54 protein-coding genes (1 of these 54 running past the window's edge) are annotated in these 57671 nt (G+C 35.5%); 27 read left to right on the top strand and 27 right to left on the bottom strand.

Going from position 1 to position 57671, the window contains the following annotated elements; genetic code table 11:
- The 5 genes from DEU40_RS18390 to DEU40_RS18370 all read left to right on the top strand — a co-directional run.
- Positions 1-288: the 3' portion of a Crp/Fnr family transcriptional regulator gene (locus tag DEU40_RS18390; protein ID WP_110011195.1), read on the top strand. The gene continues 288 nt to the left of window position 1, outside the view; 288 of the gene's 576 nt are visible here — the last part of the coding sequence; its start codon lies off the left edge, out of view; the stop codon is at positions 286-288.
- A 64-nt stretch (positions 289-352) separates the two neighbouring features.
- On the top strand, positions 353-1363 hold the full coding sequence (locus DEU40_RS18385; RefSeq protein ID WP_110011194.1) for an NAD-dependent epimerase/dehydratase family protein: 1011 nt from the start codon (positions 353-355) through the stop codon (positions 1361-1363).
- Between the two features lie 850 nt (positions 1364-2213).
- On the top strand, positions 2214-2810 hold the full coding sequence (locus tag DEU40_RS18380; protein ID WP_110011209.1) for a Crp/Fnr family transcriptional regulator: 597 nt from the start codon (positions 2214-2216) through the stop codon (positions 2808-2810).
- 177 nt (positions 2811-2987) lie between these two features.
- Entirely contained in the window at positions 2988-3908 is a 921-nt protein-coding gene (locus tag DEU40_RS18375) for a pentapeptide repeat-containing protein (RefSeq protein ID WP_110011193.1), read from the top strand.
- Positions 3909-4517: 609 nt separating this feature from the next.
- Positions 4518-5654 carry a hypothetical protein gene (locus DEU40_RS18370; protein WP_110011192.1) on the top strand — a complete coding sequence of 379 codons (1137 nt, stop codon included), beginning with the start codon at positions 4518-4520 and terminating at the stop codon, positions 5652-5654.
- 117 nt (positions 5655-5771) lie between these two features.
- On the opposite strand, the gene DEU40_RS18365 is transcribed toward DEU40_RS18370, so the two are convergent.
- A complete protein-coding gene (locus tag DEU40_RS18365; RefSeq protein WP_110011191.1) occupies positions 5772-6410 on the bottom strand; it encodes a response regulator transcription factor in 639 nt (212 codons plus the stop codon).
- Between the two features lie 954 nt (positions 6411-7364).
- Between DEU40_RS18365 and DEU40_RS18350 the strand changes: the two genes are divergently transcribed.
- Positions 7365-7832, top strand: coding sequence for a hypothetical protein (locus tag DEU40_RS18350; RefSeq protein ID WP_110011188.1), 468 nt, complete (start codon positions 7365-7367; stop codon positions 7830-7832).
- 960 nt (positions 7833-8792) lie between these two features.
- On the opposite strand, the gene DEU40_RS18335 is transcribed toward DEU40_RS18350, so the two are convergent.
- Positions 8793-9278 (bottom strand): hypothetical protein, encoded by a 486-nt coding sequence (locus tag DEU40_RS18335; protein ID WP_110011186.1) that lies wholly within the window; start codon positions 9276-9278, stop codon positions 8793-8795.
- Positions 9279-9423: 145 nt separating this feature from the next.
- Between DEU40_RS18335 and DEU40_RS18330 the strand changes: the two genes are divergently transcribed.
- From DEU40_RS18330 to DEU40_RS18320, 3 genes are all read left to right on the top strand, one after another.
- Positions 9424-9831 (top strand): 5-fold beta-flower protein, encoded by a 408-nt coding sequence (locus DEU40_RS18330; protein ID WP_110011185.1) that lies wholly within the window; start codon positions 9424-9426, stop codon positions 9829-9831.
- A gap of 123 nt (positions 9832-9954) precedes the next feature.
- A complete protein-coding gene (locus DEU40_RS18325) occupies positions 9955-11754 on the top strand; it encodes a hypothetical protein (protein WP_110011184.1) in 1800 nt (599 codons plus the stop codon).
- 207 nt (positions 11755-11961) lie between these two features.
- Positions 11962-12531, top strand: a complete 570-nt coding sequence (locus tag DEU40_RS18320) for a hypothetical protein (RefSeq protein ID WP_146207877.1) — start codon at positions 11962-11964, stop codon at positions 12529-12531.
- A gap of 109 nt (positions 12532-12640) precedes the next feature.
- Here the strand turns inward: DEU40_RS18320 and DEU40_RS18315 are convergent, their stop codons facing one another.
- From DEU40_RS18315 to DEU40_RS18290, 6 genes are all read right to left on the bottom strand, one after another.
- Positions 12641-13099: an organic hydroperoxide resistance protein gene (locus tag DEU40_RS18315; protein ID WP_110011182.1), complete on the bottom strand. Its 459-nt coding sequence runs from the start codon at positions 13097-13099 to the stop codon at positions 12641-12643.
- A gap of 42 nt (positions 13100-13141) precedes the next feature.
- On the bottom strand, positions 13142-14440 hold the full coding sequence (locus tag DEU40_RS18310; protein WP_110011181.1) for an epoxide hydrolase family protein: 1299 nt from the start codon (positions 14438-14440) through the stop codon (positions 13142-13144).
- A gap of 270 nt (positions 14441-14710) precedes the next feature.
- Positions 14711-15517, bottom strand: coding sequence for an SDR family NAD(P)-dependent oxidoreductase (locus DEU40_RS18305; protein ID WP_110011180.1), 807 nt, complete (start codon positions 15515-15517; stop codon positions 14711-14713).
- Between the two features lie 91 nt (positions 15518-15608).
- Positions 15609-16196, bottom strand: a complete 588-nt coding sequence (locus DEU40_RS18300) for a TetR/AcrR family transcriptional regulator (protein ID WP_110011208.1) — start codon at positions 16194-16196, stop codon at positions 15609-15611.
- Between the two features lie 558 nt (positions 16197-16754).
- Positions 16755-17177, bottom strand: coding sequence for a transposase (locus DEU40_RS18295; RefSeq protein WP_110011179.1), 423 nt, complete (start codon positions 17175-17177; stop codon positions 16755-16757).
- A gap of 90 nt (positions 17178-17267) precedes the next feature.
- Complete coding sequence (locus tag DEU40_RS18290; protein ID WP_137906032.1) at positions 17268-17966, bottom strand: hypothetical protein; 699 nt, start codon at positions 17964-17966, stop codon at positions 17268-17270.
- A gap of 577 nt (positions 17967-18543) precedes the next feature.
- On the opposite strand from DEU40_RS18290, the gene DEU40_RS18285 reads away from it, so the two are divergent.
- The 3 genes from DEU40_RS18285 (at position 18544) to DEU40_RS22225 (ending at position 20989) form a co-directional block, all read left to right on the top strand.
- Positions 18544-19968, top strand: coding sequence for a helix-turn-helix transcriptional regulator (locus DEU40_RS18285; RefSeq protein WP_110011177.1), 1425 nt, complete (start codon positions 18544-18546; stop codon positions 19966-19968).
- A gap of 246 nt (positions 19969-20214) precedes the next feature.
- Positions 20215-20544, top strand: a complete 330-nt coding sequence (locus DEU40_RS18280) for a transposase (protein WP_110011207.1) — start codon at positions 20215-20217, stop codon at positions 20542-20544.
- Positions 20545-20836: 292 nt separating this feature from the next.
- A complete protein-coding gene (locus DEU40_RS22225; protein ID WP_146207876.1) occupies positions 20837-20989 on the top strand; it encodes an iron-containing alcohol dehydrogenase in 153 nt (50 codons plus the stop codon).
- Positions 20990-21054: 65 nt separating this feature from the next.
- On the opposite strand, the gene DEU40_RS18275 is transcribed toward DEU40_RS22225, so the two are convergent.
- The 4 genes from DEU40_RS18275 to DEU40_RS18260 form a co-directional block, all read right to left on the bottom strand.
- Complete coding sequence (locus DEU40_RS18275; protein ID WP_228406560.1) at positions 21055-21513, bottom strand: PKD domain-containing protein; 459 nt, start codon at positions 21511-21513, stop codon at positions 21055-21057.
- 5 nt (positions 21514-21518) lie between these two features.
- Positions 21519-22235, bottom strand: a complete 717-nt coding sequence (locus DEU40_RS18270; protein WP_110011175.1) for an SGNH/GDSL hydrolase family protein — start codon at positions 22233-22235, stop codon at positions 21519-21521.
- A gap of 279 nt (positions 22236-22514) precedes the next feature.
- Complete coding sequence (locus tag DEU40_RS18265) at positions 22515-23216, bottom strand: T9SS type A sorting domain-containing protein (RefSeq protein ID WP_110011174.1); 702 nt, start codon at positions 23214-23216, stop codon at positions 22515-22517.
- A 2-nt stretch (positions 23217-23218) separates the two neighbouring features.
- Positions 23219-25513, bottom strand: a complete 2295-nt coding sequence (locus DEU40_RS18260) for a reprolysin-like metallopeptidase (RefSeq protein WP_110011173.1) — start codon at positions 25511-25513, stop codon at positions 23219-23221.
- Between the two features lie 195 nt (positions 25514-25708).
- Here DEU40_RS18260 and DEU40_RS18255 point away from each other — a divergent pair, with 195 nt between their 5' ends.
- On the top strand, positions 25709-26395 hold the full coding sequence (locus tag DEU40_RS18255; protein ID WP_110011172.1) for a hypothetical protein: 687 nt from the start codon (positions 25709-25711) through the stop codon (positions 26393-26395).
- A 152-nt stretch (positions 26396-26547) separates the two neighbouring features.
- Complete coding sequence (locus tag DEU40_RS18250; RefSeq protein WP_110011171.1) at positions 26548-27147, top strand: helix-turn-helix transcriptional regulator; 600 nt, start codon at positions 26548-26550, stop codon at positions 27145-27147.
- A gap of 87 nt (positions 27148-27234) precedes the next feature.
- Here the strand turns inward: DEU40_RS18250 and DEU40_RS18245 are convergent, their stop codons facing one another.
- Together DEU40_RS18245 and DEU40_RS18240 are read right to left on the bottom strand one after the other, a co-directional pair.
- Positions 27235-27672 (bottom strand): hypothetical protein, encoded by a 438-nt coding sequence (locus tag DEU40_RS18245; protein WP_110011170.1) that lies wholly within the window; start codon positions 27670-27672, stop codon positions 27235-27237.
- Positions 27673-27722: 50 nt separating this feature from the next.
- Positions 27723-30545, bottom strand: coding sequence for a T9SS type B sorting domain-containing protein (locus DEU40_RS18240; RefSeq protein ID WP_110011169.1), 2823 nt, complete (start codon positions 30543-30545; stop codon positions 27723-27725).
- A gap of 773 nt (positions 30546-31318) precedes the next feature.
- On the opposite strand from DEU40_RS18240, the gene DEU40_RS22875 reads away from it, so the two are divergent.
- Complete coding sequence (locus DEU40_RS22875) at positions 31319-31621, top strand: LuxR C-terminal-related transcriptional regulator (protein ID WP_181398002.1); 303 nt, start codon at positions 31319-31321, stop codon at positions 31619-31621.
- 165 nt (positions 31622-31786) lie between these two features.
- Here DEU40_RS22875 and DEU40_RS18230 read toward each other — a convergent pair whose 3' ends face one another.
- The gene (locus DEU40_RS18230) at positions 31787-32146 is read right to left on the bottom strand and encodes a prevent-host-death protein (protein WP_110011167.1); all 360 of its coding nucleotides are present in this window, start codon (positions 32144-32146) and stop codon (positions 31787-31789) included.
- 253 nt (positions 32147-32399) lie between these two features.
- Between DEU40_RS18230 and gndA the strand changes: the two genes are divergently transcribed.
- The 5 genes from gndA (at position 32400) to DEU40_RS18205 (ending at position 38673) form a co-directional block, all read left to right on the top strand.
- Entirely contained in the window at positions 32400-33818 is a 1419-nt protein-coding gene (gene gndA / locus DEU40_RS18225) for an NADP-dependent phosphogluconate dehydrogenase (protein WP_110011166.1), read from the top strand.
- 11 nt (positions 33819-33829) lie between these two features.
- On the top strand, positions 33830-35311 hold the full coding sequence (gene zwf, locus DEU40_RS18220) for a glucose-6-phosphate dehydrogenase (protein WP_110011165.1): 1482 nt from the start codon (positions 33830-33832) through the stop codon (positions 35309-35311).
- A 25-nt stretch (positions 35312-35336) separates the two neighbouring features.
- The gene (pgl, locus tag DEU40_RS18215; RefSeq protein WP_110011164.1) at positions 35337-36047 is read left to right on the top strand and encodes a 6-phosphogluconolactonase; all 711 of its coding nucleotides are present in this window, start codon (positions 35337-35339) and stop codon (positions 36045-36047) included.
- Positions 36048-36711: 664 nt separating this feature from the next.
- The gene (locus tag DEU40_RS18210) at positions 36712-37341 is read left to right on the top strand and encodes a TetR/AcrR family transcriptional regulator (RefSeq protein WP_110011163.1); all 630 of its coding nucleotides are present in this window, start codon (positions 36712-36714) and stop codon (positions 37339-37341) included.
- Between the two features lie 693 nt (positions 37342-38034).
- Positions 38035-38673 (top strand): TetR/AcrR family transcriptional regulator, encoded by a 639-nt coding sequence (locus DEU40_RS18205; RefSeq protein WP_110011162.1) that lies wholly within the window; start codon positions 38035-38037, stop codon positions 38671-38673.
- A gap of 71 nt (positions 38674-38744) precedes the next feature.
- Here the strand turns inward: DEU40_RS18205 and DEU40_RS18200 are convergent, their stop codons facing one another.
- The 6 genes from DEU40_RS18200 to DEU40_RS18175 all read right to left on the bottom strand — a co-directional run bounded on the left by DEU40_RS18200 (position 38745) and on the right by DEU40_RS18175 (position 45891).
- A complete protein-coding gene (locus DEU40_RS18200) occupies positions 38745-40271 on the bottom strand; it encodes a peroxidase, FMP-type (RefSeq protein WP_110011161.1) in 1527 nt (508 codons plus the stop codon).
- Positions 40272-40289: 18 nt separating this feature from the next.
- Positions 40290-41744: a ferritin-like domain-containing protein gene (locus DEU40_RS18195; RefSeq protein WP_146207875.1), complete on the bottom strand. Its 1455-nt coding sequence runs from the start codon at positions 41742-41744 to the stop codon at positions 40290-40292.
- A gap of 4 nt (positions 41745-41748) precedes the next feature.
- Positions 41749-43824: a GMC oxidoreductase gene (locus tag DEU40_RS18190; protein WP_110011159.1), complete on the bottom strand. Its 2076-nt coding sequence runs from the start codon at positions 43822-43824 to the stop codon at positions 41749-41751.
- Complete coding sequence (locus DEU40_RS18185) at positions 43821-44267, bottom strand: hypothetical protein (RefSeq protein ID WP_110011158.1); 447 nt, start codon at positions 44265-44267, stop codon at positions 43821-43823. The genes DEU40_RS18190 and DEU40_RS18185 overlap by 4 nt, the downstream gene beginning before the upstream one ends.
- Before the next feature lie 441 nt (positions 44268-44708).
- On the bottom strand, positions 44709-45134 hold the full coding sequence (locus DEU40_RS18180; RefSeq protein ID WP_110011157.1) for a RidA family protein: 426 nt from the start codon (positions 45132-45134) through the stop codon (positions 44709-44711).
- A gap of 154 nt (positions 45135-45288) precedes the next feature.
- Entirely contained in the window at positions 45289-45891 is a 603-nt protein-coding gene (locus tag DEU40_RS18175; protein WP_110011156.1) for an FMN-dependent NADH-azoreductase, read from the bottom strand.
- Positions 45892-46009: 118 nt separating this feature from the next.
- Between DEU40_RS18175 and DEU40_RS18170 the strand changes: the two genes are divergently transcribed.
- Together DEU40_RS18170 and DEU40_RS18165 are read left to right on the top strand one after the other, a co-directional pair.
- On the top strand, positions 46010-46366 hold the full coding sequence (locus DEU40_RS18170) for a winged helix-turn-helix transcriptional regulator (protein ID WP_110011155.1): 357 nt from the start codon (positions 46010-46012) through the stop codon (positions 46364-46366).
- 110 nt (positions 46367-46476) lie between these two features.
- A complete protein-coding gene (locus DEU40_RS18165) occupies positions 46477-47073 on the top strand; it encodes a Crp/Fnr family transcriptional regulator (protein WP_110011154.1) in 597 nt (198 codons plus the stop codon).
- 15 nt (positions 47074-47088) lie between these two features.
- Here the strand turns inward: DEU40_RS18165 and DEU40_RS18160 are convergent, their stop codons facing one another.
- The 5 genes from DEU40_RS18160 to DEU40_RS18140 form a co-directional block, all read right to left on the bottom strand.
- Positions 47089-47931, bottom strand: coding sequence for a universal stress protein (locus DEU40_RS18160; protein ID WP_110011153.1), 843 nt, complete (start codon positions 47929-47931; stop codon positions 47089-47091).
- On the bottom strand, positions 47928-48404 hold the full coding sequence (locus tag DEU40_RS18155) for a MarR family winged helix-turn-helix transcriptional regulator (protein WP_110011152.1): 477 nt from the start codon (positions 48402-48404) through the stop codon (positions 47928-47930). Before DEU40_RS18155 ends, DEU40_RS18160 begins: the two co-directional genes overlap by 4 nt.
- A gap of 164 nt (positions 48405-48568) precedes the next feature.
- The gene (locus DEU40_RS18150; RefSeq protein ID WP_110011151.1) at positions 48569-49774 is read right to left on the bottom strand and encodes an MFS transporter; all 1206 of its coding nucleotides are present in this window, start codon (positions 49772-49774) and stop codon (positions 48569-48571) included.
- Positions 49775-49862: 88 nt separating this feature from the next.
- Complete coding sequence (locus DEU40_RS18145; RefSeq protein ID WP_110011150.1) at positions 49863-50777, bottom strand: helix-turn-helix domain-containing protein; 915 nt, start codon at positions 50775-50777, stop codon at positions 49863-49865.
- 174 nt (positions 50778-50951) lie between these two features.
- Positions 50952-51467, bottom strand: coding sequence for a hypothetical protein (locus DEU40_RS18140; protein ID WP_146207874.1), 516 nt, complete (start codon positions 51465-51467; stop codon positions 50952-50954).
- 466 nt (positions 51468-51933) lie between these two features.
- Here DEU40_RS18140 and DEU40_RS18135 point away from each other — a divergent pair, with 466 nt between their 5' ends.
- On the top strand, positions 51934-52110 hold the full coding sequence (locus DEU40_RS18135; protein WP_002978882.1) for a histone H1: 177 nt from the start codon (positions 51934-51936) through the stop codon (positions 52108-52110).
- Between the two features lie 278 nt (positions 52111-52388).
- Positions 52389-53960, top strand: coding sequence for a M20/M25/M40 family metallo-hydrolase (locus tag DEU40_RS18130; RefSeq protein ID WP_110011148.1), 1572 nt, complete (start codon positions 52389-52391; stop codon positions 53958-53960).
- Between the two features lie 289 nt (positions 53961-54249).
- Here DEU40_RS18130 and DEU40_RS18125 read toward each other — a convergent pair whose 3' ends face one another.
- Entirely contained in the window at positions 54250-54597 is a 348-nt protein-coding gene (locus DEU40_RS18125; RefSeq protein WP_228406557.1) for a helix-turn-helix domain-containing protein, read from the bottom strand.
- A 503-nt stretch (positions 54598-55100) separates the two neighbouring features.
- Between DEU40_RS18125 and DEU40_RS18120 the strand changes: the two genes are divergently transcribed.
- The 3 genes from DEU40_RS18120 (at position 55101) to DEU40_RS18110 (ending at position 57384) form a co-directional block, all read left to right on the top strand.
- Positions 55101-55304, top strand: coding sequence for a hypothetical protein (locus DEU40_RS18120; protein WP_110011146.1), 204 nt, complete (start codon positions 55101-55103; stop codon positions 55302-55304).
- A gap of 143 nt (positions 55305-55447) precedes the next feature.
- Positions 55448-55891 carry a hypothetical protein gene (locus DEU40_RS18115; RefSeq protein ID WP_110011145.1) on the top strand — a complete coding sequence of 148 codons (444 nt, stop codon included), beginning with the start codon at positions 55448-55450 and terminating at the stop codon, positions 55889-55891.
- 56 nt (positions 55892-55947) lie between these two features.
- Positions 55948-57384: a LuxR C-terminal-related transcriptional regulator gene (locus DEU40_RS18110; RefSeq protein WP_181398001.1), complete on the top strand. Its 1437-nt coding sequence runs from the start codon at positions 55948-55950 to the stop codon at positions 57382-57384.
- Positions 57385-57671 lie beyond the last annotated feature (287 nt).

The raw sequence follows: 57671 nt of genomic DNA, 5'->3' as shown, positions 1-57671 counted from the left end.
TGTATTACCGAATGTGAGCTTTTACGCATTACAAAGGCTGATCTCGATCTGCTTATCCGGCAGAGTCCTGCATTTAAAGATTTCAGTTTTTTGGTATTTCAGCAATCGTTGTCCTACAATGAAAAACGGGCAAAGGACCTTGCAACATTGACCGCTGAAAAGCGTTATTTAAAGTTGATAACGGAAAATCCTGAAATTCTGCATAATGTCCCGATGCAGTATATCGCTTCTTTTTTAGGGATGAATCCAAAAAGTTTGAGCCGTATCCGCAAGCAGATTATTAGGTAACATTTGTGAAGTGATTTTGAATGAGCAAAACTGAAATTTGCACTATCATTTAAAATCAAAAGATATGACAAGCAAAAACTTAGTATTGGTATCAGGTGCGAACGGTCATCTGGGCAATAATCTGGTAAGATTACTAATAAAAGAAGGATTTCATGTAAGGGCATCCGTTCGCAGTATCCAAAATAAAGAATGTTTCAAGGATCTGAACTGTGAAGTAGTTCAGGCTGACATTACGGACAAAGTTTCCTTTGTTAAGGCTCTTCAGGGGGTTCATACATTTTATGCTGTAGGTGCATCATTTAAATTGTGGGCTAAAGATCCAAAAAAGGAAATCTACGATGTCAATATGAACGGAACCCGAAATACGATTGAAGCCGCCGCAGAAGCGGGCGTGAAAAGAATCGTTTATGTAAGTTCCATTGCAGCTTTGGATTACACCCATCTTCCTGCTAAAGAAAGTAATGGGTATAATCCTGACCGCCGGGATATGTATTATAATTCGAAAAACGATGGTGAGAAACTGGCTTTTCAACTCGCTGAAGAATTAGGAATAGAACTGGTGTCCGTAATGCCGGGAGCAATGATAGGTGGCGAAGCATTTCTTCCTTTGAATGTGTCCTATGGTGTACTGAAGTTAATTTTAAATAAACAAATACCAATGGATACCCAAATAACCCTTAATTGGGTAGATGTAAAAGATGTTGCCGAAGGATGTTACCTTGCAGCTCAGAAAGGACGCTCAGGGGAACGGTATATCTTAGCTAATGAAAAATGTATGACTATTACCAATACTACCAGATTGGCTCAAAAGCTTTATCCTGAACTGAAAATCAAAGTGCCGGGTTCTGTTCCTAAATTTGTCCTCTATACCATTGCCGGATTCATGGAACTGTCAGCTAAAATTAGTGGAAAACCTCCTGTATTAACTACAAAGGATATTGCAATGTTTTCAGGACTACAACAGAATTTTGATATTTCCAAAGCCAGAAATGAATTGGGTTTTAATCCGAAAAATCCCGAACAGGCCATAAGAGAAGCTTTGTCCTATCTGATGGAGCATAAAAATTTGCTGTAATCACCAGTTCCGATGACAGAAATTCAATCTATTTAAAAATGGTTGGGAAAAGAGTAACTGTATTGTTGACTCAGACGGAGGGGGCATTTTTGAATACTTTTCCGTCTTTTTATTTTTAATGTATTGTTAATGTGAATGTATTTTCTTCAAATTCAAGTTTTTTGGCCAAAATCGACCGTTTTGTAATGGTGAATGTTCGATGGAAATCCGGCTGCATAAAAATGGTTAATCCTTAGTTTATTTTATATGATCAGCATCATAAGATAAATACTATTATTCTGCTACATTTGTAATAATAAGATAAAAGAAAATAAGAAATAAGAATAGCAACCTCAACTAAAATTATCACCAGTTGTTAGAAACTTATTTTTATCAAATGGCAGAAAAGGAGCATATTATTACCTTTTGAAAGATGTATTCAACGACCGAAATAATAGATTATTGTTACCATTAAAAAACGATTATCACGGTTCTATGGCTAATAATATTGTGGTATTGCCAGTTAATGCATAACTGCATTATTCCCCTATGATTATGTCGAATATTCCCCACAGCGTTACATAGGGAGATACTGTATTCCCAATATAATTATACTTAACGCTTACATGCGAATACCTATATTTTCTATACCTCAAACTTTACCTTATTGCTACCAGCCTTACTTTATACAGGTCGGGGAAAATAAATTTGGTAGCTATTCGGAGTTGAAAATTACGAAATAATGTTCAGCAACCATGATTTTTATTCCTTCAGATAAAAATCAATCTGAGTTGTTTAAAATTTGCACTTAAAAAGACTGCCGGTTTTATTGAGATATTCATTCGTAACCATAACCAAAAAATTGAATAATATGATTATCGATGAAAATCTTTTGCTCGAAAATGGAGCAGTTTACGAAAATTATCCTGCAAAGGAAACTATTTATGAAATGGGAGGTATTCCCTATTATTATTTCCAGATTGTTACGGGAACAGTAGAATTAAATAATTATCATGAAGATGGTAAGGAATTTACCCTGAACATTATTTTTGAAGGTCAAAGCTTCGGAGAGTCTCTGCTTTTTGGAGATAAGAATTACCCGATGAATGCCGTTGCCCGAACCGATTGCAAAATTATCAGATTACCAAAATCCAACTTTTTTGATATATTGAGTAAAAATATGGAATTGGCTTTTACCATGTTCCGTTATCTTTCCGACCGGCTTTTTTATAAATATGTAATACTGTTTAGTAACTCAGCTACAGACCCGGTACCAAAAATAAAATCTTTACTGGATTATTACAAGGAAAATTCATTAAAGCAAAAATCTTATCCTTATCAGGTTCCGCTTACCAGACAGCAGATTGCCAATTTAACGGGTTTACGTGTCGAAACAGTAATACGGACTATTAAAAAGATGGCTGCGGATAATATTCTTAAACTTGATGGACGACGGATTTTGTACTGATCATTTAGAATAGTATTCTCAGCAGTTATACTTCAGATGTCCGATATAACAACTACCGGTTGTTAAATACAACTATAAATAGCGGTAAAACAACTCAAAGTATTCATCAATATAAGATATCCGACAGGTGCACTGATTATCTTTGTATCGTTAAATGAAATAAAAAACTTATCAATTATGGATACGAAGATATTAGGCAATAAAATAGCGATGGCCCGAAAAGAAAAAAATATGTCTCAGGCCCAGCTTGCCCAGCTCATCTATATTAGTCCGCAAGCCGTTGGAAAATGGGAAAGGGGAGAATCTGTTCCGGATATCCTAACCATCAACCAGCTTGCTGATATTTTAGATGTTGATCTCAACTATTTTTCAGAAAATTACCCATCTCAAAATGAAAGAGCAGATCATAAGAGTATGGGCCCAATAGAAAACTCAGCACCGTTTGATCAGGCTGATATACCAGAACAGCTTAACACATTCAAAGGCAGCAATCTTTCACAAACGGACTTTGCAGGCGTTACTGCACATCATACCAAATTTGTAGCCAATTCACTGTCTGGATCGGATTTTTCCGGGGCTGATCTTACCGGAAGCCTATTCAAAACCAGCGATGTGCGTGATTCCAATTTTGAAGAAACGAACCTGACAGACTGCAGCTTCTCTACACTGGATCTGGCAGGATCAGATTTTAATAAGGCTACTCTTATCCGGACTGAATTCAATAGAGTTGGGCTGGGGAAAGTAAAATTTACTGATTTAACAATGAAAGATGTAAAACTGAGAATGATTGATCTTAAAGACACCGTGTTCCAGAAATGTACTTTTGATGGTGTACATTTTAAATATTGTGATATACGGGAAATGTCTCTGGAGGATCTTACTTTCATTGGGGTAAGATTTGACAGGGTTTCATTGGAAGACGTTACTTTTAAGGATTCAATATTAAATAATGTATCTTTCATTCCTTCTTTTTCTCTCACCAATAAGTACTATCGTGCTATTAAAACGATCCACTTTGACAATGTAAAGATGGATAAACTAACATTTGCTTCCCTCAAAGGCCTGGGAGCTGATTTGTCTGAAGTCACCATTATTTAAATAATCCATTGCCATATTCAACAGAAAACAGGACATCTCATATTGATGATGTCCTGTTTTCTGTTTTATTTTTGAAAGTTTCTGTGAGAAAACTATAATTTTATTTAAAAATTTTTTCACAGAGCATTGGTAGAAATATTCATTTAAATTCTGGAAATGTAATTTTTAAACTACAGAAACAAGATATAATATTACAAGACTGGCAATTTGTTTTTACACGGAGCAAATAAATTTTTCAGCTCTCGTGTCTTAAATTTGTACCATCATTAAAATAAAGTAGTTCAATCCTTAAAAAATAAAAGAATTATTTAAGTCAGTAATGATGAAATACAAATGAAAGAACAATAAAAATATATTTAAACTCTCTAAAGTACTCCCCAAAAGCTATATATAGAACAATACATTTATCTCAGGTTGTAAAGCCTCTATAAAATTTTTATTCTTTTTGTTTATCCTTAAGCAAAAAGCCGTTTTTTTCTATTCCAATTTTAAGTAAAGTGATATTTTTTTATTTGTGCTATGAATGCATAAGTTGATATAAGATCATATTTACTTGCTGGCCTCATATCTATTCACTTCAAAAAAAGTTTAAACACTAATATAAAAGCAATGAGAAAAAATTTAACAACTTTATTAACGGTAGCCTTGTTAACAGCTTCTTCTGATATTTTTGCACAGACCACAGGTGTAGGGGTGAATACTACAACACCTAATTCCACATTGGATGTTAATGGAAAACTAGGGGTTGCTGATATTGACGGACTTCAGGCGCCGAGGCTTACCCGAGCACAGCTTTCTGCCAAAGGGGATTCTCTTTATGGAGCTGATCAAAAAGGAGCATTGATATATATAACAGATATCTCAACAGGTAATAATACCGGACCTAGAACGAATATCGATAGTATCGGGTATTATTATTTTGATGGTACAGTATGGCAAAAACTGATCTATAATAATATTTATAATGCAGATGGTACACTTACCGATACCAGAACGGTTTCCCAGAATGGAAAAGATCTGAAATTTGAGAATCAACAGACTACAACCATTAATAACAGTTCCGGTCTTGGGATTATACAGGATTCAGGAACGGGAACAAGATCTTCAATGGGTTTTTCCAATGGTGGCAATTACTCATTATTTATTTATTGTGATACTGACTCGGCAGCACAGATTTCTGCTACAGGCAACAGTACGGTACTTTCTATTGGGACCGGTTATACAAATACTCCCTCAGGTATTGATTTTGTGACAGCTCCGATGGCGGGAGATCGAGGAACAGTACAGTCAACCATAGAACCGGATGGGAATTTTTTTATTCATCAGAAATTGGGCATAGGATATAATAGCGGTATCACATTCGGATCGGAAAGATTAAAAGTAAATGGAAGCATTGCTACAACAACAGCTACTTATCCGGATTATGTATTTGATCAGTATTTTAACGGGATTTCAAATATGAATTCAAATTATAAATTTTCAACTATTTATGATACAGAAAAGTTTATTCAGGATAATAAGCATTTGCCCGGGGTAACTTCTATTAAAGAGTTAGAGAAAACGAAAGATGGATATTCTTTTGATATTACCCGATTATCAACCCAAACTCTGGAAAAAGTAGAAGAACTGTATTTACATGTCATAGAACAGCAAAAACAAATTGACTCTCAAAGAGAACAAATTAATGAGCTACTTACCTTGACTCTAAAATTACAGAAGAAAATTAAATCAAAAAAGCATTACTAAAATTATAATAATTTTACGATTCTGATAGATTATAGAGTATAAAAAAGCGGAATATTTATTCCGTTTTTTTATACACTCAATATGTACTTAAGCCCATCTTTTTGATAATAGGGACGTTTATTTATGTTTGTGGATGTGGTTTCTATCGCCCAGCCTTACAAGATCCACAGCATTTTTAATATTGAGTTTTTTATAAATTCTTGCTTTATAAGTACTCACAGTGGAAAGGTGAAGGTTGAGTTCATTAGATATTTCAATATTCCCATAACCTTTCACCAGGAGATCAAATATTTCCTTTTCTCTTTCAGATAATGTTTCAAGTGGATTGATGGGAGTATCTTTTTTAGCAGATGAAACAAGCTTTTTTACAATATCCGGTGAGTAATAAGTTCCGGTTTCAAAGATTTGGTGAACTGCTTCCAGGATGTTATTTTCATCTGATAATTTATTAATGTATCCATCAGCTCCTTCAATGATGTATCGTACGGCAACATCATTGTCATACACCGAAAAAACAAGGATTTTAAGATTGGGCTGTATTGTTTTTATTTCACCAATCATACTCAAATATTTGCTTTCCGGCATATTGATATCTAAAATCAGCAGGTCAAAAGACTCAGCATATAATTTTTCTGTGAGCTCGATATAGGATTTTGCACAGGAAATTTTTACATCTTTGTAGTGGGATTCCAAAATCAGGGTAGTACCTAATCTTACTACTAAGTGATCATCTGCAATAATAATTTTTCTATTCATCTTTTTGTTTTTATATTTTAATTGATATTGTCGTTTATATATAACGATCATATTCATCAGCCTCGTGAAGGTTTTGAGCTGTAATGGATACTATATTTTCAGTATAAGCAATAAAATTATAAATGGAATCTTTTTCAATATTTCCAAAAAATACAGAAGTCTTTAAGATTAAGATAATTATACGTTATAGAATTGTATCCGTTACAGCGTACTAGACCGTTTTCTGTACTCAGCCATATAAATCCATATTTACCTTTAATAATATCTTTTACCTTATTCTGTGGAAGGCCATTATCTGTGTCATACCATACAGAAACTGTTTGCTGGCTATAGCAAAGCAGTATCCAGAATAATAGCAGCAATATAACTGCTTTATGATATATTAAGGATAGTTGATACATTTGTGTTTATTCGATTCAGTTATTATAAATGTAGTGAAAATAAATCATTGTTAAAAGAATTAAATGTCGTTTATAAACTACATAAGATAAGATTAAAAATTACAATATTAGTAATCTATTTTTACAGTAATTATTTTATGCTTTGTATAGATTATCAGACATTTGTGTCAATAATTTTAATGCTTACTAATAATTAAAAGTTAAATCAATTCTCAAATTTTTTAAATGAAATTTCTATTAATATTTCACATTTATGAGATATTTTAACGCTTATTTTTAAATAAATAGCATGTTTTACTTGATTAAATTATGAATGATGTCGCTTTACCTTAAAGAATAAAAATAGGCAATAAGTGAATGAATGTAAATAGAAAGTTAAGTCTGATTAAAATTATAAAAATTACATTTTTGATAGCAATGCTTTTTTGGGAGTTCAACCGGTACTTTTTTACAAGCTGGCAGAATGAATGGAATAACAATATTCTGCATCTGAAATCAGAAATATATACAGAGAAAATAAATAAGAATAGACAATTTTAATCATTGAAGGGTAATGAAAATAGATAATAAGAAAAGAGTAGACCGTTATATGCTTGTTCAGTTAATTATATTGTCGCTGCTTTTTTTGAACATTGGTATTCTCATGTATTTGAAATACATTTTTGCTATAGAATTTTTTTCCTTAACAGCTTTATTGGTGCTTGTATATGGACTGTTAAAAAACCGGTTTATATTCGAATATGAGCATTCCGGAAAGATAATTTCCATCAAAAGCTATCAATGGCCTTCAAACAGAGGAAAAAGTTTGGTTTTAGAAACGGCGCAAAAGAAAATTGTAAGAATAGAAATAAAGGAACAGACTTTTAGAAAATATTTAATCCTTCTTTTTTTGAATTCTTCAGGAAGAATATTAAGAAAAAATATTGATATTACGTTTTGTAGTGAGAATGAAATCAATCAGCTTTTAAAAGATATATCCAACAATTTAATGAAGAATAGATCAGGAACTTACTTTTTGTAAAATGTTGGTTTTTGAGTACAGATTCAGCAGAAAATGAGATTACGGAAATGTATTCTGAGAAATCATTAGATGTGAATTTGCTCCTAGAATGTTCAAAATGATTGAAATATGATTTTTTCGTTTCTATTCCTATCATTTAATATGATATGCTCCGCATTACCAGTTAAAATAAAAATGGAGTACAATTTAAACTGACCCAGTTCAGGAAAGTTTATATACCAAAGAAACCATAGACTATATACTGGAACTTTTAGAAGATAAACAGAAAACTTCGTAGAAATCACGAATCACTACGGAATTCCGAAGTCAACATTGAATAAATGGATAAGCAAATACAGACAATAAATACAGGCCCTGATTATAAAAAGATTTACCATGATTTCATAAAGTCCAAATGCCCTGATAAATGGGAAAATGTAAAGCGATATCTGTCAAAAGAATCCATGTCTTTATCAGATGTTTTGAAAGTTAATAACATTATTTTTGTTGACAGGATATCCGAAAACCAAAAATTCAAATCCTATGATAAAGAGGCTATTTTTGAAATGCTTACTTATCAAAAAAAACATAAACTAAATAATAGTCAGCTAGCCCGGCATTTTAGATTAAGCCGAAATACTGTCACAAGATGGAAACGTATCTTCATAGTAATCTGCCAGATTGATCACCTAAAGTAATTAGAGCATATAGCTTCGTTTTTTTCTGAGTTTTTTTAAGAGTATATCTGCGGTGATACTCTTTTTTATTAATTTTCCACAGCATGAAAAAGTTAATAACTTATTGAGATTAATGATAGAATTTTGTATGGTAATTACTGCGTTCTTAAAAACCGGAAACAGAAAAACTTAGAGTGAAATTTTCACTCTAAGTTTTTGCATTTGAATATAAACTTAAAAAACTGTTTTAGTTTTCTTAAAACAGAAGGAATAACTTTCTATTAATGTGTAGGCTTTCGCCAGTTTATTTCTTCGCCTGCAGGGACAGGTTATCCAGATAAACAGCCTGATGCACTCCATTCAGCAGAACTTTCAATCCTAAATGTGAATCTTTCTTCAAAGAAACCGTAAATGTTTTTTTCTCTCCTGTTATTTTGGAAGGTTTGGTAATTGCCGTATAGGTTTTTACATCAGAAGGATTATCTACTGAAAAAAGTTCTAATGTTGTTTCTCCTCCGTTATCAGAAAGGTCAAGAGACAGCATATAGGTTCCGGCTTTAATTTCGGGAGTTACCAGATACATATTTTCTCCCGGATTGCTCATGGAGTAGAATATAATTCTTTTGTCACTTGCATAAAGCATCGCTTTCCCGGATTGAGCAGTCCAGCATTTATGAATATCTTTCCAGGTATCAAAACTTTCTGCAAGAGAGGCCACCGGCTTACACTGTGCTTTAGCTGTTAGAAAGCCTCCTGTCATAACTATTCCCGTAAGTACGAATTTTTTCATGTATTATTTTTATTTATAATGAGTAAAAATAACAAAAAAGGTGTTTACCGGATGCTTTTGTTTTATGATTTAAATTAGTTTTAAGATTATTTAGAAAATTAAAAAGAGAATCTTAACTTAGACTGAGATAAAACATTAAAAAGAAATGAAAAAAATACTATTTTTAATGGTCTCAGTAACAGGCATGATACTGACAAAAGCACAAACCATCGAATCCGGCAGCCGAAGCACCTTAGGATATATTAAAAGTGATGGAACGATTGAGAACAGCAGTCATTCCACCGTAGGTTATATCAGGAGTGACGGTACTATTGAAGACCGAAGCCGTTCTACAATTGGCTATATCAGAAACGACGGAACCATTGAAAATAAAAACCGTTCCACAGTAGGTTATGTAAAGGAAGACGGAACAGTAGAAAATAGCAACCGCTCTACTTTGGGGTATATTAAAGAGGACGGAACCGTTGAAAATTTCAGCCGCAGTACAATAGGCTACGCTCATGGTATAAAAAAAGAATGGGTTGCCGTGGTTTATTTCTTTTTTAAACTGTAGAAAAAACTTATGGTTAGGGCCTGCTTTCACTATTTTATCATAAAAATTGTTTCTTTATCTATTTATCAGGCCTTATTGGCTTGCAAATTGATACAACAAACTTTATTGAATTTTTGATGACTAATGGCTAGAACGACTGTAACTCTGATTTTCCTTTTAAGTGGTTTTTTCTTTTTAAATGCACAGGAAAAGAAAGATTCGCTGTATTACAAAATAGAAGAATTTTCAGATAAGAGAAAAGTTACCAAATTCATTCACCGTTTTATATTTCGTAGAGAGCCGGATTCCACTTCCGTGAAGTCCAATACTGAAAAGCTTTTACAAAATACTTATAACAAAAAAATTATCAGAAATGTCAGGATAGAAACCATTGACCCTTTTGGATATGGCTCTAATGACAGTAAGGAAATAGGTAAATGGTATGATTGGATAAAGGATCACCTTCATTCCAGTACCAGAAGATCAACAATCAATAATTTTTTGCTTTTTGAAGAAGGAGAAGAATATAACGCCCAAAAGCTCTATGAATCAGAGCGTTTGCTTAGAACAATGCCTTTTATCAACAGAGTTAATATCAGTGTTTCCGACAGCACTTCGAGTAAAGATTCTATAGATGTTGTCGTAAAGGTATTGGATTCCTGGAGTCTGAAGCCGAGAATCAGTTATTCCGGAAGCAAAATCGGTTTGGGGGTTACGGAAGAAAATGTATTGGGACTGGGACATACACTGGACTTTCTTTACAGAAATGATTCCAAAGAAAAGCAGGATTATCTTTTAGGCAGCTATACTACCCATAATCTTTTTGGTACCTATATCAATGCCCAGATTCTTGGAGAACGGGACTTTTCGAAAAATGAAAGAATTAATTTCAGCCTCAGAAGAGATTTTTTCTCCCCTTTGACGAAATGGGCGGGAGGTTTTACATTTGAATATTTTATGCGGAAAGTTTTACTTCCGATAAATACGGATACCACTTTTCCGGAAGTTCAGATCAAAGTGTACAGTCAGGATTTATGGGGAGGTTATCAGATTCCGGTTTCATCTGATCCCCGTGAGAAGGTATCCAGCAATATTGCCATCATAGGAAGATTCCAGAACTATAAGTACAAAGACAGTCCGGGAATTGATCAGTATCAATATTTCAGTTCTTACAACAGTTTTCTGATGTCTGTTGGGTTTATTCAGAGAAACTTTTCGGTTCAGAAAAATATTTTCCAGTATGATTTGCCGGAGGATATTGCTTATGGTAATTCTGTAAACGTCATTGCCGGAGGATTATCAAGAAATAAAGAAGTGAATCCGTATGTTGGAATTTCAGCATCTTACGGACGTTTTACAAAATTGGGATATTTCACAGTGAAAGCACAGTTTGGAAGGTTTTTTAATGAAGACAGCCAGAACAGGGAATCTTTCCGCTTTGACGGAACTTATTTCACCAACCTTATGGACTGGAAATTTGCCAAAGCAAGACATTTCTTCTCTCCAACACTGGCATTGGGAAATCCACAGCATAATTATTCGTATAAGGATAGGATAAACCTTTCTTCTACAGACGAGTTCCCCGTTTATAATTCTGATTATATCGGGACAAAAAAAATAGTGCTGAGGTATCAGCTTCAATTGTTTATTAATAAAACCTGGAAGAATTTTCACTTCAGTCCTTATTTAACAACTGCAGTGGGCTGGCTCGGAATGCCTGATGATAAGCTGTTTAAAACTAAGGCCAACACAAAAATCGGGATCGGTGTTTTAATTAATAATCCCTATCTGGTTTTCAACAGGATTCAGATTTCTTTCATGTATTATCCGCGTGTTCCTTTTGATAATAATTCTGTTTTTGATTTTAACAGTAACAGGAATAATCTTTTACCATTGAACAGCTTTGCCACGGATGTTCCTCATTTTGTCAATTTTGGAAATTAATAATAGAAGATCAAGTGGTACTTAATATCTTGAAAATAAATCGTTTCAGATATTATATACGGTGATTCTTTTTGATATAATATTACCCATTTGGGTAATTGACAGGTTGTTATATAATCACAAAATTTGTGATAAAATAGACTGTATGCTGTAAAGTATATTCAGATGCGGTTTAAAAAAATCATAACAACTTCAAAACTAACCCCTATGAGACCTTTGAATTTTCTTTTATTATTGACCGCACTCTTTACATCTGTTGTGATGTATGGACAGCAGAATAACACGATACCGACTATACCAAAGCCAATTCCTATAACCGATGCTGAAAAGTGGATTGCATTTTCTCCTATTCTTCTCTTCCTTTTAATTACCGGTCTTGTTTTTTTTAAACTTAAAAAAGATAAAGTCTCTTTAAAAGATCTCCTTTTGGATAAGGATGCGAATGTTCAGATAGAGGTAGAAAAAACAAAACAAAGAGTGGCTTTTTTATCTGCTTCTACTGAAAGTCAGCAGGCAATGAAGGCCGCTGACGCAACAGCTGACAATGGTGAAGATCCCAATGCCTCAAAACCTAATACGAGTGTAAGCCGTTTTCTTGCATTTATAAGCGGGCTTGTTTCTGTAGGGCTGGCTTGCGTCCTTACCACTTTTGCCATCTGGAACTACTTTGATGTCAATAGTTTTCCAAATCTGAATGATCTTGTCGGTGTTTTACTTACACTGGGAATTGGAGTAGTGCCTTATGCATTCAATAAAATCACTACGGCAGCCAAATAGACAGTCTTTTACATCCGGATTATCTTTTTCAAACCGATCTCAGCAAAAGAAACCTTCCTTGCTTTGGGCAGGGAAGGTTCTAGTCAAAATGAAATAAACATTCTGAAAACTACACCACTACATCGATCTTTACATTAATATTTCCGCGGGTTGCTTTTGAATAAGGACATGTTGCATGAGCAGTCTCCACAACTTTTCTGGCTTCATCTATTGCAAGGCCTGGCAGAAGGATTTGTAGGTGAGCCTGCAGGAAAAATCCATCATCATTGGTGGCAAGGTCTACAGAGGTATTGACAGATAAGTCCTGAGGAAGAGTAATTCCAGCCTTTGAAGCACCCAAATGCATAGCTCCGATAAAACATGCCGACCATCCTGCTGCCAATAGCTGTTCCGGATTGGTTCCGTTTCCTTTTGAACCGGGAGAGGTTAATTCGATATCTAACTTTCCGTCGCTGCTTTTTGCTTCTCCGTTGCGACCTCCGGTTACGATGACATTACCGGAATACAACACTTTATTGATATTGATTACTGTTGTATTTTCTACTTCCTGAATGGTATTTAATTCCATATTTTTATTATTTAGATTAAACGATATTGTTGATTGATATTGTTAAAGTTTTTTCCTTAACTCTTTGAAAGCGGCTCTAAGCTCTTCCGTAAAGACCTGCGGCTGTTCCCAGGCTGCAAAATGGCCGCCTTTTGAAGCTTTATGATAATAATATAAAGTAGGATATGCCTGCTTCGACCAGCTTTCCGGAGCCTGATAAATTTCGTGAGGAAATACCGAAATAGCTACAGGAACTTTAATGTCTTTGGTCTTCTGCGCCTCAGCACTGAAATTATTCTTGTTATTTTCCCAATAGAAACGTGAGGAAGACGCTCCGGTATTGGTAAGCCAGTAAAGGGTAATATCATCGAGGATAGCATCACGGCCAATGACATTCTCGGGATGAAGATCACTTTCACTCCATTCTGCAATTTTTTCGTAAAGGAATGCTGCTAAGGCTGTTGGAGAATCAGAAAGCAGATATCCTGTTGTCTGTGGACGTGTTACCATCATTCCCCCGTAAGCTGCATTTCTTCCAAAGAATGTACTCATTGCATTGTATGCTTTTGCTTCTGAGGCAGAAAGTCCTGACGGGGCGGGATCACCGGCATTGATTGGTTTTACAAGTTCAGCAGGAATAGTAGCCGGCATCGTGAGATGAATTCCTAAAAGACCTGAATGAGCCTGTTTTGCTAATGCATCAGAAATAACGGAACCATGGTCACCACCTTCAGAAACATATTTTTTGTAACCGAGTCTTTTCATCAGTACATCCCATGCACGGGCAACGCGGTCAGGGTTCCAGCCAAGCTCAGCAGGAATCTCTGAAAAACCATATCCCGGAATGGCAGGTATAATTACATCAAAAGCATCACTTGCTTTTCCTCCGTATTTTACAGGATCAGTCAAAGGATCTATTGCATTGATAAACTCCAGCGGAGAACCAGGCCAGCCATGGGTAAGAATCACAGGCATTGCATTAGACTCCTTTGAACGTACATGGATAAACTGGATATCAAGTCCGTCAATTTTTGTTACAAATTGGGGAAGCGCATTCAGTTTATTTTCCACTTTTCTCCAGTCGTATCCGTTGCCCCAATAGGTGATAAGTTCTTTTAACTGCTCAAGCTGGATTCCCTGGGAAGCATCTTTCACAGTCTCTTTATCCGGGAAGCGGGTTTCGGAAATACGTTTTTTAAGATCATCCAGCTGAGATTGTGGAATATTGATGTGAAAAGGACGGATACTGGTATCATTTTTTGATAATAGAGTAGCAGTATCATTTTTTTGCGCCTTAGAAATAGCAGGTGTACCTAAGATAAAAGTTGCTGCTAAAAGAATTGTTGAAATTGTTGTTTTCATTGTTTTGCTGTATTAGATTTAAATCTGTTTTTTCTTTTTTGATGAGACAAAATTATACCCTAAGATATGCCTGGGAAACTGGTAATGTGTTCAAATAGCCATATTTCACAGCGAAACAGACATTTCAGATGGTGAACAGTAAGATGGTAGAATAGGAGACTGATGAGAAGTAGTGCTACGGAAAAAGAGAGCGTTGCCGGGCTAAAAAAAAATAAAAAATAAGCTCCGTTTTACTATAACGGAGCTTATTTTGTTAATGCATTTTGGAAATTATCCGTGAGCTTCTACAGATATATCATTCCATTCTTCCCAAACTTTTAAGCGCTGTTCGTAATTTTGTTTTACGAAAGGAAGTGCTACTTTTCCAAGCAATAAACGCAATGGAGGATTTTCAGTTTCTGCTAACTTTATCAATGCCGGTGCTGTCGCTTCAACGCTTCCGAAAGATGTTTCGGATTCCGAGAACGCTTTTTTAACGTTGTCATAAACCGGATTACTTTGCGTATTAATTCCTGTATGCCAGATATTGGAAGCGTAGCCATTAGGTTCTACCAAAGTTACATTAATTCCAAAGCCTTTTACTTCTGTTGCTAAAGTTTCGCTTAATCCTTCCAGTGCAAACTTAGATGCATTATAAAGTCCCATGGTTGGTAAAGTAGCCAATCCTAAAATAGAAGAAACCTGAATGATATGACCACTTTTCTGATCTCTCATAATGGGAAGCACCGCCTGTGTAAGCCATAAAGTTCCAAAGAAATTCGTTTCAAACTGTGCTCTTGCTTCCTGTTCGTTGGTTTCTTCCACCGCACCTGTTAGTGCATATCCTGCATTATTAATCAGAATATCAATGCTGCCGAAGTGTTGGTGTACTTTCTGAACTACTGATAATGATTCCTCTCTTTTATCTACATCTAAGGGTAAAGGCAATACGGAATCTCCATATTTTTCTTTTAAATCATCAAGCGTTTCTACATTTCTGGCTGTTGCAGCCACTTTGTATCCTTTGGCTAAAAAGGCTTCTGCCCATGCTTTTCCGAAACCTTTTGATGCACCTGTAATTAAAACTGTTTTTGACATTGTTCTGTTTTTTAAATTGTTATGATTATATTTTTTAAAAGAATTATTTCATATGTAAATGACCGGTCGGTCATATTTTGGATAAAAAAAATTACACTGTATTTTCTTCAATCATTTTTTTAAGATTTTTGACGATAGTTATCATTTTATCGTTATTACCAGCCATTCTTGACATTAAGTGTCCACCCTCAAGCATTGCAAACAAAACTGTTGCAAAATCTTCCGCATTCCATTCTGCTCTGAACTCTTTATTGGCAATTCCTTTTTCTATAATACCGGAAATTAATTTTTCTCCCTGTTTTATTCCATTGTTTACCTTTCCTTTAACCACCGGATTGGTATCGTCAGCTTCTGTTCCAAAGTTTAATAGGGGACATCCGCCAACTACCGGGGGGTGATTGGGATCACTGAAAAAATCAATATAAGCAAATAACTGCTCTTTGGAAGTTTTGTATTGGCTTAAGTTTCTTTGAAGTCTTTCCGTCAGTATTTGCATGTTGTGCTCAACAGCGGCACAGGCAAGTACTTCTTTATTTTCAAAATGAACGTACATACTGCCTTTAGACAACTTGGTGGCCTCCATAATATCGCTCATAGAAGTAGCTGCAATCCCTTTTGTATTAAAAATAGGTGCTGCTTTTTCTATAATGAACTGTCTGGTTTCTTCCCCTTTTGCCATGATCATACTGAATAATAAAGCAAATATATGACCGATTGGTCATAAAAACAAATTTTATTTAATTATTTTATGAAAAATTATTGAATATCTGTTTCAATTTACTGATAGAAAAGAAATTACTGGAAAATAATTTCATCTTTACAGTGGCGATACTTAATCAAATTTCTAAATTTATCCGAAATTGAATGCAAAGATAAACGGTAACCTGAATGTACGTACTTTGCGCGAACTTTATCAGCAACTAGGACTTCCTTCAAACTTCACTATATAGCAAACAAGCGAAAATCAACAAGCTTGAAATAGTAAAGGCAGATTATTAAAAATTGAACTGCAGAAAGAAACTCTCAATCATTGAGAGTTTCTGCTGCTTTTGATGGTCCTGATTATATTTCTGAAGTACATGTAATGCTGAAGTTTTTAATAAATCTTATATTTTTTATCTGTGTTAATAGAATCGGAAATTTGTGAAAAATAAAGGATGAACATACACTTTCCAGAGGGAGATCAGATGCAGGCATCAAAGTAAAATTTTTCATTAATGATCATGGATAAATAAGGTTAGTATTTTTTGATCCATTTGTATAAAGTAGTTTTGGGAATTCTGTATTCCTCTATAATTTGCTGTTTTGTTTTTTCATTTGTTTTTAAAAGCTCAAGAATAAAATCAATCATCTCTATAGTATAGATATTTTTTCTGAACTCCGGAAGCTGCGTTTTTTCCTGTCTTGATTTTTGATAATAATCTGAAGATAGGGGAGGTGAATACAGCAGCAGATGTTGGGAATAAATTCTAAAGAAATCATAAGTCAGTAGCTTGCTCCATTTAAGGAGTACCTCTGCATCCAATGACTTGCTTTTGTACATCTGAGACAGTTCTTCACAGCTGCATTGCATGAATTTCATGAGCCTGTCTGACGAGAATCCGATTTCCTGTACCCGTTTTTGTATTAGCGCACCAATGTGAATGTCTTTAAAAAGCATAATCAACGGATTAGGATAAAAACCACTTTTGTGATGGTTTAAAAGTGGCTTTTATAGTTTAAAAATAAAGTATTCTATAAAGGAAATTGATTAGGTACCATAATATACAATGCTCAATGAAGCTGTAGTTAATCTGTGAGGTCTTGTGTAATTACCTCTGCAGCTTATTATGTCACCAACATTAAAATATGCTGTTACTCCTATAGTATTGGCTTCAAAAGAAACATTATCCGTTAAGCCATTTTGATTTACTGAGAGTTCAGTTGTAGCAGCTCCAACAGTTTTCTTTATAAAGGTTTGTACTGTTCCTCCGGTTGTAGGAGAGTTCATACTGACATCTTTTTTTGTATAAAGCGAAATACCATAATATCCTGCTTTCAATACGGTAAAGTTACCTGAGCTATATGATAGATTTGCAGAATTAATTTTGTTCACAGTAAAATTATATTTAGCTTCCGTATTGGCGGAAAGGTCACTGGTTGACGCAATCCCTGTGGCAATTCCTACAATAGAAGGAATACTTGCTGTTGTCCCATTCACCAGGTTACCATTAACATCAGTGCCTAATAAACTGAAGTTTTTATAATTTTCCAGGCGCACTGATCCATCATCAGATACACTAAGAAGTTCCTTATTGGTACTGTCATTAATTTCTAAAGCTTTTGTTGCATTGGTGTTTCCTTTACTCACTACATCAACTGTAGCACTGGGGGTTGTAGTATTCATACCAACCTGTGAATACACATTCAAAAAAGCTAGTAAAGCAGTGGGTAATAAAAATTTTTTCATAGATGTATATATTTTTTATTTGTTTTGAGCTCATGATCCATTGATCGTAACCGGTATTTGTTGGAAATCAGATGGATAAGTTTGTTGATGCAATATTACATTCCAGGCTTTATGTTGTACAAAATTTCACCTATGACATAGCTATGACATTGTAGTAATTTATTGGTAATGAGTATTTTATTTTTTTAATGAAAAAGTATAGATGTCTTAAAATTGTTCACTGTATTACACTTTTAATAGGAATTAGTGAGTCTTTCATTTGATCAGGGAATAAGGATGAATATTTTGAGACCCAAATAAGAATCAGATTACAACTTTGAAAAATAAGCTAAAGCATCAATACTATTGAATGTCATAGGTATGTCATATGTATGTAATGGCTCTATAGGGCATTTTTTTATGTAAATATTTTATCATTGCCCCTGAAAAGAAGTAAAGATGCATGTGAAAGATCTATATTAAGTTTTATTGTTATTGATTTTTATAAGGTTAAAATTCTTGTTTTGAAATTAAATTAATAAATTTTTACTTTTATACATGTTATATACATATATATATTAGACATATTTGATACACTATGAAATTTATTATTTTGTTTTTCCCGTTACTGCTGTTTGCACAACCTAAAATTACCACAGCAACTATTGATAAAAGGCTGGAGGAGTCTAATGCTCTTCTTATTGATGGCCAGACAGATGATATGATTACATTGAATCTTTCAATACTGGATGATGCTAAACATATTAATTATGCGGAAGGAAAATTATCTGCATATTATAATCTGGCACTGGCTTTTTCCATGCAATACAGGTATAATAAAAGCAATTATTATTTAAAAATGATGGAACCTGAGTTCAAAAACTCGAATGCTGAAGATCAGGAAATTTCCATGAATATATTATACAGCATCAATTACAGAGGAATTAAAATGTATGATGAATCGTTAAAAAAGTTGAAAAAGAATCTGACAATGGCGGATGATTTAAAAAATGATTCTACCAGGCATGCTATTAAGGGAATGATTCTGGTTCAGGTAGGGAGAAATTATCTTGAGAAAAAAATGTACGACTCTGTTACCTACTATGGAAAGAAAATTGTTGATGAATTGAAAAAATCAAAAAAAATGGATACGGGGATGAATACCAGTCTGAAAGCAGCCATGCTCCTTTTATCCGAAGCAAAACTTAATGAAAATAAAATTGATTCTGCGGAGTATTATATAAAATCTGCCCAGTTTATAGCTGTTGACTGGGGGAATAATGATTTTGCAACATATAAGCTTTTAGGGCAAATTTGTGATGCGAGAAAGCAATATGATGCAGCTATTGTCAATTATGAAAAGGCCATAGTGCTTGCTGCAAAAGCAAAAAACTTCAGAAAATTATCAGAGTTGTACGGCTTAATATCCAGATCATACGAAAAAACCGGGCAGATTGATAATGAAAATAAATATGAGCTTAAATACAGCAGACTCAATGACAGTTTAAAAAAGATAGACGATAATAATCTGAAGGATACAGTAGATCTTCTTGTGGAAGAAAAACAAAAAAAATTGAAAAATGAAAATCATCTTTTGCTCTATATTATTATTGGGGGAATTGGAATTTTGGCAGTTATTTTCTTTATGATTAATAAAAGAATAAAAAAGAAGAATAAGATGTTAAATGTCAGGGAAATAGAAACGAAGGAGCTTAATCAAAAATTGAATGTAGCTTTTGAAGAGGTGATACAACTGGCAAAAAATAATGATCCGGAATTCCTTACCCGTTTTCAGGAGGTTTATCCTGAATTTGTACCCAAACTGATGAAACTTGAACCTCAGCTGCAAAGTACTGAGCTCAAGTTTTGTGCCATGTTGTTTCTTAATTTTTCCACCAAAGATATTGCTGCATATACTTTTGTTCAGCCTCAGTCTGTACAGACAAGAAAGAACCGTTTACGCAAAAGATTGGGAATCTCGTCAGATGAGGATATTTATCTCTGGATGCTTAATTTGAGATAATTTTAGTGGATTTTTACCGGGATTAACTCACTGTAATACCTGTGTCATACCTGTTTTTTTCGAGACGAAAGGAGAATAAAGCAAATTTGTGCTGTAAGAGAATTATAACAATAAAGAAAATCGATCTGTTCGGAATTTTTTATTAAAATATAGTTTTTGTGGCGAAGTATGTTTAGTTATTATTGGCCGGAGACCAGCCACACTTCGGCCCCTTTCCGGGGATTTTTGATTAAGAATAAAGAATCTATGCACAAACCCGAATCTCCCGGCTATAAAAGGATATATGAAGACCTTGTACGTCTGAAATACCCTGCAAAAAAACAAGAATGTGAATCTATATTGTCAAAACCCATATTTTCAGTAAAAGATGTAATTACCATTAACAATATTCTTTTTCCTAAAGCCAATAAACAAACCGAATTTGCCAATCAAAGACATCGTTCCTATGATAAAACTGCAATTCTGGAAATTCTAAGCTATCAGAAAAATAATAAACTGAATAATGCTGAATTAGCAAGATATTTTAAATTGAGCAGGAATACCATTGCCAAGTGGAAAAAACTGTTTCTCCTGTAATATCTTGTGTGTTTCAAAAGTGAAAAACCAATTTATGGAGAAAGATATCCTTGCAGACCATCGTTTTATAACTCTATTTTAATGGTACATTTGCTGTGGTAAAAGGAAATATGAAGAAACTGGAAATTAAAAAAAATATTCAGAAGTAGGAAGATAAAAAGCTGTCATTCCAGGTTTTTGATTTGAATAAAGAACATCTGTCATCCTATGGAAATCCCCATAAAAAAGATCATTTTTGTATTTTTATTGTAGAACAGGGAAAGCTTCAGGTCTGTATTGATGATAAAATACATTGGATAAAAACCTGGATTATATTGCAGCCAACGCTCTGGCAGATCTTTGTACAGGATTCAACCCGAGAGTTCCTGTTTTAGAAGAATTGAAGGCGATTTATAATGCCTGCTATGAAGGAGTGGTATATGCAGAAAAAGTGGTTGCAGGATAGTCTTTTGTAAATGGATTACCTCATAAACAACAAAAAAGAGAACTCAGACGAGTTCTCTTTTGCATTTATTTGACCATGATTTTAATGCTTTCCCTACGATCGTTTTCATAAAGAATACTGATCATGTAAACGCCTTTACTATAAGTTGAAAAATCTAATTGTATATCATAAGTATGAAGGCTTTTCCAGTCAGAAAGCTTCCGTTGAGCCATATCATAAACCATAATGTCCTTTATTTTCTCTTTACTTTTGATATGACAGAAATCTTTCACAGGATTAGGGTAAAATGTAAGCTCAGGCTGTACCTTCATATCCGCAGTCCCCAGAGAACCAATAGTAATTGTTTTACTGAAAGTTTCTGCACATGAATTTTTCATGACCGTAAGCGAGATTGTATAACTTCCCGGTGCAGTATATTGATGCACAGGGTTCAATGATGAATCAGTGATGCCATCACCAAAGTTCCATAATACAGATGTGTAATTGGCGGAATGATTGGTGAAATTTACAGTTGTTCCATTAATTCCTGCTATAAAATCCGAATGAAGATGAAACGCGTTACTGTTCCATTGTGGCGGATTATTAAAAAAAACAAGATCTGCAATATTCTGAAAATTTTAGCCGTGTTTTGAGGCAGTCCGTTATAAAAAGAGGATGGAAAAACATGATCCTGAAAAATTGCAGAATACATAGAAGCTGCCACAAGATAACTTCCTTTAGGCCCAGGATGAATATCGTTATAAGATCCGTGAAGAGCCAGATCCTGGGAAGAATTGTAGTAATGCCTTGCAGATTCTCCGGCAGGAACCATTTCCACCTGCATCAGGTTAGACATCTTCGTAATGGAATCCTTAATTTTCTGCTGAAAAGCGAAATAGGTATTGTATTCGTTCGCAGAGGGTACTCCATAGGGAATTTCATACAGAAATATCTTAGAGCAAGGACTGTATTTGCGGATAGAATCCCTGATTTTACGGCCGCGTTCAGCGGTAACAGAAACAGGGTAAGAATGACCTGCAGATTCCGCAGTTCCGGGCTGCATGATCACGTATTTATAGTTTTTAGATCTTATCTTTTGATACAATGAAGCATCATCTACATGATTCACAAATCCGGTTCCTCCGGGAGTATGTGTTGTTACAGATAGATTTTTCCCTTTTGAAGCCGCTATATTTTTAAAAATTTCAGGCGTGTCATTAAAATAGGTGACGCTGTTTCCTATAAACAGAACTTCATCGCAACACAAACGATGATTAAAAATGTTTTTTTATCAATATAGATATATACTTTTCTTTATCCGTTTTTTAATTATTAAACCTTTTAAAAGTACCTGCAGAAAACCTAATCTATACTGCAGGTACTGCATTAAAAGGTGTTTAAAATGAAAATGTTAGTTTATTTACTTTGTTAGAGATTTTGATTTACTATGAGTTAATGACTGGGTTTATTTTTTTTAATTGACTTAGAAAAGTACCTGCAGGCATCACGTATAACCTACAGGTACACGGTACACTAATTATTACAACTATTTCTTGATTAGTTTTGTATGATATGTCGCCTTATCATCTTTTATCGTGATCACATACACTCCTTTGATCAATGAGGCAACACTGATTCTTTTTCCGTCCGGTTTTCCTTCCTGAACGAGTCTTCCGTCTGCACTGTAAATTTTGTAATCAGCTTTACCTTTCAGATTTTTTACCTCTACAAATGTATCCGCAGGATTAGGGTAGATTTCAAGATCAGAAGATGACTGAACGGACTCCTTAACTCCTAGTGCTGCATTGATCTTTACAGAAAAATCCCATACCGAACCACGGGAGAAAAGATTACCATTGGCATCTACGAAAGGACTTGCACATGCATCAGCTGAAGCATTGAAAAATCCGCTGGCTACTCTCATTCTTAATGTTTTGTCACCATTGTAAGCATTGGCCGGAACTGCAAATGCAAAACTTCCCTGATGTCTTTTATTGGCATCAGGAGCTGCACCGTTAATCCCAATTCTTTCTGAAGCTTCAAATACTCCGTTTCTGTTGTAATCAATCCATGCCTGTACCCAATCCTGATAGTTTCCTCCAGCACGGTTAGCATACACAATATAGTTCATATTGTATTGCGCGCCCTGAGTAAGCTGAATCAGTTTGGCAGGGTCTTCCGAATAATCTTTATAAGCGTGCTGAACGGTTGTCCCATTTCCAGCTAAATCCACATTGGCTAAAGTCACTCTTAATATTCCACTGAAATACGACTGATTGTAGTGTTTCCTCCTGTAGTCATCAGGCAGTAATCATATCCGGTGCGCAATCCTTTTGTTTTAAAATTATACACAGGAGAAAATGCTCCGGGAACATTATTAATCACAGCGGCTACACGAACTTCATAAGAGGTTTCATCTTCAAGATTATTTAATAGCACAGAACTAACCGGGCTGGCAGCATTGGACCAGTTTGCTGTTCCCGCTTTCCTGTAATTCACGGAATAGGTTGCTCCCGGTACATGATTCCATGAAACAGTTGCTGAAGTTTTTAATATATCATTATCGAATGCAGCGAGTCCCGATGGAGGATTATTTAAAGAAGCAGGAGCATTTCCTACGGTCAGTGTAGGAGAAACGGCATAAAATATATTTCCTACTGCTGAAATTCGCAGTTTAATATTTCCTTGAAGCGCAGCAGGCATCTGTATTTCAAAACTTCCGTCATTAGGCGTTGAAGCTACCAGTTCTGTCCATGCTGATCCGTTAACCAGATCGGTTGTATATTCAATCTTTACATTGGCTGTGTTGTATGGAGCAAGGTTGGTATTGGCAACATCCCAGGAAATGGTATTGGAAGCATTATTATACAGCGTAGTAGAAGGAGTTAATCCTTTGAATTTGAAAGGTCCGTCATTTCCAACGGTTACTGTATTTTCTACAGAAATCGTTAAAGGTCTGTTCGGGTTATTATCACGTACTGTTACCGCGTAATGTAATACTCTGGGAATGTATGAAACTGTTTCCCATGTGTCTTTATTCGTCAGTTTACCACTCATTACAACAGGCAGGCTAGGGAAATATCTTCTTCCCGAAGCCACTGCAGGAAAAGAACGGGTAAGTGAACCTTCAGGATTGAATCCCCAGCCGCTGTCTCCTGAGATTGAGCTTGTAGAGCCTACGCTGTCATACTGTTCCCAGTTATAGGTAAACTGATCCCCGTTGGCATCTACTGCATTGGCATCCAGGTAATAGGCTGTACCTTTGGGAATAGTATAGGAAATCAGCGGGGTAATAGCTGGTGCATTATTGGCAATGTTTTCAGCTACGCCGCACTCAACTTTACCTTCAAGGTTGTTAAGGATTTGATTAATGGATGAATAGTGGAAATAGGCATCACTGTTCATCTGAACATTATTGGCAGTGATTCCTGCATAGGCCATAATGGTTGTTCCTCCTCCCGGTTCTATATTGACATCTGAGCTTTCAATAACTGTAGAAAAAGTGTGGTTACCTCCAAGCTGATGTCCCATTTCATGAGCTACGTAATCAATATCAAAGGTGTCTCCCACAGGATTCTGATTTTGTGTAAACGCAGAACCTTTACCTAACGGTTTTGCTGCGGTAGGGTCGGTACATATACATCCTATGCATCCTGCATTACCATTTCCTCCGGCGGCATTAAAGACATGTCCTATATCATAATTGGCATTGCCTACCTGAGCAGTTAAGGTTTGTTGAAGCTGCCCGTTCAAATCATTGGTGTATGGATCATTGGCCGGATTAGCATAGATGATATTGGGGAAATTCTGTATGGTAAGATGGATTGCAAATTCTTTTTCAAAAACACCATTGACACGAGTCATAGTAGCATTCATCTGGGCAACAGCTCCTGCCATCCCTCCGAAATGAGTAGTATATTCACCCGTTGCAGACAAGGCAAGTCTATAGGTTCTGTACATAGATGCGGCAGGTCTTCCGGTAATATTGATTCCGGCAAGTTTATTTTTTCCGGAATTCTTTAAAGATTTGATATCCAGTTCCTTTTTGCCTTCCATACTGCAGCTAAAGCCATGCTCAGACTCTGTTCTTTCGGTTTTATAGAATACTCCATAGGTTTTTTTATCTGTTGTGACAGGTTCTATAAACTGGAAGATACCGTCTTTAATAATCATTGACTGTATTTCTGTAGGGGATGTACTGAATCTTACATATTTGGAGGGGTCATCAATTCCCACTCCTACATAAGATCCTAATCCATATTTTTCAGCCAAGGATTTTTCCATCACAGGATTGCTGTACACCGCAAACTTTTCTATGGTTCCTTCTGCCGTTGGTAATTGAATCGTTAATGCTCTTGCATTGGCGCCGGTCTCCTCAGCGTTTTTTAACAACTGTATTAATGCATTAATATCAGTTTTGTAAGCATACTTGATTTTTACCTCTCTTCTGATCTCAGACACTTTTTGTGAAGAGGTCTCCCATCTTTGGGCATTGGAAAGACAGAAACCTGAAATCAAAAATAATGATAATAGAGTTTTTCTCATTTTAAAAATTAGGTATTTAAATAGTGGTATTGCGAAGAATGAATATAATATTCGGGTATTCAAAAGTAATTGCTAATTTTGTATTATAAATAATGTAATATTGCGATTTTTGTACGTGGTGTATATAATACGTATGTGTTTTAGGTTATGTGGTGGTGAAGTAGTATTAATATTGTATTTTATTTGGATAGCGTTATGATGAAAAAATTACCTGTTTTATTCTTTTTGATTTCTTCCTTTTTCTATTCGCAGCATACAGAAGAAGAATTAAAAAATGTTCTCTTTGATATTGAATTTTCTACAGCCGGATCAAAGGAAATAGAGATAATTGACAGTCTTATTAAGGTATGCAAGCAAAATTCTTATAATGATTGCGTAGCATTAGGGTATCTGAAGATCGCCAATATCTATAACCGAAACAGTGATATGAAGAGATCCTTTTATTACACTGATAAAGTGGAAAAAGAAAACCTAATCAATTCAGATACAGATTTTGAAGTCCTATTTTATCTCCATCTTCAAAGGTCACTGCTATACCAGAAATTAGGAGAAAGAGTTGCTTCTCTGAAACAATTGGATGAAATCTATGATAGAGTAATTCAAACCAATAATGCTTACTTTATTTATCTGATCAACTGGCAGTATGCAGGAATATACAATGAAATTAATAAAAAAAAATTAGCATTAAAACATTATAAAACAGCATATAAGTATTCTAAAATTTACAGAGAAAACAAAAATAATCTCTATAGGATAGACAAGAACAGATTGAGCAACAGTTATAAAACCTCACCGTATCTTGGCGGAATGTATCTTGAGCTCAACAAACCTGATTCTGCCAAAATATATATTGAGGAAGCCATCCAGAATGAAAAAAAATAGATGAAATAGGAATACGATACATTACCTCATATTATGCCGGCAGGTATTTTAAATCCATCAGGAAAATTGCTGAGGCCCAGCATCATTTATGGATATGTAAAAATATCGCAAATAACTATTATAAAAGCGAGAATTATCAAAAGTCGGTAGCAATGGAGCTGAAGGATCTGTATAAAAGTACGGGACAGAAAGACAGCATTGCCTATTACACTAATTGGCTGTTGGATATAGAGTCTTCAACCAACAGACAAAACCAGACATTGAATGATGCTGTAGATAAACAGAATGAATTGGAAAATAGCAATAGAAAGAAGGAAACAAAAGAACTTTTCTTCATCCTGTCGTTGAGTATTGCCGCATGTCTTCTTTTTATATTTCTTTTCCTGTATTATTATAGAAAGCACAAAAGTAAAAATCTGGATAAAATTGATATCCCTCATCAGATGCCTGTACAGGAGAGTATTTTTAAGGAAGTGATACAGCTTGCCAAAGAAAACAGCCCTGAGTTTCTGACCCGTTTCAATGAGTATTATCCGCACTTTTCAGAAGAACTGCTGAAAGTTTCTCCTTTAAAAATATCGGAAATAAGATTCTGTGCTTACATCTATCTCAATTTTTCTACCAAAGAAATTGCTGAATATACTTTTACCTCAGTGAGAACCGTACAGACCAAAAAATATAATCTAAGGAAAAAACTGAATATTCCCGGTGATATGGATATCTATGTATGGTTTTCCAGGTTGTTGAAATAAAATCCATCCTCTTTAATAAAATAAAAGAGGTTACTTCAAATGTGAAATAACCTCTGCATGTCAATTAATAAAGGGAAATCCCGGACATTAATTTCTTATGGTGGAAATATAGATGCATTGCAATCCATTACAATCTTTAAGTTCAATGTTGGTGATCATTTCACTGTAGACCCGGATAGTGGTGTCATTAAATTGATATCCTTCTATAAACACAGGTCTGTCTTTAGGAAGATTGCTCTGCTCATTAAGCATTTCCAGCGGTAAACTATCAGGATAACCTTCATTTTTTTTAAACGTGATCTCTATTAAACCGTTGTCAGCCAGATAGTCAAACTTTTTTAAATGAGAAGGCAGACTGGCCTTGGTTTTAAAAAAGTTTAATTTTTCAATACTGCTTTTGTAAAGATTAAACATGCTGCTGGTTCCAATGGCATCATTGTAAACCGCAAATTGTATGTTACTGTTTTTCTGGCCCAACAGTAATAATGAATTAGTAATGAAGAATATATACAATAACTTTTTCATAATAAAAATAGAGGTTTAAATGTTGGAGATTTTACTATGGAAGGTTGGTGTTAGTTCCTGTTTTTTACTACAATCCATCCTGTATACTTTATTGGAGTTTGTTTTGTATTGTTCTCATTCCAGCCCATTTCAAACCAGTAAGTTCCTGTAGGTTCTTTTTTACCGTCCATAGTTCCGTCCCATTTGAATCCGTTTAATTTACTTCCTGTATGAATTTTACTTCCATATCTATCATAGATACCGAATGTGAAATTACTTTTATTTGCCAAAGCAGAATAATCAAGTACGTCATTGATTCCGTCACCGTTAGGGGTGATGATGTTAATTAGATTAGGAACCGTAATTTCTACCTGCACAGGAACACAGTTATATGAATCCCTCACATAGAAAGTATGGCTTCCGCGGGATATATTGGTAAATATGTTTTCACTCTGCCAGTTGATATTGTCCATCGAATATTGATAAGGCGCTGTACCGGCAATTACATTTAAGGTAACTGTATTATTATTAATGTTAACATCTGAAATAACAGGGTTTTCAGAAGCATAAACCTTCACTGTTTGTCTGGTGGTACATTCTCTGGTTTTCAGATCTACCCAGTAGATTCCAACCCCTGCATTTTTGATGGACTGTGTAGTCGCTCCCGTACTCCATTCATAAGAAGTATAGCCTGGCCCTGCATCTAGTGTGGTTGTATTTTCCATACAGATAATTTTATCCTTTAATACTTCTGAGTAGGTAGGAGGAATAACCGTGAGAGTTACTTCTGCAATTTTATAACATCCGCTGGCATTGCTTACCTTAATGTAAACCACTCCGTTAGGAGCAATGTAGTTGGTGGGAGTCAGAATTTCGTTTGTCCCGTTATGGGCATCAGTAGGAGATGGATAGTACTGCTTAGTAATTCCCGGTTGTACATTAACTCCTGCCGTTGTTAAATTAAATATCCCAAGCAACGGATTGGATGGCTGGAAACATGATCTTAAAGCTGCATCTTTTACAATTGGGCTTTCTGAAACAGTAAGTGTTACAGTTACCCGTTCACAATCTGTAAACTCCGGGTCATTTCCGCAAAATTTATAAACAATGGTATCAGTGCCCAGATAACCGAAATTGGGAACATAATTAATTACTCCTGCAGCATCAATGGTAGCAGTACCGTTTGTTGGAGGAGTAATAATCGTTACTGTACTCGGAACATAAGTTTGGGTGGAATTGGTAAATTCTGGTATGATAGTCAGGTTGCCTTCGCAAACAGTAATCGCTTTTGTAGATTCCTGAAGACATGTGTATACTTTATAGACGGGAGTGGTTGCCGGTGGACAAGTACTTACTGAAATTTTCACGGTGTAATTTCCCGCCGCCACTGGAGCATAAGTATTGGTATTGGCTCCGTTGATAGGATTTCCGTTGAGAAACCATTGGTAGGTATCGTAGCTGTCATTTACCTCCAATACAATACCCGGAATACAATCTCCGGTTTTTTTTGAAATCAGTGGGATGGAAGAGAAACCTGCAAAATAACCCCCGTATCCTGATGTGCTGTAACCACCATTAATACCTGCTGTTACAGCTTTATCAGAAACTACAGTTACATTTCCGGTGATGGATGGGATAGCATATGTTACCCAGCTGCTATTTCCTGTCAATGGAAAAGGTCCTTGTACGGCGGTGGGAGTAATACCGTTTACCGTCACATTGGCTCCGGTTTCCGTTAAAATATTCAGTTTTACAATAGTGCCGGTTGGGACAGTGCTTGTTACCCCTGGTCCTGTTGGCATTTCATTGATCTTCCCGATTTCATCAATTTTTCGGGGTAAAAAGCAGTTCAATGGCGGAATGTAGTTGAATCCAACCGTCGCACTGCTGTTATTTACAGAGACCAACTGATATAAATAGACATTTTTTGAAGTCGTAATAAACATATTGAAATGTCCGGAATTTCCCTGCTGCACATAGTTATTTCCTGAAACTCTGTAAAATTCACCGCTGTTGATGGTCGCAACAGGAGTGTTGGAACCGTTAATAAATATTTGTGTATTGTTTTCTGTTCCTACAATGATGCCACCTTCAAGATCGGGATTGGTAGATCTTGTTCTCACCATGGCAAAAGTACTTCCAAGTCTATCTGTAGGTACAGACTGATCAAGAACCGCATCAGATCCCATGCTGGTGTTGTTTCCAAAATTTCCATTGATATTTCCGTTGGTAAGCGTAATCGGTTTATCAGAAACAATTTTAGCTCCGATAAAAGCTGATATATTTTGACCTCCTACTCCAGGGCCTCCGGCGAAAATAAAGGATTGTCCTTTGTTGAGAGTGATTGTTTGCGAATGGGTGGCAGGTGTTCCTCCAAAGAATGTCACATTTCCATTCCAAGTAGTGGTGATAACTGTATTATTCTCTGTTGCCAATATGCCTGCTGAGAAGTTAAATATGTTAAGTGATGCAGTAGTAGGAGTTGCGGCTACAAAAAATTCTTTGCCTATACCGGCTTTTCCTTTACTTGTTATAATTTCAGCGTGTACAGTACCGCTTACCATTCTTAATGAACAGTAAAATGGCTTGCTTCCATGTACATATAAACCTTTATTGATAGTAGTGAATGCATTTGAAGCAACATTAGCTGCTATAATACTAGCTGGCACCACAAAGGTCTGAGGAGACCCTTTACTTATGGTTACGTTACCTATTGGAATATTATTGCTGTTAATTGTAACAACAAAAGGAGTTGCAGAATCGGTAGAAAGATAGAGTGCCTGTGTATAATTTACTGAGGCGTAATAAGGTGCAAACCAATGATCTGTGTCTCTTTGCGCCGAAAGAGGGGAACTCAATAGAAGGAACAATAAACAAAATATAAAACTTTTCATGCATCGTTAAATTTTCGTTCTAAAAATTACGAATTCTTTTTTTTAAAACGATTATGATTTTATTATTAATTTTTTATTAATTGTCATATTTCCATATACCATTTCTATTAAAAAAGTAATAATTGAATTGTCTGAAAATAAGAGAATACTAAAAAGAGGGAAACCTTTTCAGAGGTATATGATTGCCGTTTGATGCTTTAGATACAAGATTGTGCACCTAAGGGCTTAATTAATGGTCTGATTATAGCAGGATAAGATTTATTTAATTTTTATATTTTTTCTTAGAGCAGTTTCCATTTTATTGCTTTGTAAAAATAATTTAATAAAAATATAAACAGATTATACTTTTGTATAGTTTTAAATCAAAGTTTAATGAATTAATATGAAAGGAACCTATGTTCAAATACTTTCAGTAAAGAGAGTATTTGATTTTTATTTTAATTCTTTTTTTAATATTCAGCCTAATGCCTGTTTTTGTGTGTATATTATGTTGAAAAATTTCACTTGATGTTGAAAATTTAATAAAAGTAGGTGTTTTTTGTCTTTTAAATAATTTTTACAATAGGCCTAAGGCTGAATATAATTATACTAAGAAAATTAAATACTTACGGACTCAAATTTTTTAAATGCCTGTCACCCGAAGAAAAAAATACACACTATTACCTATGATTTTTCATCTTAAATATGTCAACAGTGTAGATGTGCTTGTCAATCATTAGATTACACCTATAGAACTCTTTGATGATGGAGAAATCTCCAAAATAGTCTGTGTAGTGTCCTATTCTCTTAACCGGTCTGCGGGAAATATCAGGATCGTTTCTAGTACCTCAGAAACCTATTGGAAGTATAATCTCTTCACGGGAAAATGGACAGAAGAATCTAAAGTTGCCCTAAAATTAAGGGAAATAGAAATTATACGGCTGTATCTCCAGGAATTAAAAATAGAAGAAATCGCAGAACAACTGTTTGTGTCGCCCAGTACAATAAAGTTTCACAGAAGCAAATTGTTTGAAAGAATTGGAGTGAAAAATATAATTGAAGCAATATCCTACGTAATAACGAATAATTTGATTTAAACTTTACTTTTTAAAACATTTCCAGTCCGGAAGTACCGAGAAACAAAATGTACTTCTCTTTATAATCTTATTTTTCAAGGCTTTGAAAAATAGTTGTTTCTATGTCCTTACTAACGTACGAGAATTTTCCCTCCGTAATATTCAGAGGGAAAATACCCGGCCAGCTTAGTTAAGCTGATAATTTGTAATCACTAAACTCAGGATGAAATGAACATAATTCTGTTCTACCTCTTTTCTGTTAATCAGTTTGTTTTTGTATTCATAAGAATTCAGATCGCGGGATAATTTCTGATACGTTTCAAAATCATCCCCCTTTATCTTTACTCTTATATTACCATCTTTTCTGTTAATAAGTACATCATCCAGAGTTCTTACTTTAAATAAAACTTCGCATAACGTAGCGCGAGCCTTCATGGAACCGATATATCTTTCAACTATATTAATCTTGAACGAATCAAATATGATGTTATTAAAAACGATTTTAGAATTAGGCTCCTGAGTGTTGAGTTCAAGTTTATAGTTCATTACTTTATAAATTTTGGCAAATATAAGTTTAATTATGCCAAAAAACCGACTGTTTTAATAGATCATTCCCATATTAATGATTGAATTTTATTCTATAAACACAAAATCATATGAAAATGTGAATATTAGAGGCTTATAAATGAGGACGTAACAAAAGTGTAACAAACATTTTCTTTCCTTTTATTTTTTTCATTATAGGCATTTCCGTAATTTTATTCTCTGTATAACAAAAATTCATATTAATACCAATATAATGGAAAGATATAGTTATGGGATGGTTGGCCTTGGAGTAATGGGGCGGAATCTGCTTTATAATATCGCTGACAACGGGTTTTCAATCGCAGGATTCGACCTTGATCAGGAGAAAGTTAAAGAATTAGAAGGCGGAGCTGCTTCAGAAATGAAGGTGAAGGGTACAGGATCTTTAGAAGACTTTGTATCCGCATTGGAAGCTCCAAGAAAAATTATTCTTATGGTTCCTGCAGGAAAACCTGTAGATGCTGTGCTGGAAAATATTACCCCGCTTTTAAGCGAAGGCGATATCGTGATTGATGCAGGAAATTCTTATTTCGAAGATACCAACAGACGTGTTGCTGACCTGGCATCCAAAAAACTGCATTTTATGGGAATGGGAGTGTCAGGAGGTGAAAAAGGGGCCAGAACAGGTCCAAGTATAATGCCTGGAGGGGATCCGGAAGCATTCAGACTTTTGAAACCGATGCTGGAAGCCATTGCAGCCAAAGTAGACAACGAAGCGTGTACAGCATATATGGGAAAAGGATCTGCCGGAAACTATGTGAAAATGGTACACAACGGTATTGAATATGCCATAATGCAGCTGATCAGTGAAGCTTATGATCTTCTTAAAAGAGGAGCAGGTTTAAATAATGAACAACTTTATCAGGTTTTCAAAGAATGGAATAACGGCGAAATGAACTCGTTCCTTATTGAAATTACCAGAGATATCTTCACTCAAAAAGATTCATTAACAGATGGCTATCTTGTAGATCAGATTTTAGATAAGGCAGGAGCGAAAGGAACAGGAAAATGGACTTCAGAACAGGCCATGGAAATCGGAGTTTCTATTCCTACCATTGATATTGCGGTAACTTCAAGAATTTTATCTGCTTATAAAAACGAGAGAGTTCAGGCTTCAAAAATATATGCCGATAACGAAATTGTAAAACCTGAAAATACAGAATTATTCATTAAGGAGGTTGGCGATGCTCTTTTCCTTTCCACCTTAATCAGCTATGCACAAGGTTTATCTTTACTGGTAAAAGCATCTGAAGAATACGGCTTTGAAATTCCATTGAAAGATGTTGTGAAAATCTGGAGAGGAGGATGTATTATCCGTTCAGTTTTGCTGGAGAAATTCTATTCTGCTTATACCCAAAACCCTAACCTTTCTAATATTCTGCTTGATAAAGAAATTTCAGAACTGGTAAAGTCAAAAATCAAAGGTTTAAGAAAAACAGCCGGATATGCCGCTACGAACGGAATCTCAAGCCTGGGAATTCAGACAGCTTTAGGATATTTTGATGCATATACTACAGAATCTCTTCCCGTGAATCTTATTCAGGCTCAGCGTGATTATTTCGGAGCTCATACTTATCAGCGTATTGACAGAGAAGGAGTTTTCCATACTTCCTGGCAGAGTGCAAACAACTAAAATTCGGAAAAATGAATCAAAATAAAGTCTTGCAGCCAACAACTATTGTTATTTTTGGTGCTACAGGCGATCTGGCAAAAAGAAAACTTTTTCCGGCATTTTACAACTTATATATCGATGACAGAATGCCCAAAGGCTTCAATATTGTAGCACTGGGAAGAGCAGAAAATACCAACGAAAATTTCAGAAATTATATCAAAGAAAACCTTGAAAGTTTCTCAAGAAAAAAAGTGACTTCCGAAGACTGGGCAGGTTTTCAGGCTCATATTACTTACTTTCAGCATCAGCTGGATGAAGAAAGTTCTTACGAAAATCTGCAGCAGAAACTGCAGGATTTCGATACCGTTTACGGAATGAGAGCAAACAGACTGTTTTATTTATCCATCGGGCCCAACTTTATTTCTACAATATCCAATCATATCAAAACGACTTTACTAGCTTCTGATCCGAAAAAAGACCGTATCATTATCGAAAAGCCTTTTGGTCACAATAAACAATCTGCTGTTGAATTGAACAGCCTTTTGGCAAAAACATTTGAAGAAGAGCAGATTTACCGTATCGACCACTATCTGGGAAAAGAAACGGTGCAGAATATACTGGCTTTCAGATTTGGAAATTCTATTTTTGAGCCTTTATGGGATCATAAATATATAGAATCGGTACAGATTACGGTAGCGGAAGAAGTTGGAGTAGAGACAAGAGGAGCATTCTACGAACAGACAGGTGCGTTAAGAGATATGATTCAGAACCACCTGTTGCAGATCCTGTGTATGGTGGCTATGGAACCACCGGCTTCATTGCAGTCAGGTGAAATCAGAGACCGGAAAGTTGACGTTCTGAAATCAATTCGGAGAATATCTTCAGATCAGGTTGATCATTATGCGGTAAGAGGCCAGTATGGAAAAGGAACCATCAACGGAGTGGAAGTGAAAGGCTACCGCCAGGAAGACGGAATTGCTCCTGATTCCAATACAGAGACTTTTGCAGCAATTAAATTTTATCTGGATAACGAGAGATGGCAGGATGTTCCTTTCTATGTCCGTACCGGAAAGAAAATGAAAGAAAAGCATTCTTACATTACCATTCAGTTTAAACCGCTTCCTCACTCAACGTTCTCAGACAGCCCACATCTTTTATCTGCCAACAGGTTGATCATTAATATTCAGCCCATGATGGATATCAGATTACAGTTCATGACCAAAAAGCCCGGGCTGACACTGGATCTGAAGCCTGCAGAAATGATTTTCGATAATTTTGCCTGTCAGGAAGATACTCCGGAAGCGTATGAAACCTTGTTACAGGATGCTCTTTTAGGAGATCTTACCTTATTTATGCGTTCTGATCAGGTGGAAGAGGCATGGGATGTTGTGACTACCATACAGGAAGCATGGGAAAATAACAAAGATTTATCTTTCCCGAATTATAAAGCAGGAAGCTGGGGTCCGGAAGATGTTAATGCTTTGGTGGAAAGACAAGGGCACAGCTGGGTATAAACAAAATAAAATGTAAACAGAAAAAATGAATATCACAGTATTTGACGATCTGGAAAAACTGTATACAAAGGCAGCAGATGCATTTGTTGATCTTTCAAAAAAATCTATTCAGAAAAATGGCCGTTTTGTGGTGGCATTAAGTGGAGGCTCTTCCCCTAAAGCTATTTTCAAATTATTGGCAACACCGGAATATAAAGAAAAGATAGAGTGGAATAAAGTCTACTTTTTTTGGGTAGATGAAAGATGGGTTCCTTTAAACGATGATAAGAGCAACTTCCGGATGACAGATGAGGCACTTCTCAGTAAGGTTCCTGTTGACCAAAGCCATATCTTTCCTATGTATGCCGAAGGAATAACTCCTGAAGACTATGCAAAAGCTTATGAACAGCAGATAAGAACTGTTCTTGGTGATGAAGGTGTTTTTGATTTTATCCTGTTAGGAATGGGAGATGACGGCCATACAGCCTCATTATTTCCAGGCGAAGATGTTTTAAATGAAAAAGAAAAATGGGTATCTGCTTATTATCTTAAGCCTCAGGAAATGTTCAGAATTACATTGACTGCACCCATCATTAATAATGCTGAAAATATCCTGGTTATTGCATTCGGGGAATCTAAAAAGCATGCACTGAATGAAGTATTGAATGGTGAATATAATCCTTCGTTATATCCAATGCAGCTTATTGAGAAGAAGAATGGATTTCAGTTTTTTACAGATGAGAAAGCAAAAGGCTAATACAACTTCAACCTAAAAATAAGAGACTGTCCTTGGACAGTCTCTCTTCATATCAACTATTCTAATACCGGATTCCCGGTATATACAATTTTCTGTAGGTTAAACTAAAATAAGTTTTAAATGAAAAACAGCACCATTAGAGAACTCATGATGCTGCTGCATTTAATGTTTTTACCTTAGTTGCTTTTTGTTCGAAACTTTTAATTTTTCAACTCAATGAGTGTTTCTATATAAAAATGGTTATTAGTTTGAAGCAAATATACAAAATAAGACACTTGTAAGTGTCTAACATGAAAAAAAATATAAAAAAAAATTATCAACAGTCTGGTAACGTGAAAAAAACCTTTATTAAAGGGACTTGTATCAGGTCATGAAATTTAAAAAAATCAAGCCTTAACTGATCAAAAACTAAAAAAATACCCTTATTAATCAAAAACAGCATCATGTATAATGATGCTGTCGTAATGTTTTACCCCAGTAATGGAATAGTAAAATATTTATACTGAGGTAACTAACGGTGCAATCTAATCACTCTCAATCTCACAACTCTGATTGTCTGTTTATATAAAATGGTTATTAGTTAATGCAAACATATACATTTAGACACTAAAAAGTGTCTAAAATGAAAAAAAATTCATAAACTTGTACGATTGAAAAGTGTACCATGGAAAGAAAGTCAGCAGCAGGGAATATCCGGAACAGGGAACGAAGTAAAAAAAAATTTTTGGATGCAGTTGGAAAAATACTGAGAACAAAAGGATATACTGCCTTGAAAGTGAATAGTATTGCTGCTGCAGCCGGGGTCGATAAGAAAATGATCTATTCTTATTTTGGAGGAATAGATGGTCTGATAGATGAGTATATAGAGTCACAGGATTACTGGAATAAAATAATGATTGAGGAAATAAAACCTCAGGTGGACGATAGAGGAAAATCCTTTATGGAAAACACATTTTTCTCTCAATTTGATTATATTCACAGCAACAAAGAGGCACAAAAACTATTGCTTTGGCGGTTATCAGAATCCCGTAGATCTTTAAAAAAGTTCACCGAAACTCAGGGAAAAAACGGAGAATATATTTTTAAGCTTTTAATCGATTTCCACTTTAAAAATAATGCTGAAAATGTTCGCGCCATCATGGCAATCATGACGTCAGGATTATACTACCTGAATATGTATGCCGAAATCAATGGAAGTATTTTCTGCGGAATAGATGTAAGCACGACCAAAGGACGGGATGAAATAAAAAAAGCTGTTTCTTTCCTGCTGCATTATACCTGCAAAAACCTCTAGAACTTTTTGGAATTTGAACTTATAAAAAAACAAACCATTAGAAATCTAATGGTCTGTATGTAAGTTGTGTTTCTACCTTAGTTGTTTCGTATCCGAAATTCTCATAAAGTGAGGGAACTAAAATAATACAATCTGAATTGTCTTATTTTTCAACCTAAAAAGTGTTTTAAAATATGTAGATGGTTTTAGTTTGTACAAATATATAAAATAAGACACCGCTAAGTGTGTAAAATTATAAGATTTTTCATTATTTTATTTAATATGTTGTAAATCAGTATATTATTTTTTGATATTGATGTGAAAATTTCTCTTTATCGATGCTTTTGATTAAGCTAAATCTATGAAATAGTTTAAAATAGCGTCTTTAATAACAAAGAAGGGTTGATCAGGGATATCTGTAGAAAATATTTATTTAATATCAAGCCATTATTTGCTATGTAAAAAACAGCATCACTGTAAAAAATGATGCTGCTGTTGTTTTTACCTCAGTCATTCTTGTTCGAAATATTTTAAACTGAGGGAACTAACGATACAATCTGAATAGTTTTTAATTCTCAATTTCAATAGTGTTTTGTATATTGAATGGTTATAGTTTCTACAAATATATACAAATAGATTATTTTAGACACTAACTAGTGTCTAAAATAAAAAAAAATTTCTTAAACTTGTATCTTGTATATTGAATGTTTAGTCATGGAAAGAAAGTCAGCATCAGGTAGTATTAGGAATAAGGAGCGCAGCAAAAAAAAGTTTTTGGATGCCGTTGGAAAAATACTGAAAACGAAGGGACATGCAGGGTTGAAGATTAATGATATCGCTGCGACTGCCGGGGTCGATAAGAAAATGATCTATACCTATTTTGGCGGAATGGATGGCCTCATGGACGAATATGTTCGTACACAGGATTTCTGGGTAAAAGTAACCAGCGAGGAAGTGGAAAAGATGAAACCGAATCTTGAAGATGGAGGCAGAGAATTTATCGAGCATATGCTGCTTTCCCAGTTTGATTACGTATACGCCAATAAAGAAGCTCAAAAATTATTGTTGTGGACTATTTCTGAGCCCCGGAAATCATTGAAAAAACTGATTGACACTCAGGAGGAAAACGGAGAATATATCTTCAAATTATTGATGGAATCACATTTCAAAGATAAAATGGATACCTACCGTTCTATCATGGCCATCATGGTGTCAGGATTGTATTATCTCAATATGTTTTCGTCTCTGAATGGAAGTATTTTCTGTGGGATAGATACCAATACTCCTGAAGGACGGGAAAAAATCAAAAAGGCGATATCTTTCATGGTACAACAAACCCACGATAATCTTTAATCTGTTATAAAGAACATAAAAAAGGGACAATAGTTTGCCCCTTTTTTATATGTTACCTATAGTATGGTAGCCTATCCTTTATGATAAGGACAGCCAGAAGCTGTACCGGTATTTACTCCGGTATTATAGAACTGCTCTTCCATTACCTTTCTCTGATCCTCAGGAATATCCTGTATCTTTCGCAGGGTATTTACCTGGATATGAGGCCAGCTGGTGGTACCTCCGTCATTTCCGAAATCAAATTCAAAAAATACAATCTGCTCATACTGCAGCTGAAGAATCTCTTTTCCATCTTCAATTACTGTTTCGATCCACATATCCATATCCACCTCAACAGTCGGAACGAAACGGTTGACAAACGGAACATTCAAAACGCCTCCCTGTGCTCCTGTTTTCATTTTTGAAGACATTCTCACATGAACATGATTGCTGACTTTCTGGCCTCTTAACGTATCCCTGAGCCTCAGGTCAGGCCGTACAGAGTAAGGATATAAATTGTCTGCAAGAATTCTCTGGGTATAGATCTTATTGGAGCCGGGATCATTATCATCATTAAGTTTTTCATGAACCCACGCCGGTGCTGGCTGGTCAAGATCAATGATTTCTTCCGGTGTTACTCCGGCATTTCCCATGGTCCGTGAAATGGAAAGATGATTGGTTTCCCATGCCTCTTTACCGTAAGGGAACTGAGGTGAACCTTCAATTAAATAGTACGTTGTCTTATCTTTATTCTGAGGAATAATATCTCCAAGCAAAGTAATGGTGCTTCCATGTGGAATAACACCGCTTCGGGAGATAGAGTAGTCCGGGATAAAATAAGGCCCGTCAAGCCCTGCTCCCGGCTTTATTTCCTGTGCCGGAATGATTTCATAATAAGGCTGTCCCGATTGCAGCTGGCTTTGAAGAATGTATTGAGGATTGGGTTCTCCATCCGGTGTAATCCTTAGCAAAGGCTCGTCTCTGTATTCGCCGGTATATCCATACTTTGCATCTTCTGTTAAAATGGCATGAATACCGCGGTCTCTTTCAATAGATTCTTTCGTTGCCGCATGGTTATAGACATCACTCAGCCATAGGTACATTCCGTTTTCTTCGTGGATAGGGGTATATTTCAGCGCATCCTGTCCCGGTATTGTATTAACACTTTTAATACTTTGTTCGTACTTAACTGCTCCGCAGAAAAGCTCACTAGCTCCGCCACGGTTACGTACTCCGCCGGGAACGATGGAAAATGTTAATTTCTCAATATATTCTTCACTGGTAAATGCGAACTTTCCGGGTATCGTCCCCGGGTTGGTTCCGGGAGAAGGCATGATGGTTGTATGTACTCCGCTTGCTAACGAAGGGTTGCTAACATCTTTATTATAATTGACATTATAGCTTACCCATGTGCCATCCAGGGCAGCCAGAACTCCATAATCCACATTATTCTCAATAGCCTGCAGGTTGTCTTCCCTGAATGGTCTTACCGGATCATCAATAAGAAGTTTAGAATATCCGTCCATTAATTCAGCCAGATTAACTTCACTTTGTCCCGGCATTCTGCGGAACAGCTGTTCTCCTCCTGCTTCCAGGCTTTCTTTTTTTCTTTTAAGCATGATATATCGTTTTTATGGTTATAGGTCGATGTATTCGAATGTTGGCCCCGCATTGGTCTGAGCATCCAACGGTTGTTTCATCAGATTTACAGCCTGTTCTTTCAGAGCATACATATACATAATGGATTTTTCCAGTTCTCTCTGATTTCCTTCCACAGCGCTTTGTATGGCATCTAACAAACGTTTGTAGGTTTTATTAAACTCCACACCCTGAGCATGTAATTCTTTGTTTTTGATGTAATCTTCCAGCTTAGGGTTAGGTTTCATAGGATAAGCCTCGTTCCAGTCTACCGGAAGATCTTTTCCTGTAGGCGGAGTGGTTACAGGCATCATTCCATTTTCATCCATGAAAGGCTCATAGTTTCCTCCCAGATAAAAATGCTCATGGAAAACTTCTTTAAACCTGAAATAATGTGCCAGTTCAACCCCTTCTTCAAACTGGGACGGATCTACATCGAAAATAGAATCATCTGCACCTTCACCTTGCCCTTTGATTTCCTGGAAAACAGCAATTACTCCGTCCAAAGCTTCTACAGAATGAAGTTTCCCGCCGCTTCCGTAATATTGCTCAGGGCGGATCTGTTTTGACGGATTTCCTGTGAAAATTCCTCCGGTATTTAATTCCTCAAAGTTTGTCGGAAGTGTCCCATGTGCTTTATAGTAAGCAATGATTTGGAAAACAACGATATAAAAGAATAATACGTCATAATATTCACCAATGGTGTGTACATTTTCCATAATGAAACCTTTCATGTTTTCAAGAGTCCAGAGGTGTTTTTCCTGTACGGCAGCTCTTTGAGAGTATAGTTCAGAAATCTCCGCTTTATCATCATATTTCGGAGCTTTTACCACAGATGCACTCGGACTTTCAATAGCAATAAACGTGGCAATACTGTTGCTTGAGAATGTTTCCAACCCTACATAGAAATCAACGTTCATCGGTAATTTCATAGGATAAACAGGGTAGTTCTCCTTTTTGTTGACCGAAGGCTGAATATCGATGGCATTCAGTACATTACAAACCATAATCAGGTGAAGCATTTCCTCTACAGCCACACTTCTGATAATTTGTGAAGCCAGAGCATTGGTTCCGTCTTTGATCGAGTACAAAGCTGTAAGATAGGGTGGAATTGTAGAATGTTCAATAAGAATGGCAGTTTGCAGAAGGTCCTGTAAAACCGGTTTGTAATCAACTTCTGTTACCTCTTTTTTCATTTCTGAAATTCCTGAACCGAACTGAGATTCCAGATAGGCATTGAAGTCACCAATCTGATCATTCAGTAAAAGATTAGTTGCTGTTTTACTGTGATGCTTTAATCCCTCTATCCAGTCTTCTTTGCTCAATGTTGAATCAAATAATAAAGAAGGTAATGAAATAGCTTCTGTAACCGCGGCACTTCTGGAAGCCATCCTGCCTGCTGTTAATAATGTTTCCTGTGGTTGAACTGTTTTATTGATAAGTCTTTGTCTCATGTTATTATTTTTTAAGTTGAATTTCAAGGTCAGCAAGGATGGATTCTACCGAACGGATTGTGAATGCTGATAATGTTAAAGTAGGATTTGATGTTCCCAGCGTGGTCATATTTCCCGCCCCTACAACGTATAAATTCGGATGATCCCAGGTTTTGCAGTAGCTGTTGGTTACGGATTCTTCAGCTTTAGAACCCATTCTGTGAGTTCCCACGATGTGCCCTGCACCATTGTAAGAATATCTTTTCCCATTGTATACCACAGAGTTTTTGTCTTTCTCAGTATATTTTGTGGAATCCGTAATGTTTAATCTTTTAAACATTTGATCCGAAGCATCTTTTGCCTGTTCCATAGCTTTCATTTCGTACTCTGTCAGTTCATAATGAATAACAGGGCGTGGAATTCCGAGAACATCCAGATACTCATCATTAATGGTTACTCTGTTATTGGGATTCGGGAGCTGTTCAATTTCAAAATGAAATAATACCTGCTTTGAAAGTCTGTCGGTGAGCTTTTCTCTTAATTCTGCCCCAAACTTTTTATCTTTGATAAATTCTGCCACATCAGAACCCGGAGAAAATGCCGGCCAGCCCCAGCCCCAATTGTCAAGCGGAGAAATCCATGCTGAAAAGTTCTTTCTGAACTCTCCGTCACGGAAAGAAGAAATATTTGTCGTAGAACCCGGACCTCTGTACGGATATACCGGTTCAGGGAAAAGTCCCCAGGTAAGCATTACCATATGATCCATCAGGTTTCTCCCCACCTGATCACTGCTGTTGGCTGCTGTTTTTATACCATCTGGAGTTGTATATTTGGAATTCAACAGAATTTTGGGATTTTCAAAAGCATTGGCTGCCAGAATGACGATGGCATCAGACGTATCAATAGATTCTTCAACAAAATCGGTTTTTTCTTTTGAGATATATTTTCTCAGATGGACTTTTGATATTTTATGACTGTCATTCTGATCAATGCTTAGCCTGTAAACCACACTCTGCGCCTGAATCTGCATGAATGGATTACGGCTCAGGTTATCATTATCATTTATTTTATATAAAGCCTTTTTCAATGTTTTTAACGCATTGTATTTCGCCTGAACAGGACAGATCGGAACACACGAAGCATTCCCTTCACAGCGTTCTCCCATATAAGGATTCCACACGGAACCAAGAGCTTTGTATTCTTCTTTTTCAGAGCTGTCTAAAACCAGTTTATAACCGGAATCCTTTGACTCTGCTTTAATGACCTTCGTTTTTCCGTATTTTGGATTTGGAATAGAATTTCTTCCCTGTGGAGAAGGCACCATCATTAAAGGAATCTCCCCGGAACTCAGCTTTACACTTGTCCCTTTAAGTCCCTCAATAATCTTATGATCCATGTAACTCTGGGGAATTTCTTCCATTGGAAATACATAGTTTCCATAATATTCTTCCGTCTTCTCTGTAATTGGATATTCCTGTCTTGAAACATCCCCGGAAACCCCGATTTCAAACTCAGCCATCTCATAATAAGGCCTCAATTCTTCATAACTTATCGGCCAGTCGACAGGAGTTTTCTCATCAGAATCCGGTTTTGGAATCTTGATGCCATATTTTTCGGTAAGTTTAAAATCGTTGGGGAGCATTCTTGGTGTAGTTCCCAGCCAGTGAAGGGTAGTTCCACCGCCTACCCGTATCGCATCACTTGCGAATGGCATCGGCCCGAACTGAACGAGATATCCTTTTTTATCCGGATATGGCTGGACAATATGTTCCATATCCAGAACGTTGGGAGAAGGAGCCTGCTTTAAGTTCGGATAAGGAGAGTTGGGAACCTTGGCTTCCTCTCTGTAAAAAGTACGGATATATTCATTATAAGTGGTCATTGAGGATACGGAATCCAGTTCAATACCTGCTTCCAGACCTGCTTCATACATTAGGATTGATATTTCCCTGATGTTATCGGATTTTCCGGCATCTGCACGATGGACCATTTTTCCTTTGGTTGTGTCAAATACGTGGTCGGATAATAGCTTTGCGATTAATGACCCTGCGATCCCTGTTCCTACAATGATCACATCTTTTTTGTTATGGGTTGGATTCATGAGTGGGTGTTTACAGGTTTAATATTCCAAGATTTGTAGCCCGGCTGTTTGGCTCCCGGCGGGTGTGAATGCATCAGATTCCAGACAAGGCCTTCCTTGTAAGACAGGTCATTGATATACGCTCCTTCCCAGGTTCCCAGATACCACATGGTGATTACTTTTCCTGAAATGTCATTCATTCCCGGGTGGGCAATAATTTCAGATTGAATAGCCTTTTTTAATTCCTCTTCACCGGAAGAATTTTCAAGGATATTTTTAGAAACCGTAAGGAATTCTACGAAAGTGGCTGCTTCCAGGCTTTTTAAAACATAAGTGTAATAGGTTTCTGCAAGCCCTGTTGACTGCAGTTCGTTTACCGTAAACCCGGTAAGCGCTTCCGAGATAGACATGAACACGTCGAAATAATAATCGTCGACGTTGAGAATTTTGTTAATAATATTCATTTCGTAAAAAATTTGGATTCAATATCTTCAACTCCTTTTACAGGAGGCTATCAAGCTGATTGATCTACAGCTGCCGGATATTTCAGATAACACCTCTTTTTCAGAAATGATTGACTGTATTTCAAGCGATCCATAGTATCAGTTTTTGTTTATTCGAAATTAATCACATCCCGGCAGATAAGATTCAGTATTTCTACGTAATTTGAATTAACAGTGTTTTAATTTTTTGTAACAAATCCTTTATTTGAAGTGTTTATAAGAAATTCTATTTTCACATAGTTTAGAATTATTTTAAATAATGTGGTATCTGTCATTGAAAAATATCAGATAAACAGTGACGATTGCCGGTAATAGATAAAAAAATGCCTGAATTGAATATTCAGGCAGGATTTAAATTAATAAGGTCGAAGGTAAGAATTATAATACCATTATCAGATCTTTCTAGGTGGCCAGCTGTTTTACAGCAATTGCATCGATCTCAAACATCATTCCCGGCAAAGCCAGCTGGTTTACAGGAATAAGTGTACTCGTAGGCAGGAACGAAGATTTCCAGACTTTTCTGGCTTCCTCAGCCCATATTTCAAGTTTTTCCTGGTTGTGGTCAACAATAAGCAAGGTGATTTTAACTATATTTTCAAATGTCATGGAATGGCTCTGTAAAACAATCTGTAAATTTTTCAAAGCATCCTGAACCTGAGTTTTAAAGTCATCTGCCAGCACATGATTTCCCCCCACGCCACCGCTCTGTCCGGATATAAAACACATCGTTGATGGAGATTTCACAGCAATACTGTGAGAGAAGCCGTAAGGGCTGGGATCAAATAATTCAGCAGGATTGATCAGTTTAGGCTGTTTATTTTTTTCCATATCTTTTATTTAATAAAGTAAAAATGAGCGAAAAAAATTGAAAAAAACTTTACATATGTTGAGGGAAATATTTTTAATTCTTTACATACTTTCATCAATAATAAAATTCTGATGCAAAAAAAAATACTGTTCAAAGGAACAGCATTTTTAGTCTTTACTCTACAACAATACTTTCAATCCCTTTTTGCAGGGCTGTATCCTGGATCACCGGAACAGAAAGTCCTTCTGCACGGACAACGGAAATATCCGTCATCCCCATAAATCCAAGCGTTTTTTCCAAGTAAGGAACTACAAAGTCGTAAGCCTGTCTTTCCCCTTCAGAATAGACTCCGCCACTTGAAAAGGCAAGGTATACTTTTTTATTTTTCACCAGGCCTTCAGGACCGTTTTCGCTATAGCTGAATGTTTTTCCTGCTCTGGCAATATGATCAAGCCATGATTTTAATGTAGAAGTGATACTGAAGTTGTAAAGGGGAGCTTCAATAATGATAATGTCAGCCTCATGTAATTCATCAATTACCGTGTCTGAAAGTTTTACGATTTCCTGCTGTTCAGCAGTGCGGTTTTCAGCTGGAGTAAAAAATGCATTGATATGAGCTTCTTCCAGATGAGGAAAAAGCGGATTGGTCAGATCACGCTTTTTAAAAACACTGTCAGGATACTTCGCTGCAATTTTTTCTACAACAGCATTACCCAGTTTCTTACTGATTGATGATTCGCTTCTCGGGCTTGAAATGATATGAAGTACACGTTTCATTTTTTTTATTTTTTTTAAAATTGATGTTTCAAAATTATCTATATTTACTAATAAAAAGATAGTAGTTACCAAAAGGTTAGTAATAACATTTAGGTTAGTAATCAGTAAAAATAAAAGAATGGAAGAGGAGAAAATAGTGTATTCAAGGCCGCAATGCAGTACCCATCTGGCTGCTACCGAGGATGCTTTATATGTTTTAGGTGGGCGGTGGACCATCAGGGTAATGATTGCTATTTTGGGCGGACATACCCGCTTCAATGAGTTACAGCGGACTATCAATGGAATTTCGGCAAGAGTCTTATCCAGCGAATTGAAAAAGCTGGAGGTGAATCATCTGGTGGAAAGAACTGTGATTACGGATCAGAAGCCGGTGCTGGTAGAATATGTTCCCACAGAATATAGTGAATCCCTGAAAGATGTGATTGCTGCTTTGGCAGATTGGGGGTCCAAACACAAGAAGAAAATTACAACTTAATAAGATATAAGAAAAGCAGTGTAGAAAAAGGATTACCGTTTCTGTGGTATTTAATAAGTTGCAACATTGCTTATTCTTTAAGTATTTTTACTCAAATTAATAATGGTAAGATGATCATAGATGAAGAATTATTATTTTCCCTCGGAGCCAGTCTGGAAAAGTATGAAGCAGGTGAAACTATTTTTCAGGAAGGATCTGCTGTAAAATTCTATTTTCAGATCAAATATGGTACCGTGAAACTGAATAATTTATTGGAAGACGGAAAAGAATTTGTTCATGGGCTTCCTTTTGATGGCCATTGTATTGGTGAAAGCTATTTATTTACCAATCACCATTATGCTGTGAATGCTATTGCGGTCACCAGCTGTGAAATTTTCAGGCTTTCCAAAACCAGGTTCCTTGAATTCCTGGTGGAAAATCCTTTATTAATGCTTGAAATAAATAAGTATACCGCAGACAGACTTCATTTCAGATATATGATTTCAAGCTTTCTGGCAATTTCAGATCCTATTGTAAAGCTCACGAAGCTTTTTGATCACCTTAAAAGATATTTCGGTTTTGAAGAACCCTATTCATTTCTGATTCCTTACACCAGACAGCAAATAGCAACCTTAACCGGCCTTCGGGTAGAGACGGTGATCCGCTATGTTAAGAAAATGGAAGAGCTGGCAATGGTTAAAATTGAAAATGCTAAAATTTATTATTAGCTTTCAGTTTTCTTGTTATTTTAAAATTAAAACAGGCTGAGAGGTGTTCTGATAAATTCCTTCGGAAATACTTCTGCTTGCCAGATAATACAAGAAGCTGTGCTTACCGGGTAGTGCTATAATAAGGTCTGCCTTATCTGATACAGCAAAGTTCAGGATACCTTTAATAATATTTTCATCATGAGAATAATGAATACTGCTCGGAATTTCCGTTAAATGCTCACGAATGTAATCCTCCAGTTCTCTTTTTTGCGTTTCGTCCTCTTTTTCACTGGTGTTGATATTGAGAAATGAAAGACGGACATCTTGCTTATGAATAACAGATTTGTGGTGAAACAGTCTCTCTAGCCTTTTAATACCTCTAATATCACAAGGAATAAATATATTCTTAATAGGTGAATAATGGTAGCTATTGGGAACAATTAATGTCTTCACAGGACTTGTCCTGGCAATACTTATAATATTCTCAGAAACAAAACTCTCGGTAGAAGAGGTCTGGTCATCACTTCCCAGGATAATCAGTTCCACAGAAGGCTGGTTTTTTAAAAGCTCATTAATACTTCTGGTAAGAGTCCAATCACTTAAAACGCTGGAAACTTTAACTTCAGGTGACTTTTCAGCGATGATATCCGTTAACTGATCGAATAGCAATTCTGTCCTTTGCAGCAGGTTATTGATACTTTCTTCATTGACAAATGAATGTCCTTCTGCAATATGCAGATAATCAAATTCTGATTCTCCTGCAGTTTTTAACAGGATAATATTTTTATATTCGTAGGTTTTTGCCCAGTCTGCGGCAACTCTTACTGCATTTTCGGTAGTTGATGTAAAATCAACAGGTACAAGAATTGTTCTCATATTGTATTATGTTTTAGTGCTGATTCCTCCAGGTTGGCTGTCATTTTTTTTACCAATAGCAGTGCTTTGCTGATCTCTTTCTCATCAATACCGTCAGCTGCTTTTTTATAAAGATCCAATGCCCATGGATAAACGGTTTCTACAATCTGTTTACCTTTCGGAGTTAAAAAGATCTGTTTGTTTCTCCTGTCTTTTTTATCAGCTATCCGTTCAACAAGATCCTTTTTCACAAGGCTGTTGATGAGATAGGTGATACTTGACTTGTCTTTGCTTACTTTGGTTCCAATTTCCTGCTGGTTGATGCCGTTATGTCTTGAAAGCAAACCGAGAATTTCAATCAGTTCAAAAGAAAGATCCGGATCATAAATAGTAACGATAGTCTGGATCTTCTGTCGGAGACGGCTTTTCATTTCACTCATTGCCAGACCAAGCTCCAGAGCAAGTTCTGATAGATTATTCTGTTTTACAGGCATACTTTTATATTAATGATGAAACAAGATTAGAAGCATTTTTTTCGATGGATTATGGCATGACTTATCATAACAAATATACAAAAAATTAGTTTTAATTAAAACTAATTTTGATGAAATAGTAGACAGCGAAAAATTATACCGAAAGTATAAAATAAAAGCAGAGACTAATTCTCTGCTTTTTCTTTTTTAACGGCTTGGTGCATAATAAGAATGATCCCCAAAAGGAAACATGCAATGATCAGATAGCGCCAGGAAAGACCTTTTTGATCCGTTACTGTCCCGCTTACAGAGATGATGAAACTTGTTACAGAAGTGATTACATACACCAGTCCACCCATCAGTCCGCCGGCAGTACCTGCATTTTTCGGAAAGTAAAGCATACTTGTAGTAAAAAAGGAGGTGAATAAAATTCCGGAACAGATATGAATAAAAAAAGCAAAAGAAATCATAATGAACAGGCTTTCTGCGAAATAACTGGTGATGATCAGGCCTGCGATAAGGATCAGCTGAAGTAAGATAGGCTGCAATATTCTTGGTTTAAAATCCAGAGTCAGTCTGCGTTTTCCTATAAAACCTCCGATCATCCAGGAAAATCCTAAGATTAATGTACAATATCCAATCACTACCGGCGTAAAATGAAAAGTATTTTCAATAATAAATGGTCCTGTAATATTAAATAACATCACGATAGAGTAGCTCAAACCTAAAATGAAAATCCCCAACATGAAAATCCTGTTTTTAAGCATCATCTTATAAAGGCTGATGTTCTCTGAAAGATCCAGTTTCTTTTTCTGAGGAAGGCTCTCCCCGCTAAAAAACCACTCAAAAAGGAACAGAAATCCGGCATATGCTGCCAGAAAATAAAAATTAGCATGCCAGTTAAAGATTTTCTCAAGATATCCTCCAAGGAAAGGGGCCAGAATAGGACCGCAGGACCATACAATAGTAAAGTAGCTCAGATAATGTTTAACCTTTTCCGCATCATAAATATCTACAAAAATAGCACGCGTAGCCACAACAAGTACTGAAACTGCAGCTCCCTGAAGAATACGAAGCAGACAGATTAGTAGAATACTGTTGGTCATCGTAATTAAAATACTGGTCAGTATCAATAGGAATAAGGCTATCAATTTGGGACGATAACGCCCGATACTGTCCAGAATTCCTCCTACAAATAATTGGGAAATCCCGTAGCTCAACAGATATGATGTCAGGGTAATCTGAATATCTTTTTCCGAAACCATCATTTCTTTGGCCATAGAAGGGAACGATGGTAAATAAATATCCGTGACAAACCCGGAAAGCGGGATAGACACGAAAGCCATAATGGTAATTAATCTGATTCGTTGTTCAGATGCTTCTCTCAACATATTCATTCATTTTTTACATTGCAAAAATAAGTCAAGAAATACAAAACCGGATTTTAAAAGACAAAGTAAAAATTACAAAAATCAAATATTATGACAGATTCTTAAATTTTAGGGGTGAAGTCTGCGCATGCTTTTTAAAGAAATTATTAAAATGAGCAGGCTGATCAAATCCTAAAGTGTAACCGATCTGTGCAATATCCCAATTCGTATACTTCAGCAGGTTTTTAGACTCTTCAAACATCTTTTCTTTAATGATCTGTGTGGTCGTAAGGTTGGTTACAGATTTAACGGAAGAATTCAGATGATTGACATGTACGTTCAGGTGTGCAGCAAAATCGGAAGGCGTTTTTAAGGCCAGCGGATAAGCAGGAGAGTCCAGCGGAAACTGTTTGTTGAGGAGTTCATCAAATAACTTATACAGACGTACATTTGCGGGAAGTTCATTAGGATTGATATCTTCCACACGGTTTTCCAGCGCCAGGTGCATTACAGAAGCAAGATTGCTTTTGATACTGCTGCAGCGGAAAGGATAGGAAGAATTATTCATTCTGTAAATCTGATCAAAATATAGCATTGTCAGCTGAGCCTGTTCTTCTGTCAGAAAAACAACCGGCTTACTCCATTCCTTGAACATTGACGTTTTTTTAAACAGATTGAATTCAGAATTCCCATTAAAAAATTCCTGATTAAATAAACAAAAATATCCTTCCTGTACATCGCTTTCACACTCCCATGAATACGGAATGCTTGGAGAAGGAAAAAATAGGGCAGGACCATCTATATACAGCTGATGAGTACCATAATGAATGGTGCCCTTTCCAATAATAAAGCTTATTTTATAATAATCACGACGGTTGTAAGGGCTTTTAAAACTACAGTATTTCCGCATGGAAATATTGAAGTGAGATTTTCCCATTTCAAAATCCTCAGAATCAAACATTTTGATCTGGTTTTTACGGATGCGTCTGTAATAATCCTCTATTGTTTCCAGCTGATCACTCATAGGTAAAAATTATAAAAATCAAAGATAAGTAAACTGTTATCTACTTAAGATCATTTTAAATGAGATAATAGAAATTAAAATGATAGTCTTCCTCAATAGTTGTGGAATTAAAAAAATGATTGTTTACTATTACATAGGCAAATATCTATGGAATCTATGGTTAAAGCAGCTGGATTAACCTTTATTAATCTCCAGTTCCAAAATATGAGAAGGCAGTTGAAAAGGTCCGGCTTTTGAACTGCTCACAGCGATAAAACCGGATTCTTTTAAAAAGTCTGCAAGCGGATCATGATCCAGGATATTGATCCATATAATATCCGTAAAGCTTACTGCTGACCTGCATTTTTTCCAGAGAGACTGTCTTGTTTCAGGAAGATCAAACTCTGAAAGAATTACAAAACTGATTTCTGTAGCTCTTTTTCCGCCAGGAATTCCCGGATGTACCGAACCGCTTTTTATAATGCTGAATCCGATGGGTTTCTGATCTGCATACATCATGATCAGTTGGTTAGAAAGATCGTTCAGGTCATTGATCATCTTTCTCGGGTCTATTTCGTTGTGAATATATTTTTTGATTTCTTCTTCAGTTGCAAATTCTTTGTGCAACGCATAAACGGTAGAATCAATGATGGCCATAAGATCAGAAATTCCCTCTTCAGAACCTACTGTAAATTTTGAAATGATATCCATGGGATTTTTTTTATTCAAAATTATAAGATTAATCCATTCAAAAAGGATACAGTTCGTTAAAATATCATCGGTACAGACATTATTTGTTTAAAATTGTCTTATATCATTAAAATTTTAGTATAAAAATACTCGTAGAAATACAAAATGACTGCATTTTTAAAACAACGTAATCAAATACATATGAATTGAGGAGAATGAATGATTTACAGATAAAATTTTTAAGAAGATTTTTCTGTATGTTTTTTCGGTTCTTGTTGATTTTAAATAGTTTATTTAAATATTCACTGATGCGCTATGTGACACCGAATAACATGGTTTATTTTCTACAATAATTTGATTTTATTTTAAAAATTAAATTGAATTTAAGAAAGACTCAGAAAAAATGAGTAAATCCACTATTTTTTTTCAACACAATTAGGCTGGAATCGCCATAAAACCTATATTTGCAGCCTAAATTTTTAAATAAATGAAAGAACTAATTGAAAAAATCAACGCAGAATTTGAAGCGTTCACAACTGAGGCAAACCAACAAGCGGAAAAAGGAAACAAAGCAGCTGGTACAAGAGCTCGTAAAGCAGCTTTAGAACTAAGCAAATTGTTCAAAGAATTCAGAAAAGTTTCTGTAGAAGAAGCTAAGAAATAATTCACCTTTAGCCGGCTTTTGAAGCCGGTTTTTTTATATACTGATTTCAATGGTATTTTCTTTGAAATAGGTTATTCTTACAGAAAGTGAATTGCCACTTCTAAAAATCATAAAGGCTGTCGGATTGAAGACCTTTTTTGTAGATTATAGTTATTGATGAATTTTTATTGTTGTTTTTGAATAAAATATTGATAAAAATAATTGAAAAGCCTTTTTTTAGGCTTAATTTTTCACCATCTCCCTGATTTCTTTTATCTTTAAACCAATCAATATATATTATGAGGATAAATAGATTTTTTGCAGTGCCTGCAGTAATGCTGGCTGCCCAGTTTTCATGGGCTCAGATAAAGGTTGATCCAAAAGAAAGACTAGACCCTATCGTAAAAAGTTTTGTAGATGAAGTCAATAATAATTCCCAGCTTGAAAACCTGGCATCTGAACTGTTGGATGGCATCGGGCCTCGTCTTGTGGGAACTCCCGAAATGCTGGCAGCAAATGAATGGAGTGTCAATAAACTTCGCTCCTGGGGAGTAGATGCCAATCTTCAGCAATTCGGAACATGGAAAGGATGGCAAAGAGGAACAACTCATGTTGATATGACCTATCCACGCATAAAATCTCTTTCCGCAACTCAGCTGGCGTGGAGTCCGGCTACAAAAAAAGCCATTGAAGCGGAAGTGATCATTCTTCCGAAAGTGTCTTCTAAAGCTGAATTTGACCAATGGCTTCCTTCAGTGAAAGGAAAAATTGTGCTGATGGCACAATACCAGAAAATAGGACGCTCTGATGAACAGATCAAAGAATTTGCAACCCCCGAATTGTATGAAAAACTTAAAGCGGAAAAAGATCAGGCTGCCAAAGATTTTGCAGCTTATATAAAGAATATCGGCTATGATAATAACAGCCTTCCTGAAGCATTGGAAAAAGCAGGAGCGGCAGGTATTGCCATTTCAAACTGGACGGGTATTATGGGGGCTAACAGAATATTCGGCGCAAAAACTACCAAAATTCCTATGGTCGATATCGATTTGGAAGACTATGGTATGCTTTACAGAATGGCAGAAAAAGGAACTCGGCCTAAAATTAAAATTGATGCCCAGTCAAAAATACTTCCAGAAGCCAAAAGCTTTAATACGATCGGAATGATCAAAGGCAAAGAAAAACCTGATGAATACGTGATTCTTTCTGCTCACCTTGACTCATGGGACGGAGCACAGGGAGCTACAGATAATGGTACCGGTACAATTACCATGCTGGAAGCCATGAGAATTCTGAAAAAATATTATCCTGATAACAAGAGAACTATTGTTATCGGACTTTGGGGCAGTGAAGAGCAGGGCTTAAACGGTTCAAGAGGTTTTGTTGCTGATAATCCTCAGATAATTAAAGGGGTACAGGCAGCCTTTAATCAGGATAACGGAACGGGGCGAGTGGTTAACATCAGTGGACAAGGATTTGTAAAAGCTTATGATTATGTAGGAAGATGGCTTGATGGAGTTCCAAAAGCCGTAAGAAGCCACATCAAGACAGATTTCCCAGGAATGCCTGGTGGCGGAGGTTCCGATCATGCTTCTTTCGTGGCAGCAGGAGTGCCCGGAATTTCTTTAGGTTCTCTGAACTGGGGATATTTTGGATATACATGGCATACTACGAAAGATACCTATGACAAGATCGTTTTTGATGAGGTGAAGAATAATGTGATTTTAACAGCGGCATTAGCTTATATGGCGTCTGAGGATCCTGAATTCAGTAACAGAGAAAAAAGAGTAATGCCTCAGGATGAAAAGGGAGAGGTGGTAAAATGGCCGGAAGTAAAAGAGCCCCGAAGAAGTTCTAAAGATTATAAGTAGTTCTTTATTTGAAAAACAATAAAGAAGACTAATTTTAAATCTCTGAATATTATACCATATTCTGGTATATTCTTTTTGCCGTTATTGCTTAAAACATGTATTGATAGTTATATATGTTTTAGTCAATAACGGCATTTGTTATTAAGAATTTTTCTAAAAACAGGAATATCTCTTACTATATAACCGGGACGTGGTAAGATTCTGTTATTTTTATCCGGATTACATCCTTTAAACAAGGCAGTAAAAGCACAGTAGGAGGGTATATAAATTTATTGAGGTTGTGAATTGATTAAATATTGAATAAATTTTTCCATTTTGCAACGGTATTACGACTCAATTTAAAATGCAGGGCCAGCTGTGTATTATTAAGATAATTCTTTTTCTGATATTCAAGGATTTTGTGTATCGTTTCTTCATTGTAGGAACGATGAGACTGATTTGCCTTGATGTCCTGGTTATAATTAAATATTATTCTGTTAATTTCTATTACATCAAACGCTGACAGATTTTTCTTCGATAAAATTTTTGCACACTCGTCCTTTTTCTCAGGATATTTCAGGTCGACAAGATCAAGGTAAATCTTTTTATAATCAGGCGTCATTGAGTGAGATTGTTTGTGATGATCCATTGGTAACATAATAATATAAATTTTCAATTTTATAGCTCTTTTTTGAGCGAACTGTATTTAATAAAAAAGAATACTAGAGTTCATAAATTAATTAAAGAGAGTGTCTCAACCAATTAAAAGAATGCTTTTAATATTTAAAATAATAAAGTAAAATTGTTTTTGAACTTTACAATAGTTTATTTCTTTAATGTCAGTTACAACTCTAGTACCTGGTCTTTATATCAACTAAAGGATTTGTGAGTTAATAGAAAGTATATAGTTTGTGTTTTTGTGCAAAAATATAGGTCTTGTTCTATACGCTGCAATATTTTGTATACATCATCTATACAGCTTTTTCTGAATGTCAAAAAATCCGAAAATTTCTTACAGATAACGGTTGGTTGTCTCTTACTATAAATCGGGAGTATTTGCTTGAAATAATGCATGTTTCGTCGTGCTGTATCTGTGATGTATGTGCCATTTAATGCATCCTAACGCTTATTTTATACTTTTACGGTGAAACAAAAAACATTATGAAGAAAAAAATTGTATTAACCTTGCTCGTATTATTGTTGCTGGATTTGTATTCCCAGAGTGGAATTGATACTCCGAATTCTAAAATTACTCTGGATGTAGCAGGAAATTCAACGCAGCCAGCTATACAGGATGGTATCATTGCATCAGGAATTACCGAAGATCAGCTAAAAAATTATCCTTCCTTACAAGTTATAAAATAATACAATTGTAGAAACAGGACGTGTTCTTACCAGATCATCTTAATATCCTTTAAAGCTAATTAAGGTAATCCCCGAGCCCGGCTCTGTTTACTATATATGTTAAGTAATTACAATAGCTTTTAACACACAATAAATTGAAAAAAATGAAAAATTTCATCATGACTTTAATAAGTACTCTCATAGTTTTTTCGTGTACTGTAAATGTTTCTCAAAAAGATATTCCCTATACATCAGCAAAGAAATACTTTGTTAAAAATACCTCCCATCAAAAAGATTTAACTGAAAAAATAATTACTTCACAGGAAGAATTTGATCAGATTTTTGGGGCTGCAACAACAATGGGCATGAGCGGGAAGCCAACACCTATTGATTTCTCAAAAGAAAATGTACTCGCTCTTATTTACCCTAAAACAAATCTGGAAGTGGAATTTATCCCTGTCAGCCTTCAGGAAAAAGGTCAGGATATAGTATATTCTTATAAAGTGATCAAAGGAGGTCAGCGAAGTTTCATGACAATCCCCAATACAATTATTATCATTCAAAAACCTGATTCAAAAAAAAAAAATTTTCAGAAAGTACAGAAATAAGCAGAATTATTTGCTAGTATCAAAGGAACAGCAATTGAATATACAATATGATCAGTGTGAGCATAAAAAGAATATTTCAATTTTTAATGATGGTGTTTGCCCATTTGTCTATTTTTACTGTCTTATATTCTCAAAATTATACTCAGGACCAAATAGACAACGCATTAATAATTAAATCCGAGAAATTAAGAATAAGAGGTGAAAAAAAAGAATTAATTTCTTTCAATGAAAAATATATTATTATTTCCCAAAATCAGAATTATCTGAAAGGAGAGATTTTAGGTTATATCAATATTGCTAATATCTATGCAACCATAGGTGACTATAAAGAGTCTTTTTATTATCTGCGGAAAGCTGAAAGAAAAATCAAAAAAATCAATGATGCTTATTTATCTGCCAGGCTATATCACGAATATGGACAGATTAATTATGGTATTGGGTTGTACACAAATGCATTGAAATATAATTCACGGTCTATTTACTATGGTAAGCTGATTTCAAATCGTAATGAAAGGGAATTGTTATCAGGCATTTATGCAAGCAGGGCAGATTTCTTACATGATATCCACCAGCATGATTCTTCGCTGGTTTATTTGCACAAAGCATTAAATATAAAATCTACTCCGGTAATTAATTCGCTGATAGCAAATCATTATATGGTTTATAGAGAGAATCCGGATTCATCTTCGTATTATTTGAATAATGCATTGAAACTACTGCAGAAAACGGATTACTGGAATGTTCAGAGAGGGCAGACTTACTACTTTTATGGTAATTTTCTTAATAAAAAAAAAGAGTACGAAAAAGCGTTGATGTACTATACAAAATCTGTTGCCATTTTAGAAAGAACCAAAAGAGTTTATAATATTCCTCTGCTATACAAAACAATAGCCGGTACTTATCGGATTTTAAATGACCAGAAGGGAGAAAAAGAATACCTTGAAAAGTATACAAGGCTAAATGACAGTTTAAGCAGGGTTTGTAACGAAAGTATCAATATTTCTGTTGATGACCTGATAAAGGAAAAAGAATCTGCAGATATTTCAAAGAAGAATGTATTTTTTGTTTATAAAAGTGTAGTTTTCTGTCTTATTGTTATTTTACTTTTAGCCTTTATCCACTGTCAACAGAATAGAGATATTATAAAACAAAAGGAATTTGAAACAGATGTCTTAAAGGAAAAACTTAATAATTCCTACGATTATATTATCGAGCTGGCCAAAAAAAATGACCCTAATTTTCTCAACAAATTTCAGGAAGCATATCCGGAATTTATTAAAAATTTACTTGAAATAAATTCTAATTTGTCAAAATCTGATTTAGCTTTTTGCGCAATGATATGGGCGGGATTTACATCAAAAGAAATCGCACAGTATACTTTTGTGGAACATCGGTCTGTCCAGAATAAAAAGCATAGACTCAGGAAAAAATTAGATATTTCTTCAGATGTTGATCTTTACTTTTTCTTTAAAAATCTTTCTGATGACAGCTGAGAATAGTAAATTGGGATAGATATATAGTTTTCTTAAAGATATAGAAGTGTTGATTTTTAGAGTTTTATATATGTTGTTGGATGTTGTATCTATGATGTAAGTGGTCGTATATGATAAAAGGAATGTTGTGTTATAGCTTTGTATCAAATTTAAAATACAATATTTAATATGAAAAAGAAAGTTGTACTTATTTGAATTAGTCAATACTTAATCTGACAGTTATAATCAAATTAAATAACTTTAAAACAGATTAAGTATTATGACAACACAACAAAAAATCATCAAAA

Origin of the sequence: Chryseobacterium sp. AG844, from assembly GCF_003182335.1 — a bacterium.
GTDB classification, from domain to species: Bacteria; Bacteroidota; Bacteroidia; order Flavobacteriales; family Weeksellaceae; genus Chryseobacterium; species Chryseobacterium cupriresistens.
This window is presented reverse-complemented; position numbering and strand designations above follow the sequence as displayed.

Excerpts from the sequence above, each read along its gene's own strand:
- DEU40_RS18175 (WP_110011156.1), bottom strand. The coding sequence starts at position 45,891 with ATGAAACGTGTACTTCATATCATTTCAAGCCCGAGAAGCGAATCATCA.
- DEU40_RS18280 (WP_110011207.1), top strand. The coding sequence starts at position 20,215 with ATGCACAAACCCGAATCTCCCGGCTATAAAAGGATATATGAAGACCTT.
- gndA (WP_110011166.1), top strand. The coding sequence starts at position 32,400 with ATGGAAAGATATAGTTATGGGATGGTTGGCCTTGGAGTAATGGGGCGG.
- DEU40_RS18245 (WP_110011170.1), bottom strand. The coding sequence starts at position 27,672 with ATGAAAAAGTTATTGTATATATTCTTCATTACTAATTCATTATTACTG.
- DEU40_RS18150 (WP_110011151.1), bottom strand. The coding sequence starts at position 49,774 with ATGTTGAGAGAAGCATCTGAACAACGAATCAGATTAATTACCATTATG.
- DEU40_RS18325 (WP_110011184.1), top strand. The coding sequence starts at position 9,955 with ATGGCTAGAACGACTGTAACTCTGATTTTCCTTTTAAGTGGTTTTTTC.
- DEU40_RS18365 (WP_110011191.1), bottom strand. The coding sequence starts at position 6,410 with ATGAATAGAAAAATTATTATTGCAGATGATCACTTAGTAGTAAGATTA.
- pgl (WP_110011164.1), top strand. The coding sequence starts at position 35,337 with ATGAATATCACAGTATTTGACGATCTGGAAAAACTGTATACAAAGGCA.
- DEU40_RS18190 (WP_110011159.1), bottom strand. The coding sequence starts at position 43,824 with ATGAATCCAACCCATAACAAAAAAGATGTGATCATTGTAGGAACAGGG.
- zwf (WP_110011165.1), top strand. The coding sequence starts at position 33,830 with ATGAATCAAAATAAAGTCTTGCAGCCAACAACTATTGTTATTTTTGGT.
- DEU40_RS18310 (WP_110011181.1), bottom strand. The coding sequence starts at position 14,440 with ATGAAAACAACAATTTCAACAATTCTTTTAGCAGCAACTTTTATCTTA.
- DEU40_RS18290 (WP_137906032.1), bottom strand. The coding sequence starts at position 17,966 with ATGAAAAAATTTTTATTACCCACTGCTTTACTAGCTTTTTTGAATGTG.
- DEU40_RS18350 (WP_110011188.1), top strand. The coding sequence starts at position 7,365 with ATGAAAATAGATAATAAGAAAAGAGTAGACCGTTATATGCTTGTTCAG.
- DEU40_RS18120 (WP_110011146.1), top strand. The coding sequence starts at position 55,101 with ATGAAGAAAAAAATTGTATTAACCTTGCTCGTATTATTGTTGCTGGAT.
- DEU40_RS18210 (WP_110011163.1), top strand. The coding sequence starts at position 36,712 with ATGGAAAGAAAGTCAGCAGCAGGGAATATCCGGAACAGGGAACGAAGT.
- DEU40_RS18255 (WP_110011172.1), top strand. The coding sequence starts at position 25,709 with ATGATGAAAAAATTACCTGTTTTATTCTTTTTGATTTCTTCCTTTTTC.
- DEU40_RS18125 (WP_228406557.1), bottom strand. The coding sequence starts at position 54,597 with ATGTTACCAATGGATCATCACAAACAATCTCACTCAATGACGCCTGAT.
- DEU40_RS18260 (WP_110011173.1), bottom strand. The coding sequence starts at position 25,513 with ATGAGAAAAACTCTATTATCATTATTTTTGATTTCAGGTTTCTGTCTT.
- DEU40_RS18315 (WP_110011182.1), bottom strand. The coding sequence starts at position 13,099 with ATGGAATTAAATACCATTCAGGAAGTAGAAAATACAACAGTAATCAAT.
- DEU40_RS18330 (WP_110011185.1), top strand. The coding sequence starts at position 9,424 with ATGAAAAAAATACTATTTTTAATGGTCTCAGTAACAGGCATGATACTG.
- DEU40_RS18385 (WP_110011194.1), top strand. The coding sequence starts at position 353 with ATGACAAGCAAAAACTTAGTATTGGTATCAGGTGCGAACGGTCATCTG.
- DEU40_RS18165 (WP_110011154.1), top strand. The coding sequence starts at position 46,477 with ATGATCATAGATGAAGAATTATTATTTTCCCTCGGAGCCAGTCTGGAA.
- DEU40_RS18140 (WP_146207874.1), bottom strand. The coding sequence starts at position 51,467 with ATGGATATCATTTCAAAATTTACAGTAGGTTCTGAAGAGGGAATTTCT.
- DEU40_RS18195 (WP_146207875.1), bottom strand. The coding sequence starts at position 41,744 with ATGAGACAAAGACTTATCAATAAAACAGTTCAACCACAGGAAACATTA.
- DEU40_RS18230 (WP_110011167.1), bottom strand. The coding sequence starts at position 32,146 with ATGAACTATAAACTTGAACTCAACACTCAGGAGCCTAATTCTAAAATC.
- DEU40_RS18285 (WP_110011177.1), top strand. The coding sequence starts at position 18,544 with ATGAAATTTATTATTTTGTTTTTCCCGTTACTGCTGTTTGCACAACCT.
- DEU40_RS18155 (WP_110011152.1), bottom strand. The coding sequence starts at position 48,404 with ATGCCTGTAAAACAGAATAATCTATCAGAACTTGCTCTGGAGCTTGGT.
- DEU40_RS18240 (WP_110011169.1), bottom strand. The coding sequence starts at position 30,545 with ATGAAAAGTTTTATATTTTGTTTATTGTTCCTTCTATTGAGTTCCCCT.
- DEU40_RS18180 (WP_110011157.1), bottom strand. The coding sequence starts at position 45,134 with ATGGAAAAAAATAAACAGCCTAAACTGATCAATCCTGCTGAATTATTT.
- DEU40_RS18380 (WP_110011209.1), top strand. The coding sequence starts at position 2,214 with ATGATTATCGATGAAAATCTTTTGCTCGAAAATGGAGCAGTTTACGAA.
- DEU40_RS18170 (WP_110011155.1), top strand. The coding sequence starts at position 46,010 with ATGGAAGAGGAGAAAATAGTGTATTCAAGGCCGCAATGCAGTACCCAT.
- DEU40_RS18115 (WP_110011145.1), top strand. The coding sequence starts at position 55,448 with ATGAAAAATTTCATCATGACTTTAATAAGTACTCTCATAGTTTTTTCG.
- DEU40_RS18205 (WP_110011162.1), top strand. The coding sequence starts at position 38,035 with ATGGAAAGAAAGTCAGCATCAGGTAGTATTAGGAATAAGGAGCGCAGC.
- DEU40_RS18160 (WP_110011153.1), bottom strand. The coding sequence starts at position 47,931 with ATGAGAACAATTCTTGTACCTGTTGATTTTACATCAACTACCGAAAAT.
- DEU40_RS18300 (WP_110011208.1), bottom strand. The coding sequence starts at position 16,196 with ATGGCAAAAGGGGAAGAAACCAGACAGTTCATTATAGAAAAAGCAGCA.
- DEU40_RS18185 (WP_110011158.1), bottom strand. The coding sequence starts at position 44,267 with ATGAATATTATTAACAAAATTCTCAACGTCGACGATTATTATTTCGAC.
- DEU40_RS18145 (WP_110011150.1), bottom strand. The coding sequence starts at position 50,777 with ATGAGTGATCAGCTGGAAACAATAGAGGATTATTACAGACGCATCCGT.
- DEU40_RS18375 (WP_110011193.1), top strand. The coding sequence starts at position 2,988 with ATGGATACGAAGATATTAGGCAATAAAATAGCGATGGCCCGAAAAGAA.
- DEU40_RS18335 (WP_110011186.1), bottom strand. The coding sequence starts at position 9,278 with ATGAAAAAATTCGTACTTACGGGAATAGTTATGACAGGAGGCTTTCTA.
- DEU40_RS18295 (WP_110011179.1), bottom strand. The coding sequence starts at position 17,177 with ATGCTTTTTAAAGACATTCACATTGGTGCGCTAATACAAAAACGGGTA.
- DEU40_RS18130 (WP_110011148.1), top strand. The coding sequence starts at position 52,389 with ATGAGGATAAATAGATTTTTTGCAGTGCCTGCAGTAATGCTGGCTGCC.
- DEU40_RS18250 (WP_110011171.1), top strand. The coding sequence starts at position 26,548 with ATGGAGCTGAAGGATCTGTATAAAAGTACGGGACAGAAAGACAGCATT.
- DEU40_RS18305 (WP_110011180.1), bottom strand. The coding sequence starts at position 15,517 with ATGTCAAAAACAGTTTTAATTACAGGTGCATCAAAAGGTTTCGGAAAA.
- DEU40_RS18135 (WP_002978882.1), top strand. The coding sequence starts at position 51,934 with ATGAAAGAACTAATTGAAAAAATCAACGCAGAATTTGAAGCGTTCACA.
- DEU40_RS18370 (WP_110011192.1), top strand. The coding sequence starts at position 4,518 with ATGAGAAAAAATTTAACAACTTTATTAACGGTAGCCTTGTTAACAGCT.
- DEU40_RS18320 (WP_146207877.1), top strand. The coding sequence starts at position 11,962 with ATGAGACCTTTGAATTTTCTTTTATTATTGACCGCACTCTTTACATCT.
- DEU40_RS18200 (WP_110011161.1), bottom strand. The coding sequence starts at position 40,271 with ATGCTTAAAAGAAAAAAAGAAAGCCTGGAAGCAGGAGGAGAACAGCTG.